Source organism: Chitinophaga sp. RAB17 (genome assembly GCF_052114225.1).
Classification (GTDB): Bacteria; Bacteroidota; Bacteroidia; order Chitinophagales; family Chitinophagaceae; genus Chitinophaga.
On the sequence record NZ_JBFREI010000002.1, the window covers coordinates 1,210,826 to 1,268,496 of the forward strand.

Genomic DNA, 57,671 nt, shown 5'->3' on the forward strand with positions numbered 1-57,671 from the left:
CAGGGTTCCATCACCGTATCGCCACCAATAATAGCGCTGCTGCCTATGTAGGCATGATCGCCCAGGTGGACACTACGTAGTTTCAGCAGGCCATCTTCTACCCAGGCATTATTGATCACTGCCTGGGAGCTGATACTTACATCGCTGCCAATAGTTACAAGATCTTCCGCGCCAATAGTAACGGCGCCCAGTTGTGCATCCGGCGCTATTTTTACGCCCAGCATCCGTAGATAAGCGGGGTATAAAGGTGTGCCATTCAGGAATTGGGAAGGCATGAGGCGCTGGATAGTTTTTACCAGCCACCAACGGAAATAATAGGTGCCCCATACCGGGTAATCGCCTGCTTTCATTTTTCCGATGACCACCCATTTGGTGGTGATGATCAGTGCAGAGAATACAGGTGGCAGCAGGCAGAACATGATCAGTGCAGTAAGGATGGCGTATCCAAGATGGCTGGTGGCCTGTTCTACATAATAGTAGCCCAGGTAGGGAAGGAATATCTGCATCGCAAATAATCCGAAGATCACCAGTACGGCTACTGTTTGTGCAGTCCAGCAACTAAGATGTCGCCACCAGGGTACCTTATTGAAAACGCGGTTTTGTTGTTTGCCTGCCTGTGGTTGGGCTGCCCAAACATTTACCAGTTCCTGTAAAGGTCGGTGTATATAAATGTCTTTGAGAGATGCCTGTGGCACATTGGCTTCCCGGCGCAGTCGTGATACCACGGCAGCAGCCAGCAGGGAGTGGCCTCCCAGGTCGGTAAAGAAATCCTGTTGCAGGTCAATGTTGCGGTCAGGAAATACTTTAGCGAGAATGATTTTTATTTTGTCTTCCAGTGGTGCATTCGGATCGATAGCTTCATGGGTGGTGACCTGTGTAAAGGCTGCCGGTACGGGCAATGCTTTACGGTTTATTTTGCCGCTGGGTAAGCGGGGCATGTCGTCCAGTACCTGTATGATACCCGGCACCATGTAGGGGGGCAATACTTTGGCGAGTTTGGCCCTGAGCTGTGATTCATCAAAAGGTTGGTCATCTCCCTTTACTATATATCCTACCAGTTGATCCTGTTCATTACCGTCTTTTTTAACGGCTACTGCGGCGGCTACAACGCCATCCATGCTGTGGAGCTGATTTTCTATTTCTCCCAGTTCTATGCGATAGCCGCGTAATTTGATCTGATCATCGAGGCGGCCCTGGAAATCGATGCTGCCATCGGGTAAGATGATAGCGGCATCGCCGGTACGGTATAAGCGGTTGCCGGGCAGTTCGCTCATAGACGCTGGTTTATCCACAAATTTTTCGCGGGTCAGTTCGGGTCGGTCTATATAACCGGCGCCTACGCCGGGGCCGGAAATCACCAGTTCACCGCGTTCGCCTACGGGTAATATATCCAGTTTTTCATCTACCACGGCCATGTTGTAATTGGGTAGTGGTTGACCGATGGTGATGTAGTCGCCGGGTTTCAATGCCGCAAAAGTAGCGCTGACGGTTGTTTCCGTAGGGCCATAACTGTTATAGAAATGACGGGGAGGTGCAGCCCAGCGGGCCAGTACCTGTGGTGTGCAGGCTTCTCCGCCAGCATTGATGAGGCGAAGGGAGGGGATGTTATCATCCATAATAGCCAGCAGGCTGGGTACTGCATGGAGTACCGTGATTTTTTCACGGCGTAATACATCTCCCAGTTCGTCGATGGCTTTGGCCGTTGTGGCATCGGCTACCCAGAGGGTGGCGCCCACAAAGTAGCTGAGCCAGGTTTCTTCACACCACATATCAAAGGACACAGAGAAGCCCTGGTATACTTTGTCGGTGGCACTTATATTTAAAACGGTTTGTTCTGCTCTGATCAGGTGACATATCTGCCGGTGGCTGATAGGAATACCTTTGGGTTTACCGGTACTGCCGGAAGTATACAGTACATAGGCGAAGTTATCAGGTTGAGGACCTGCGCTGAGCTGGAATGTTTCTGTGCTGTCAGGTACGGGTGGTACGGTTAATACGGCCGCATCGAGTTGCAGGGGCACCTCGCTGAAACAGGCGGCAGCCTTTACTTCTGTTAGTACTCCTTCCACACGTTCTGCGGGCATTTCCCGGTCCAGTGGCACATATGCGGCACCGGCCTTGATGATACCCAGTATCGCTACATGCAGTTCAAGTCCACGTGGCCACCATATTCCTACCACACTACCGGGACCTATACCCCTGGATTGAAGGGAAGCGGCTACCGCATCACTCCAGTGATCCAGTTGTTTATAGGTAAGTGTTTGTTGCTGGAATATCAGCGCGGTATGATGTGCATGCGCCTGCACTGCCTGTGAAAAAATGTCTGCCAGGGTTTCATGGTGGAGCAAATCTGGCTGCTGGGGCCCCTTAACTATACTGTAAACATTCATAAGTTCGCGTTCCCGTAGGTTCATTGGTGTTTCGTAGTGGCAAAGTTACTGGTAAGAATCGGTGTAGCGGCTTATAATACCCTTAAAAATAATAGGATGTTTGGGAAAATTTGCGTATAATCTGAGAAGATGCTACATGTTTCCCGTCTACTGAAATGTATACTTTTCTGGCAGTAATAATCAGTACATTACAGGCAAAGCGCTTAATGGGCCGGGAGAAAAAAGTTCCGTTTTCTGTTCGGCAGGGAAGCGTTGGCAGTCACCAAATGATAACATTTCTATAACAAACCTGGCTGCTACGGATGTACTGCAGCAGTTAAGGTGCTGGCATCAAACGGCAGCAGTAACAACAGATTGGATAAAATCGTATAGTCATGACCGGTATAACAGGGTTGATGAAAGGGGGATTTGCCTTATGGTCAGATCGTTGCAGCTATTTTATCCAATACATTTTCCCAATAGGCTTTCATGCGATTTCTGTCGGCTTCGTTTTGCAGCTGTTCCTGGTGAAAGCTGATAGTTGTTTTTTCTTTGGTAGGGATGACTCTTATCTGCAGGGTAGATGCAGAAGGCTCGTCTTTTCTTTGCCATTTCATACGGATTACTTTGCTGACAGTAACAGTAGATACGCTGATGGTGATACCCGTTTTAGTGGTGTAGGCATCGCCTTTCTGAAATGGGAGATCGGCTTTATCGTCCAGCCAGGATGCCAGAATGGGTTGTGTGAAGAGTAGTTCCCAGGCCTGGTCCGAAGTGAGGGGAAATGTACGGCGTATGCCCATTTCCCAGCCTTGTGAGGTTGTTTGCCCAACGGGTGTTTTCGCGGATGCCATGTTTTTTTCGACCAAGGTATAAAAAAAGGGAGATATTGGAATATGTAACCTGTTGATACTAAATATTGTTATTGTAAATATTTGTCTCTTATTGAAAACAAGGATATTTATACGTGAAAATGTAAAATATTTTTTTATTTTTAAGTAAGCTTAAACGATTGTGAAGCTGATAACCGTGCAATAACAACAATCAATAAACCGAGCGTATCATCTGAGCAGATAGTTAGTCGGGCAAGAATCTGAGTTAAGAGTAAGTAATTAAACCAAAATCTGAATACACATGAGTAATTTATTACGCATGCCCAACGGGTATGTTACATTTATCATCTTATTTGTGGCCTTATACCCAGTGTAAAATATTTCCTCGTCTAACCGGGCAGGCGCTTTTCAGTGCGGGTCCTTATTTTCATAAGCAAAAACGGGGCTGTCCTTCACAAGCGGGCAGCCCTTTTTATTTTTGTCTGGGATCAGGAAAGTATATAGTCATTATGTTGGCTTTGTCGAGTTTATGCTTAACACCCGATACGTACCTATAGTAGCCCTGCAGCAGAGGTGGACTTGATGCGGGGATGAGTTCCGGATGTATAACCGGGATGAAATTGAATCAGCAAATGGATGGAGGTCAGCACCGGCCATAGCAAGGCTGCTTCAGTGTCGGGCTGTAGCTGAGGAAAGAGATAGACTATTGAAAGGAAGCAGGTATAAAGGGATTATTCATCAAAATATCTCCACGAGGCAAGGATCGTTTTATTCCAGTTGAATGACAGCTGGGTATGCGTATGTATAGGTAAGGTTGGGAAGCAATATCTTCCGCTTTGGGTAAGTGCGTTTATGAGCATGTTTGGGGACCTGTGGCGCTGCCACTGCAATAATATCGGCGGCCATATATTGCCTGTTGCCCGATGGGCCATCCCTGTACATCGCTCTTACCTGGAAAACCACTACCAGTGAACCCTCTCCGGGTACATCCAGCGAAACATTTGTTTCCTGAAAAGTGGTATCGGGGTCTATCATTAGCGTAACCGTTTCGCTACCTGCCACCTGACGTGATCTAAAATCAATACGGGTTGCGATCACTTTTACTTCCAGGGTAGCCATACCTTTATACCCGGCGATGGTTTGTGCAGGGATATTTAATATCCCGTTAGGGAGAAGCCGGGGAGCCACCGGAAAGAAACGATCTACGCCGGTATGCTGATTGAAGCGGAAGCCTGTGATGGTGGCGTGCTGATCGCCGGCAGCAATGAGCAGCTTGTTGAGCCGATTGATGTGGCCGCCGTCACAATGGATATCCAGGTGGGGGTAGAAAGCATGACGGATAAAAGCGCCTTTCCTGCTGGCGATGCCAAAGCGTCGGGATGCGCGACGGGTAGCAGCCGTTTGCTGCACGCTTTCCGGCATGGAGCGCAGGAAGTATTTGCCATTGCGCTTATACCCAATGAGAGGACCGAGTTTTCCCGTAAAGGGAATGACAGACATTTGTTTTGCCATGGGAGATTATTTTGATTACTATAAATATAACATAATTCAGGGAACGTGTTTTCGGAACAGATGGAAGATTAGCTACGGGAGTGTAATGGGTATTGTTTAATATTCAATGATAGTTCGGGAGGATTTGAGAATGACAAATGCGGCATTTAGCGCATATTGAAAAAAGATATTCCCCAACTTTTCAACCTGATCCAGGATACTGATGCCTGCTTATTTTCCGGATTTACGTGCTGCTTCCCATCCTATGATGGCATTTTTGCGGGTGCTTCCCCAATGATATTCCCCATAGTCGCCGGTGGCTTTTATAACACGATGACAGGGGATGAGAAATGCCACAGGGTTTTGTGCTACTGCGGAGCCTACTGCTCTGGATGCTTTAGGATGACTGATTTCTTCTGCCAGGCGGGAATAGGTGGTGAGGTTCCCCATCGGAATTTTGAGCAGAGCTTCCCATACTTTCAGCTGGAAGTCGGTACCCCGGAGATGCAGTTTTATTTCAGACAGCCGGCTCCAGTCCTGCGTAAAAATATACAGGGTATTTTGCTGGATAAGGTCTACTACCTGGGTAAACTGTGCATGAGGGAATTGTTCTTTCAGTGATAGCAGGGCCGCATCGCGATCGTCTGCAAAGGCCATATGACAAATGCCTTTGGGCGTAGATGCTACGATAATATTGCCGAAAGGGCTTTCTGCGAAGCTATAATTGATTTGCAGGGCCTTGCCGCCGTTGCGGTATTCGCCGGGTGTCATGCTTTCGATGTTAATAAACAGGTCGTGCAGGCGTCCGGTTCCGGAAAGCCCTGCTTCGAAGGCTGCATCGAACACGGTAGCTTTTTCTTCTCTGAGAATATTTTTTGCGTAGTCCAGTGTGAGGTATTGCAGAAACTTTTTAGGTGTTACGCCCGCCCACTCTGAAAATACCCGTTGAAAATGAAATGGGCTCATATGTACTGCGGCAGCTACTTCCTGTAAATCAGGCTGTGTTTTAAAATTGCTTTTGATGTAGTCTATTGCCGTTGCAATTTTATCATAATTGTTCATGGCTGTTAATTTTAAAACAAAGGTAGCGGCATGAATGTCGGTAAAAAACCCGGTTATTGCTAAGTAAAGGGAATCATTTACAGGTAGCCGGAAAGATGAAAAGTACTAAAAACGTATGCATAAATATGCTTGTTCAAGATTTTTATGGAAAAGCAGAGGTTTTAATTAATTTCGAAACTACAATAATTTCAATCGATTGTTTTTTGTTAATACAGAACTGGTTCCGCTAGTTTCTCACGTGGATGCGTACCAGTAAAATAGGCAGGGATGATCTGGCCGCGAAAAATAATCATGGCACCTGGTATGATGTAGAGGCCGTAGCCATTGCATTATTTACAGCAAAACCGCAAGTGGCGAAGCAGATATTGTAGGAAGAAACCACCGACAGAATAGATCATCAGTTTGAAACAGATGGCCGGCAGCTGCTGGAACTGGAATGTACGCCGTCCTGGAACTATTCTCATTTTAATCCCGAAGCCTTTTTTAAACTGGCCCTCCCTCATTCACCCTTTCCGGATTTTTTGTGTCTTCCTGATGTATCAATGAATCATCATGACAGCGAGACTGAAGTTACTGTTACTATTACTGGTAGTTACGCTACCGGCATTTTCTTATGACCATCACTCAGATAGTTTAAAGGCCGCGCGCCAGGGCATTATAAAATTAGTGGTAGCCAGGTTGGAAAGAGATCATTACTCCCCGAAGGAAATCGGTGATGCATATTCGAAGGCCGTGTGGAAAAGATTTATCACCGCAATAGATGACTATAAATCTTTGTTTTTGCAGGCAGATATAGCGCAGTTACAAGCCTATGAAACTACAATTGACAACGAGTTACATCAGGGAGATGTACGTTTTTTTAATGTTGCTTTTGCCTTGTATCAGCAGCGGGTAAAGGAGGCTGCATGGATAGCAGACAGTATATTACAGCAGCCGGTTTCTTTGCGCTCAAAAGAGCAGGTGTTGTTAAATCGCCACGATGCGGCATATCCTGCCGATGAAAAGGAGCGGGTAGCCATCTGGCGTAAACGTCTTACCTATGAAGTGTTGAAGCGGATGATGGAATCGGCGACCGCAGATAGTGTGGGCAAATTGCCATTAGCGCAACAGGAACAATTGGCGAGGGGAAAAGTGCAGCGTTGGTTTAAGCGTTCCTTCAGCAGCTTGCAGGCCAACACGGCGGAAGACAGCAAGTTTGCCTTGTATGTAAATGCAGTAGTATTTGAAATGGATCCGCATACCGCTTATAATCCTCCGGCAGATGCGCGGTTGTTGCAGGAACAGATGGCGCATCGTTATTATGGGCTGGGAATGGAGTTGGATGTGAAGAATGAAGAGATTGTTATCAAACGATTAATCAACGGCGGCGCTGCTTTGCGTAGTGGACTTGTACAGGAGAACGATCACCTGGTGCAGGTAAGCAGCAAAAGCGGCGACATGGTAGAAGTAGCCGGTATGCCATTGAATGATGTGTCACGGCTTATCCGCGGTGACAAGGGTACTACGGTGAAACTGGTATTGCGTAAAGGTAACGGCAAAGAATCAATGGTGGCCATTGAGAGAGGCATCGTGACAGAAGATGAAACTGCTGCGAGAAGTGCGGTGATTCATCAGCAGAACAAGAAGATCGGCTATATTTATTTACCTTCTTTTTATGCTGATTTTGAGAGAAGGGATGGCGTGCATTGCGCGGATGATATTGCGAAGGAAGTAATGCTTTTGCAAAAGGCACAGGTAGATGGCATTGTCATGGATATGCGTAATAACCCTGGTGGCTCATTAGACGAAGTGGTGAAGATGCTGGGACTTTTTCTGCCCCCCGGCCCCAAGGTACAGTTAAGAAAGAGAGATGGGGTGATGTTATACAATACGGACTCCACACAACCCTGGATCTACAAAGGACCTTTAACGGTAATGATCAATGAAAACAGTGCTTCCGCAGCGGAAATTTTTGCAGCAGCGATTCAGGATTATCATCGCGGCATCATCATCGGAAGTGCTTCTTCCTATGGGAAAGGCACGGCGCAGGCCACGCTCCCGATGGGCAAAGCAGGTGATCCCGACAAAGGCATCCCTACCCAGTTGTTTGGGAGCATTGCATTGACACAGCATAAATTTTACCGGGTGAATGGAGCGTCCACACAACAGAAAGGAGTAATTCCGGATATTCTGTTGCCTGGTGTTACATCTTATATGAAAGTGCAGGAACGGGATAATGCTACCGCGTTGCCATGGGATACTATTCCTGGTACGCTGTATTCAGATATACAGCGTCCGGAAGTGGACCAGCAACTGATCTCTGCGGGTAACCGTTTATGGAAGGAAGACCGGGTGTTTACCGGTGTGTTGGAAAATACTACCTGGATGAAGCAGCACCAGGAGGATCCGGTGCCTTTGTCTTATGACGCATTTAAGCAACATCAGCAAAAGCTGCAGGCACATATAGATACGCTGAGTAATATATGGAAACTGCCGGTAGGAAAAAGAATGACACTAACGGGAACGGATATACTGGCAGACAAAGCTTTGCAACAGCGATATGAAAAGTGGATGGAGGCAACAGGCGAAGATGCTTATCTATTAAAGACAGCAGAGATCATGCAGCAGATGGATAGCCACTTGTGAAAAATGTTTTAGCATGAATGCCGGCTTTTCTGTTCCTTTTTATATTTTGTGGATATAAAATACAAGATCAACCAGTTTTCATGAATAAAAATGTTCGGGGTTATGGCGGAATATGATAATGAAGAGTTGTCGCCCTCCATTGATCCGGTGACTTTTGCCACATTATTCCGCCAGCATTATTCTCACTTATGTACCGTTTCTTTCCGTGTAGTCGGTGATAAGGATACTGCCAAAGATATTGCGCAGGATTTCTTTCTTCACTGCTGGAATAAACGCGCTACGCTGCCAATTGTCAAGAATTTCAGCAGTTATGCTTTCCGTGCGGTGCGGAATGCATCTTTAAATTATCTCCGGCAGGCGGGGCCGCTTTCTTTTGAGATAGCGGATGTGGAGGACCTGGCGGAGCAACCGGAAGAAGAGGGGGTGCCCCGGGAGGAGCTGCACAAAAGATTGTGGGCGATGATAGATCAGCTGCCGGAGCAGCGCCGCATTATTTTTTTGCTCAGTAACCGTGATGGATTGAAGTATACGGAAATTGCAGGGCGATTAAATATCTCGGTGAACACCGTAAAAACACATATCAGGCTGGCTTATCAGATGCTGCGTAAAGAGTGTAGCTGGTTGATCCGGGGCCTGGTGTATTTATTTTTTTTGATAAAATAATTATTGTCATTCACCCTTTCTCATAAATGAGTGTCTATAACGTATATGGATATGCCGGAAAAAGATATTAACTGGGATAAACTGCTGCATCAGCTGGAAGAGGGCGCCGAAGGGACGCCATTGTCGGCCGGTGAAGCAGAGATAGTGCAGCTATCCGGAGCCATACATCCATATCTGCAGGAAGCAGCGGAAGAAGAACAGGAGTTTCCAATGGCAGAAGGATGGGAGCGGTTTCAACGTTCCCTGCCGGCCGCTGAACGGTTTGGCGATGAGCCGGTATTGAAGCGTGTACACTATCTGCGCTGGAGTATTGCAGCAGCAGTGGCCGTACTACTCACGTTTACAGGCATACGGTTTTTTCAATCGCAACAGAAATCGCCGGCCATTGTTAAAGCCAATCTACCGCCTGCTTCGAAAGTGAGGTTATCATTATCAAATGGTCAGCAGGTGCTATTGGCTGATGGTGAGCAGCAGTTGCAGGAAGCAGGTGGTACCACTATTAATGCCAGTGATACTATGATTGTATATCAGCCCGGAATGACGGCTGGTGCAGGAACAGAAATGAATATACTGGAGGTGCCGCGTGGACATCAGGCCAGACTTGTATTGGCAGATGGTACACAGGTGTGGGTAAATGCTGATTCCAGGCTGGAATATCCTGCTGCGTTCAACGGCAGTCGCCGGGAAGTGAAGATTACCGGGGAAGCTTATTTTGAAGTAGCCAAAAATGCGAAACAGTCCTTTATTGTAAAGGCCAATGAAATGGAGGTGAAAGTACTGGGTACCGCTTTTAACATCAACACCTACGATCATCAGATTCATACAACATTATCAACAGGAAAAGTAAGTGCTACAGTCAGCAATTCAGCGGTGGTACTGCTCCCCGGAGAACAGGCGGTTTATAATGCATCTGCATCAGGACTCATTAAACGAAAAGTAGATGCCAGAGTATTTACTGCCTGGAAAGACGGAGATATTTATTTTGAAGAAGCCAGTTTAAAAGAGATTGTCCATAGTCTGGAACGGGAATATGACTACACTATTCACTTCGATGACCCTACCCTGGAGCGCCTGCATTTTACGCTGGAAATGCGTAAAACGGGCGCCTTACAGGATATACTGGATAATATTGCAGGTACAACGGGTAAAGTGAAGTTTAAAACAGTGAACAGAACAATTTTTGTCAGTAAACCAGGGAAATAATAACAACATAGTAACCAACATTTATCAACCATCGTTGAAACGGTCACTGGTTTTCGTATAAGCATGTCCGTTTTTATTTTAAAATCGCTGTACAACAATGAACAGATTATTTAAGCTGCCATCAGCCGCAGGGGCTGTGCATGGCGTAGCTATGTCTATTTTGCTGCTGTTGCTATGTCTGTCCTGGCCACAATACTTATCTGCACAGGACTTTCCGGCATTGGATAAGAAATTTACTTACAAGGCAGTCAGGAAATCATTACCGGCTGTGTTGAAAGACATTCGTGTTATTACGGGTATACGGTTTACCTATAATGTAGAAGAAATAGAACAGCAGCCAGCGGTTACAGTAGATGCGAAAGATATGCCGCTGCGGGATCTGTTGAAACAGCTGTTGGAAAAAACAAGCCTGACCTATAGCACAGGGCTGGCAGGCATCATCATTTTTCCCCGGGTTGAACCGGAAGTGCAGTCGGAACGGAAGGGTTTTCTGGTGAGCGGACAGGTAACAGACAAGCAGGGCGCGGCGCTGTCCGGCGTAACGGTACAGGCAATAGCATCCAAAGTAGGTACCAATACAACGGAAGATGGAATGTTTTTCCTGGTGGTATTGGAGACAGATAAGCTACGCGTTACCCGCTTAGGCATGAAGCCCATGCTGGTGGGGGTGAAACAAAATGTATTTGCGAAGATTATGATGGATTCTGTTATCCAGGAGATCCGGGAAGTAGTGGTGAATGGCTACCAGGTGATTGACAAACGAATGTCTACTGCAGCGGTGTTTAAGCTGGATGCAGCGGATATTATACAACCGGGACAATCGACGGTAGATAAAATGTTGCAGGGAAAAGTACCCGGACTGATGATTGTGAATAATTCCGGTAGTCCGAATGCCGTACCTAAAATGAGGATCCGCGGTACTTCTACTTTTATTGGCAATGCGGCGCCGGTGTGGGTAATAGATGGGGTGATTAAAGAAGATCCGGTAGATCTGACGCCAGCACAACTGAACGAAGCAATGGGTGGTGCGCTGGGCGCCAATTTTGCGATTATCGGTAATGCTGTATCCGGATTGAACCCTTATGATATTGAAAGCATGACGTTCCTGAAAGATGCTGCTGCTACTGCCGTTTATGGTGTTCGTGCAGCCAATGGCGTTATTGTGATCACTACAAAGAAGGGAAAGAGCGGACCGGCACAGCTGTCTTATAATGGTACGCTTACTTTTCAGGCAAGACCCTCCTATTCCCAGTTTCAGCTGATGAATTCCCGGCAGCGGGTAGATCTGTCCAGGGAATTGTTAAAGGAAGGATTGAAGAATTATAATATCCCAAAGAATGTGGGGTATGAAAGTTTAGTACAAAAGTTTTTGAATAAACAAATTACCCTGGATGAATTGAACGCCGGCACTGCCGCCATGGAATCGATCAATACCGACTGGTTTTCCAGTTTATTCCGTCCTGCCCTGAGTAACAGCCATTCCCTGAGCCTGACGGGAGGAAACGACAAAACCAATTATTATACCTCCTTTAATTACGCCAATAACGGTGGCGCTGCAAAGGAAGATGGGAATAAACAATACAGTGTGTTGTTAAATCTGCATGGGGTACTGAGCAAACGGCTCACAATAGATATTGGCGCCAACGCCAGTTATATCAGGTCTTCCGGATACTATAATCTGAATCCTTTCGACTACGCGGTAACTGCTTCCCGCACTATTGATAAGGACTTGCTGACAGATGCAGGTCTTTCGGATGAATTACACAAGCCACTCACCTTTAATATGGGGAATGAAATCGGCCAAACGACTAATACGGCTACCACTACCAACACGATGTTAACTGCCTCGCTGAATTACCAGATTTCCCGCGCCTGGAAGTGGAACACCTTGCTTAGTGGTCAGTTGGGAAGCACAGAGGGAATGCAGGCTGCCTATGATCGGAGTTACATGATATCAGGCATCAGGAGATATGATTTTGGAGAGGTCGTCACAGATAGTATGAGAAAATCATCCCCCCTGCCTTACGGAGGCATCGCCAATATTAATCATGAAAACATGGTGGCGCTGAATATGCGCAATCAGCTGGAGTATAATCATGGTGTTTTTGGTGGGCGTGATCGCGTATCCGTTATGGTGGGAAATGAAATAAAATCATTACAACGTAAAGGGTTTTCTTCTGTTGAACTGGGTTATTTCCCGGACAGAGGGCAATCTTTTTTTTCTGATGAATATAATGTGGGCGGCAATGCAGCCAAGGGTGCCACGTATTATCACAAACCTGTTATCGTAAATACACTGAATAATAACATGGGCTTTTATGCAGCGGCCACTTATTGTTTAATGGGGAAATATGTGTTGAGTGTAACCGGAAGGGCCGATGGTTCCAACCGGTTCGGACAATATTCCAATCAGCGCTTTTTGCCTAACATGGTATTCTCCGGTAGCTGGGATGCAGGTCGTGAGTCCTGGTTGAACGATAGCCGTATTATCAGCGGGCTGCGCTTTCATGCTTCCTATGGTACACAGGGAAATGTGGTAGACCAGGTAGGACCAGAATTGATAGCTTCTTATCCTTCATCACCGATAGATCCGGGTAGCGGGGAATACATACTGCATACCAAGAGCCTGGCCTATCCTAACCTGCGCTGGGAAAAAACGTACCAGTCAAATGGAGGCGTAGAATTATCCCTGTTTAACGGCCGTATAACGTTTAACGCGGAAGCCTATATGAAAAAGAGTGTGGACCTGCTGGCGACCAAAGAGCTGCCTTTTGAATATGGTATCAATAACATGGTGGTCAACGCCGGAAATATGACGAACAGTGGGTTTGACCTGTTTTTGCAGGTAGTACCCCTGCGTACAGATAAGACGGAAATTTCCTGTGATTTCACTTATGCAAAAAATTACAACAACATCGTTAGTAGTCAATACGCTAATCTTTATACCAATTATTTAGCGGGTAACGCATTGATTCCTGGTAAACCGATTAACAGCTTATGGTCATATGCTTATGCGGGATTGGATCATAATACCGGGATTCCACGTTTTAGCAATACCGGCACTTTCAAAGATGCAAATGCTGATCCTGCCAGCTTCCTGGTGTATTCAGGGCGGAAAGATCCGCTTATTACCATGGGCTTTAATCCCCGGGTAAGATATGGCGCTTTTACACTTAACCTCAATATGTACCTGAGCTATGGTAATTATAAACGCCTGAATGCTATTTACGGGGAAGGTATTGATGGTGGGGCACCTCTTCCATCATGGAATATGCCGGTATTGCTGGCGCAAAGATGGCGTAAGCCGGGCGATGAGGCATTTACGGATGTTCCTGCCTTTGGAGAAGAAAGGCATGTGGCTATACCTTCTTTGCAAAGTGGAGAAGACGTATACAAGATGTATGACCTGTCAGATCTGCGGGTGGTTAATGCCAGTTTCCTGCGCTGCCGTACTGTGAATATTTTTTACCGGCTGTCGCCTGGCATATGCCGTCAGGCAGGTGTGAAAGGCGTGAATATAGGTGGTGCCATATCTAACCCGTTTACTATTGCCAGCAAAAAATTACTGGGACAGGATCCTGAAACATTGGGTACAGGAGCCACGGCATTGCCGGTTACAAGATCCTATTCTTTCACGCTTAATGTTATGTTCTAATGAAAAGGGTATCAATAACAAGGATCATCTGTATCCTGATGGCGTTGACAGGAATGGTTTCCTGTAAAAAATTTCTTGCTGAAAAATCACAAACGGATATGACGCCAAAGTCTACCGAAGACTATAGCCAGTTATTATTTGGCGATGGCTATCCTTTGGATAATGTGGTGCTGCAGCCGCAGTTGCAGTTTATGGATGATGACGTACAATGTTATAATACGCCTTTGCTGGCTACCAGTCAAAAGGCGGTATTTGGTAATATGCCTGTATTCACCTGGCAACCTGGTTTCCTGGAAGCAGCTACCCGAAATGGCAGTCCCGATGCTGCCGCCTTCAATTCCTGGACGAATTATTATAAACTCATTTTGGGCTGTAATGTGGCCTTGCAAGCCGTTGATGGTAGTATAGGCAGCGATGCGGCCAAAAGATACCTTAAAGGGCAGGCTTTGGGGCTTAGGGCATATTATTATTTCATGCTGGTGAACTTATATGGCCGTCCTTATAACGACAGTACTACTACACCTGATAAAAGTTTAGGTGTACCACTGCGACTGGATGCTAACTTATATGAAACATATCCTGCGAGGAATACGGTGGCGGAAGTATACCGGCAGATAAGCCAGGATATAGACAGCGCCTGTATTTTGCTGGATGTAGATAAAATTAATAAAACTGCCTACCGGTTTAATTATATCGCTGCGCATTTCCTGGCTTCAAGGGTTGCCTTGTTTATGGAACAATGGGATAAGTCGGCTGCTCACGCCGGTATGGTGATGCAGTATCATCCGCAGCTGATGGACTTTTCAAATATCAACCTGGAAGAAGGACAATTTATAATGAATACCGTGACAACGGAGAATGTATGGTTGTTTGGTAGCTATGAAGAACATAAGCCTTATGGATTTAACATGGCGTATGCTTTTTCTGCTTCACTGGCTAAAACATATGAAGCCGGCGACTTGCGGAGCTTCCTGTATTTTGTGGAAGTACCTGATTTTCTAAAGCCGATTTTAGGAATTGATTACAGCCAGCGAAAATTCAATGTCGATGCAGAGAATGTAAGAGGAACCACCTGGCGCAGTGCAGAGATGTATCTCAACAGGGCAGAAGCGAATATACAGTTGTATAAGTTATATGGTAAAGCAGAAGCGGCGCAACAGGCACTAAGTGATCTGAATGCCTTGCGTCAGCATCGTTTTGATCCGGGTGCTTATCAGCCACTGGAAATGGCTGCCGCAGATGTGCTATTGCAGCAGTGCCGTGCTGAACGTCGCCGGGAATTTTTTAGTGAAGAAGGACATCGCTGGTTTGATCTGCGCCGTTATGGTATGCCGGCTATTACGCATGTATTTAAGCCTTCCATGAGCACGGTGGCTGTATATCGGCTGCGGGCACGTGATCCGCAGTATGTGTTACCGATACCGGATGTGGTGTTGCAACGCAACCCGGCACTGGTACAAAATCCGCAAAGCACCGGTGCAAGATTGCCGGAATAAACCATCACCTTTAATTTATTGCTGTATGCGTATATACTTTCGTTATTTCAGATCTGATATTTTGTGGTTGCTGCTACTGCTGACCGGCATCTTTGCCTGTAAGCGGGAAACGGCACCAACACCTTCCGGTGAAAAGTATGGTTACCAGTTACCGCAGGGAAATCATCCTTATGATGATGCGATTGTAGCGTTTTATAAAAAGTATCACTGCTATATTTTATATAAATATACACCGGTAGATTTTAAGTATGCCATCACTACTTCTCTGCGAGATACCTCCTGGCAGCCCGACCCGGCAGATGTGGAACCGGCATTGAACCTGCTACTAAAGGAATGTTTACAGTTGTATCCGGATAGTTTTTTATACCAGGTACTTCCTGACCGGATCTTATTGCCGGCACGGATCGACTCCCTGGTGTCGATTGCTGAATTTGGACAACCGATCGTGTTTAAATATGTGAACAGTGTAGGCTTTGCTACCACCGATTATATGATGGCTTTTGCCTGGGCGAATAATAAATTACCGCAACAAACACCGGAACAGTTAAGGATGTTGCGTGGATGGCTGCACCAGTGCTTATGGAAACGCGCCTATAATGCCAGGCAACTGGAAATGCCGGATAGCTTTGCCTTGTATAGTCCGGATTACATAAATATGAATGAAGACGATTTTTATGCAGCTGGCATGGTAGCCCGTATTCACGATGGGCGTACAATGAATAATTCCTATTGCCTTGGCCGTGATTTTACAGATTTCATCGCCGCCATTACCAGTAAGTCGGCCACCGAATGGGATCATACGCTGCTATCGCCGGCGGTAGATGTAAGCGGATTAATCAGCGTGAAGCGGGGTATTATACTGCGCTATTACCAGCGTAAATATGGCATAGATCTGCAGGCCATAGGCAACCGGCCCTAAATAGTTTTTTAAAATTATATTTTATGAGATACCGATTGATTTTATTGTTGGCCTGTTTATATATGCAGATGGCGTCTGCTGCCACAAAGGCTGATTCCAGTGTAGATGTCAGCGTTTCCGTGAATGGGTTGAATATGGTCACCATCAGTTACCTCGACCGGGTGAATCCAATGTCCACAGCAAATATGACGGAAGGCTTGAATCTGGCAAATGGTAACGGTAACTGGAAGGGAAGATTAAAAATCCCATATACACAGGTGATCTATATTAACAACGTACCAGTGTTAGTGCATCCCGGTGATCAGTTATTGGTGAAGATGAGCCGCCGCCCTTTTAATGAACAGTTGGTGAACTGTGAAGATGCGGTGATTACCGGTAATCAGTCTGTCCGCTTACAGTTACTGTACAAGTTAGATAGCCTGTATCGTTTCCGGGATAGTGTTATACTTAGTACCAGCTTTGAAGCGTATAAAAAGATCCTGGAACAGAAGCATGAGCTGGCGATGCGGTTAATTACCGGTGCACGTTTAACCGGAAAGGAAGATATCTCGCTTACCTATTTGTATTTGAAAATGATGAAAATGCGGGTGAAGGGTTATTACGCTTCCCGGTATAAAGATGAAAATGTGCATGCGGCAAATACGCCTGTATTATTTAAAGCCTGGTTACAGGAAGATGCAGAAGTGGATCATCCGTACCTGTCTCTGATAGCAGGTGATTCCTATGTGTCTGCTTATATAACAGGTTGCGTGCCTGGTGCGGATGAAGGCCGGATGGCTTACCTGATGGAGCACCTGGTGGGCGATCGTTTGAAGCATATGGTAGCCGGAAATGATGCGGTTAGTACGTTGCATTATAATGGAGCCAATGAGCATTTTACGGATATCTATGAATTGATACAGCAGAAGGTGAGTCAGCCGGAAATCCGCGCTTATTATGATTCGCTATACCATGCATATCAACCTCTCAATTTAGGTCACCCGGCATTTGATTTTACCTTAACTGATCTGCAGGGAAAATCCGTACGATTATCTGACTATAAAGGAAAGATGGTGATTATTGATTTATGGGCTACCTGGTGCGCCACCTGCGTAGCGGAGCTGCCTAATTTTGAACGTATTGCTGATTCTCTGCAACAGGATGGTGCCATTGTATTTGTGTCTATTGCGTGGGATGAAGAAGCAGTCTGGAAAAGCTACCTGGATAAACACCCAAAAAGTAGCGCTATCAAATTGCGGTTATCTCCTGATGAAAATGATAAAAACATGCAGGATTTTGTAAAGCATTATCAGCTGACGGGTGTGCCTCGTTACCTGATGATAGACATGGAAGGTAAATTCCTGACTGCTTTTGCACCATTACCTTCTGATCCTGTTTATACCCAGCTGTTGGGTATGTGGATGAAAATGAGAAAATAAATTTTATCTGTAATAATCTTGTTTATGAAAAGAATACTAGCCATGCTGGCAATGGGTGCCGCACTGAATGCTTCCGCACAGAATAAGGTGGTCATCACCGGTACCTTGCCTGATTTGCCGAATGATACCATGATGCGTTTGTGGACACCATTCCAGGAAGGATATGACTCAACAGTGATTAAGAATCATAGCTTCACCTTTAATAAAACCCTGACTACTGGTAGTGGTGGCGTGTTTATTATTGGTGTAGGTAGTATTAAAGATGAAAAAAAAGGAACTATTCTTTTCCTTGAACCTGGGGAAGTGAAGATTACCGGGAAAGGTCCTTATTTTCAGAATGCTACTTATAGCGGATCTCCTTTTATTAAAGATTGGGTAGACATCTGTAGTACGATATTGGATACATCAGCAGCTTTTTCTGAAAAAAGAAAATTAATTATCAGGCAGGAAGAAGCAGAAAATGTAGGTGATATGCTGACGTCAAATGAATTGCAACCTCAGATAGAAGCGTTTAACAAGCAACAGTCTGAAGTGGCCAAAGTATGGATCAGTAAACATCCCAAGTCTTCGGTTTCTGCTTACCTCATCGCTAACGTACTGAATAAAACGATGCCTAGAGATGAGTTGCTGGAGCTGTTGGGTAAACAGCCACAAAATGTGCAGCGTGCTGCGAGTGCTGTTTTCCTGAAAAAAACAATGGGCATAGGACTGGATATGGGTAGTGTGGCGCCTAACTTCACCTTACCTGATGTGAATGGTAAAATGGTTTCTTTGTCTGATTACAAAGGAAAGTATGTACTGATTGATTTCTGGGCCAGCTGGTGTGGGCCCTGTCGTGCACAAAATGCTTCGCTGAAAGCAGCGTATGAAAAATTCAAAGATAAAAACTTTACAATCCTGAGTGTATCTGCAGATGATAAAAAAGAAAAATGGCTGCAGGCGGTGGCGGAAGATAAACAGGCATGGGCACAGGTGTCTGACCTGAGAGCTTCTTTCAGTCCTGTTGCGCAGGACTATCATGTAATGGCACTCCCGGTTAATTTCCTGGTTGGACCTGATGGAAAAATTATCGGAATGGGATATATGAATGAGCGACTGGAACAGAAGCTCAGTGAGTTGCTGAAATAATTGTCTATCAAACACGTGCCCCGTATCTGCCCGGATACGGGGCTTTTCTTTTTATGCACTGATGGCTGTCTGCATTTATTTTATGTAGGTTTACAAGGAGAAAGATCTGCTTATGAAAAAAGAGCGTGGTTTAAATATATAAAAAGCTGATAGCTAGTCCTTAAAGAAAGGTAGAATTGATTTTCATAAATGGAAATTTAATTATATTCATTATTGCTATGAAATAATTGATTTCTTTTTTATTTTTAAGCAACTGGTAGAAAATATCATTGAAAGGGTTTTTGCATATTTTCTTTACTGTAGCGTGAGAGCAACCAATAATCTGAATCTGAATCTGAATCTGAATCTGAATCTAATTTGTTTATACAACTAAAATCTGATTGACCGTCAGCGGTAGTACTTATTTGTAATATCAAATACAACTGTTTTTGTAATGCATTGCGATCAGTTAATCTGAACGGGAACGGGAGTTCCATGCCAAAATCTGAACCAGTACTGTAGTATTTTTTAATAGTCTAACCAACATCTAAATCTAATCTGACATGAGGAAAATTTTACTCGTGCTGGCAGGACTGCTATTGGCAGTAACTTCCCTGCTTGCACAGACTAACCACACTGTTAAAGGAAAAGTAACGGATGAATCAGGCAAAGGATTACCTGGTGTTTCGGTAAGTTTACCCGGAGGTAAAACCGGTACTGTTACTGATTCCAAAGGAGAGTTCTCGCTTTCTGTACCTGCAAATGTGACCTCCCTGAAAGCATCTTTTGTAGGCTATGAATCACAAACGTTGACCATTAATGGTAGCAATGCGGGAAGTATTACTTTGTTGCCGGACGCCAAAGCTATTTCGGAAGTGGTAGTAGTAGGTTATGGTACGCAACGTAAAAAAGATGTAACGGGCAGTATTGTTTCTATTAAAGGCAGCGCAGTAGCAGAGCTGGCAGTGCAAAGTTTTGAATCCGGTTTGGGTGGTCGTGCAGCCGGTGTACAAATCACCGTACCCAATGGCATTGTGAACAACCCGCCGGTGTTTCGTATCAGGGGGGCTAACTCCATTTCTATGAGTGCTTACCCGCTGATTGTAATTGATGGCGTGCCTACTTTTTCCGGTGATGTGGGTAACTCCAATGCGCCATTGAATCCATTGGCCAGCGTGAATCCCGCTGACATCGCATCGATTGACATTGCCAAAGATGCTGCAGCTACCGCTATCTACGGTAGCCGTGCTGCCAATGGCGTAGTGTTTATCACTACCCGGAAAGGGAAAGCCGGTCGCCCTAAGGTATCTTATAGCGGATGGGTAGGTAGTACCAAACCAACGCGGTTACCGGAAGTATTGAACAGTGCACAGTACCTGGAAGTAAAAAATGAAGGATTGAAAAATGCCGGTAGTACAGATGTGTATGTGCCCAATCAGGATGCCAGTGGTAAAAATATTGATACAAAATGGATGGATGTGGTATACCGTGATAAAGCCATTTCTCAGAGCCATAGTATAAATGTTTCCGGAGGTACGGAAAATACCAGCTATTACTTTTCCGGTGGCTATACGAAGCAACAGGGTATTGTGAAGCGGAATGAGTTTGCACGTAAAAATCTCCTGTTCAATATTGATCAGCAGTTAGGCAAAGCATTTACAGTTGGTGCGCGGATCAATTACTCCAATGAACAAAGTCTGATCTCCGGTTCTTCCGGTTCACTGGAAGGAGAAGCGTTTAACTCCGGAGGTCTTGCCCGCCTGGCTTTCCTGACGTCTCCACTGGTAGCACCATTTAATGATGATGGCAGCTATAATGTAAGTGGTTCCGGTTTAGGCGGCGGTAAGAATAAGTTGCCGATCGGCATCTACAATCCACAGGTGTTACTGGACCTGGATCATTCCAACACGGAATCCAATCATTTCCAGGGAAACATTTATCTGCAGGTAAAGCCATTTAGCTGGATGACCCTGAGAACACAATATGGTGCGGATTACATTATGCTGAACAATGACGTTTACCTGAACTATTTATCCGGTGATGCCGTTGCTTCTACCGGTGATGTTACCAGCACCTATTCGCAGTACAAGCGTTGGGTGTGGACCAGTACCATGCAACTGGATCATTCTTTTGGCAAGCATAACCTGAGTTTACTACTGGGCTCCGAACAGCAACGTGACGCGCGTGAACGCTATGGATTACAGCGTCAAAAGCAAATGGATAATTATTTTAACAACAGCGAAGGCGGATGGCTGGTGGATCTCTCCCGATATTTACTGCGGCGGGAAAACTATTTATTGTCTGCCTTCTCCCGCTTAAATTATAATTACAAAGAAAAATATTATATAAGCGCTAACGTAAGACAGGACCAGTTCTCCGCCTTTGGCCCCAATTACAAGAAAGGTACTTTTTATGGCTTTTCTGCGGGATGGGAAATTACGAAAGAAGCTTTCTGGCAAAATGCAGGATTGGATAATGTATTCAGTGGCTTCAAGATCAGGGCCAGTCATGGTAAGGTCGGTAATTTCGCAGGACTGAATGATTATGATGCATTGTCGTTATACAAACCATCTCCTTATGGTGGTAATTCTTCTATTTATTTTAATCAGGCCGGTAACCCTAATCTGAACTGGGAAACCAGTAAGAAAACCGATATAGGATTTACTTACGGATTACTGAATAACAGGATCAATGGTGAGTTCTCTTATTACTACAATGACATCAATGGTTTGATCCTGTTTGTACCACAAATGCCATCTGCGGGGATTCCTATCACCAGTACTACTGCCACTATTGCTACCATTCCTACCAACGTAGGCAGTATGTATAACAGAGGCGTTGAGTTCAGTGTGAATGCTGCAGTGATTGATCAAAAAGATTTCTCCTGGAATAGTGCTTTTAACATAGCGTTTAATAAAAATGAAATCACTTCCCTCGCAGGTGATATTACTGCTATTCCTTTTGTAACCAGTAGCCTGGAACAGACCAGTATCAATAAGGTAGGGAATCCCGCGAGTATGCTTTATGTAGTGCGTACCGCCGGTGTGGATCCCGCCACAGGAAGGAGGATTTTTATTAATGCCAAAGACGAACAGGTATATTTCAGTAATTCGGATGCCGTTAAATATAAATATGCAGATGGCAAAGCAGCACCAGCTATTGGTGTGAAAGATGCAGTAGCGTATAGAAATACCAATCCTAAAGTATTAGGTGGCTTTGAAAATACTTTCCGCTACAGGGATTTTGAACTTAATGTGCTGCTTACCTATCAAACCGGGTTTTATGTGTATTATGGCAGTAATGCAGGCTTAAGGGATCAGCGTTACTGGAACAACAGCACAGATGTATTGAACCGGTGGCAGAAAATAGGTGATCAAACGGATGTGCCGAGGTTAGTAAATGGGGATAACATTTCCAATGGTTCCTCTTTTGCGATTGCAGCTAATGTATTTAAAGGTGATTTCGTAAAATTAAGCACGGTTGGGTTATCGTACAGATTGCCGGAAAGCATGGCCAAATCCATTCATCTCACCGGCGCGCATGTGTTTCTGCGTGGACAAAACCTGGCGTTGATCACCAAATACCCCGGACCAGATCCTGAAGTTTCTTCCAATGGTAACAATGCTTCCGGTCAGGGAGTAGATCGTAATACCATCGGTAATGGAAGAACAATTACGGTGGGGCTTAATATTAACTTATAAACTGCAACGAAGATGAGAAAATATTGCATATACATACTAATCATAGCTATAGCAGGTTTCAGCGCGTGCCAGAAGGATTTATTAGACCCGGTGCCTTCCACCGATATTCCTGACTTCAAAGCATTTGAAACAAAAGACCGTATCAACAGTCAATTGAATGGATTGTACTCCGTGATGAAACACGGGAAGTTCCTGGGCGGAAAATTTGCCATTGCCAATGAGGTAAGGGGAGAAGATTTTGTGAATGAAAAGGCCAACAATGTGACACTCAATGCCAGCTGGAGAATGGTGCCTACCGGCGAAGCGCAGGAGGTAAAGGAAGTCTGGTCACAGGGATATATTACCATTAATAATGTCAATGTTTTTTTGACGGGCATGAATGCCGTGGGTAACAAAGTAGTGGGCGATTCTATTGCCAGGATATATGCCGGTGAAGCGAAATTTGTTCGTGGGGTGAGTTATTTTTCCTTGCTGCAATTATATGCACGTCCACATTGGGATGGCGCCGGAAGTAAGCCGGGATTGATTCTTCATGGGGAAGGCCATTCCCAGATAGGCAGTTATGCCAGGGCGCGCAGTACGGTGAATGAAACCTATGCGCAGATCATCAGGGACCTGGATTCAGCGGAAGCCTTGTTGCCGAAGCCTGCTGCCGGTTCAATAACAGCCATTACACATGCGAATGCATATAGCGCTATTGCATTTAAAATCCGGGTGTACCTGTTCCTGGAGCAGTATGATAAAGTAATATTGGAAGCGGCTAAACTGGTATCCGCCAGCGCGCCTTTTGTTTCACCCGGCGGGCATGCACTGGAAGGTGATATATTCAAAGTGTTTACCACTCCTTACACGTCTAAAGAATCCATCTTCTCCCTGCCCTTCTCTGGGGCTACGGGTGACTTCCCTGGCACGCAAACACAGATTGGCTATTATTTCACACCTTCTTCAAAACCGTACACCGGCAACGGTGAGTACTCACTGCATCCCAATGGAATTATTTCCGACTCTTCCTGGAAGTCTGCCACCGATGCACGGAGAAATTTCATCCTGGTGCTGGGGGCAAAAAAGTACTGGATCAAGTTTCCCACTCCCAGCCCTTTTACGGATTTTATTCCTGTCATCAGGTATGCAGAAATACTGCTCGATGTGGCAGAGGCAAGGGTCAGGCAGTTGAATACGGTAGATGCTACTGCAGTAGCCATGCTGTCCGCTGTAAGACATCGCTCCGATGCCTCTGTTACTTATACTACTGCTGATTTCGCGAACGCGGGTGTGCTGCTGAGCGCCATTACCAAAGAAAAACATATTGAATTACTGGGGGAGGGGTTCCGTAGCATGGAAGTAACCCGTCTCGGCATTTCCTTTCCTTCAAAAAGCAGTGTGGTACCGGTGATTGAGCCAACAGCTCCACAATATATCTGGCCTATTTCTTCAGATGAGATGATTTATAACAAACTATGCGTAGATAATTAATTCCGGATTGCGCTATAAATAAGAAGCCCCGTTACTAAAAGTAGCGGGGCTTTGTTGTTTGCCTCCAAGTTGCATGCGCTTCAACCTTTAATCGGGGATTTGACTACAAACCAGAAGGATTCGGCTACAGGTATTTTCTTAAACGGGGGGATATTTGCAGTGGATTTGGTCCTGCTGAGAAATGGCGATGGCAATTTGATCCGGAATTTTTTAATTTTAATATGGGGGTTTATGAGGACAGTTCTGATAACAGGGGCTAATAAAGGCATTGGCTTTGAAACAGCCAGACAGCTGGCACAGTTGGGGGACTTTGTTTATATAGGCAGCAGGGATATTGTAACCGGACAAAAGGCAGCAGATCAGTTGAAAGCTTCGGGAATACTTAATGTGGCGGCTATCCAGATCGATGTGACGGATATAGCAACTCTCAAAAGGGCAAAGGCTGAATTGGACAGTCAGATCGATTCCCTTGATTTACTAATTAATAATGCCGGTATTTCAGGTGAACAGGAGCAACGAATTGCTGATGGCAGTATGAAAACCATTCGCAGTTTATTTGAGACGAATTATTTTGGCGCTATTCAAACTACACAGATCATGTTGCCGTTATTAAGGAAATCTCCCGCTCCGGCCATCATTAACGTATCGAGTGAAGTAGGGTCTTTAACGATGAATATGTCTGCCGACAGACGTCCCAACTGGGCTGATTTTTCGGCATACGGATCTTCTAAAACTGCATTGAATGCTTTTACCGTTATGCTGGCCAACGAACTGCGTCCTGAAAATATAATGGTCAATAGTGTTACGCCGGGTTATACTGCGACCGATCTTAATAGATTTAAGGGTTTTAAGACTGTTGCGGAAGGGGCAAAGCCGATTGTACAGCTGGCCATGTTGGCAGACCCCAGGGTAACAGGGAGGTTCTTCAACGATGGTGGGGAAATTCCCTGGTAGTAGTTCCGGTGTCAGCCGGAATTTGTTTATGTTGCAGGGGGCATTTGTATCCTTTTCGAATTGCCTGTCAGGTTTAAAAAAAATGGTCATGGTAAACAATAATGTTCAGCGGATAAAGTCTATTAGTGAATATCACCGCATCCGTGGTTTGGCGGCACCGGAACATCCATTGATTAGTCTGATAGACTATAATAAAATAAAGCATTCGCGGGAGAATAATGACATTAGCTGGGCGTATGATTTTTATTTTATTGCTTTGAAAAGAGGTCTTGACGCCAAAATAAAATACGGACAGCTGGAATATGATTTTGATGAAGGCACGATGTTTTTTATAGCGCCGGGGCAGATATTTAAGATTGAAATTAATCAGGACGCGCCAGGCAAGTCCGGTTGGATGTTGCTGGTCCATCCTGATTTTTTCTGGAATATGCCGCTGGCAAAAAATATTAAGAAATACAAATACTTTGGGTATTCCGTTCGGGAAGCCCTGTTCCTTTCAGAAAAGGAAGAAACAGCCATCTCCGGCATTGTTCAACATATCAGGCAGGAGTATCAATCAAACATCGATAAATTTAGCAGGCAAATTATTGTATCCCAGATAGAGGTTTTACTCAATTATGCCGACCGGTTCTATCAACGGCAATTTATTACCCGCGAAGAAGCGAATCACCAGGTGCTTGAAAAGCTGGAGGCACTGCTGGATGATTATTTTGATGACGTCACGCAAAAAGAAGGACTGCCCACTGTCAATTATGTTGCCGAACAGCTGAACCTTTCTCCCGATTATATGAGTACCTTACTGAAGGTGTCTACCGGGCTTAATACGCAACAGCATATTCATGAAAAGCTGATCGAAAAAGCGAAAGAAAAGTTAACCGGAACGACCCTGTCAGTGAGCGAAATTGCTTACGAATTGGGATTTGAACACTCACAATCATTTAGCAAGCTTTTTAAAGCAAAGACGAGTCTTACTCCATTGGCATTCAGACAATCTTTTTGCTGACGATGAGGTTATATTTTCCCTGTTTTACAGGAACATATCAAAGGAAGAAGTTACTAAACTCATTTCTTCTATGACTGGCGCTACTTCAAGTCCGCTCGCATCTCTTTGCTGCTGGAAGGTTTTGAAGAATGGTGCATTGAGCAACAGGTCCTGTACCTCATTGTTTTCATAGATGGCAAAGTGAGTAAAGGTTTTACCATCCGCACCCAGGTTAACGAAATATTTAATCGCAGGGATATTGAGCTTGCGCAATTCATTAATGGCTACCCTTACGTTTTCCTTGTTCTGTTGTGCAAAGCTTGATTTTACCGTGTAAGTTACTTTTACGATTTTCATATGTTAGTTTTTATATTGTTGATTTTTTGAGCCAGAAGAAAGGATTAATAATCCTTTTAAGCCGTTCTTCCCTAATAAGACAAAACAGCGCCGCAAAACGTGACAACTTTTTAGGTTTTTTTTATTTTTTCTTTGAAAAGCTTTCCGGATACGTGGCCGGACCGGTGAAAAAACGAATGGGGATAACTACAACCTATTGTTCTTTTTTGTAGATTTCGTTTCTGAAGGAAGCATTTATATACTTATTAAACCCATGGTCATGAAAATCAGGAAAAGTTTTGTAGTAGTGGCGGCACTATTGGCAGCCGGCACGCTATGCTCACTTGCATTACCCCAGGAACCTGAAAAGGCAAAAAATCTGAAAGTACTGCCAAAGGATATCAGCCATGAGGAGCTGATTACCGTAATGCGCGGTTTTAATGCTGCGCTGGGCGTAAAATGTAATTTCTGTCACGAGCCGCGGAAAGACGATCCAAAGAAAATGGATTTCGCCAGCGATGAAAATCCACACAAAGGAACAGCAAGGGACATGATGAAGATGACCAAACGTATCAACAAGAAGTTCTTCAAGGGTAGCGAAGTAATGGCGGTCAGCTGTTATACCTGCCACCACGGTAATGAAGAACCAAAAACCAAACCGGACCCAGCACCGGAAGCTGCAAAGTAAATTGAAAGGGCCGCTGCAAAGCGGCTTTTTTATTTATTACCGGTGAAGCCCGTAAACGGGCTTCACCTTTTTTGTGATGAAGAACAAAGAAGATATCCTTTAGGTGTACCGTGGTCAACCTGGCTGGAACAATAATTGCAAAGATGGTCAGCAGACAACTGCAAATACCCGTTGAAAGCCATTTTTATTTTCAAAAAGGTATAGCAGTGCAAGGAGGAGAGTGTGGAAAAAAATCCGCAATACTGCGGCTTTTTTTCCAGGGTGAGGAAGGGAAATACCTGTGTCTATAAAAGTGCCCCATTGTTCAGTTGCTTTTGCCAGGTACTAACCAAAATGGATATATGAAGAGCGTGCAACATCATTATGTAGTAGCTGTAGGTGCATCGGCAGGTGGTCTGGAGGCCATCCAAGAGTTTTTTGATAATATGCCACAAACAGATAACCTGTCTTTTGTCATCATACAACACTTGTCGCCGGATTTTAAAAGTCTGTTGGTAGAACTGGTATCGCGGCATACGCAGATGAAAGTAGTGGAAGCCACCCATAACCAGCCGGTGGTAAAGCACTGTATTTATGTGATCCCCAATACAAAACAGATACGGATAGAGAAAAATAAATTAGTGCTGTCTGAAAAAACACATGAGAAAGTGCCCAACAATGCCATTGATGTTTTTTTGCATTCGCTGGCAATGGATAAGCGCCAACGTGCGGTAGCCGTTATTCTTTCCGGTACCGGTACCGATGGTACACGTGGTATTATGACGATCAAAGAGCAGGGAGGCATTGTATTGGTACAGGACCCTAAAACAGCCAAGTTTGATGGCATGCCCAATAGCGCCATTCTTTCCGGTTATGCAGATATTATAGGTACACCGGCAGACCTGGCAGCTGCTATCATCAATGATATCAGGCATCCGGACGTAAATATTTTTAATACCAAAGAGCCGGATGAAAAAACACTGAGTCGCATTTTTGAACTGATTTACAAAAATGGCGGCAATGATTTTCATTATTATAAAACCCCTACCATTCTGCGCCGCATCAGTAAAAGAATGGTACAACTGGATTTTAAAGACCCTGTGAAGTATGCAGCTTACCTGGAGGAACATGCGGATGAATGCAGGGAGTTGGCACACGACTTCCTGATTAGCGTTACCCGTTTTTTTCGTGATACAGAGGCCTTTACGTTGCTGGAAAGTAAGGTGATTCCTGAAATTATTTTTGCGAAAGAACCCGATGAGCAGCTAAAAGTATGGGTATCTGCCTGTAGCACCGGAGAAGAAGCGTATTCTATTGCTATGCTGATAGATAAAGTGCTGGAGCGCACCGGGAAGCGTTTGGATGTAAAAATCTTTGCTTCGGATATTGATGTGGCTAACCTGGAAATTGCCTCACAGGGCGTATATCCGTTAGCGATATCCAATGATATACCGGCAGAAATGCTCAGTAAATATTTTACGATAAAAGGGAAAGGATACGTGGTAGCTCCCCGTTTACGTAAACAGATTGTTTTTGCCAGACATGATATCACAAAGGATCCTCCGTTTATTAAGAACGACCTGGTTACCTGCAGGAATATGCTTATTTATATGAACAATATACTACAGGAGCGCATCTTCAATACCCTGCAGTTTTCACTGAACAAGGAAGGTTTTCTTTTCCTGGGGCCCAGCGAAAATCCAGGTTATCCCAAGGGCACTATGTTGCAGATCAGTAATAAGTGGCGGATCTTTAAAAAATTGCAGGACTTAAAGCCGCGGCTCAGCTTCGGAGATACTTTTACTTCCCCTGTCAGTGCAAGAGGAAAGGAAATGTTATCGCGCATAGGTAAACAGTTTGAAACAAAAGTGCAACGCTCCCTGTGGATGGACGCTCGTGATGCGCTGACAGATGATCTCGGCTTTATAGCATTATATATCGACAGGAATTTTGAGGTCAAAGAAACAATGGGTAATTATGATCAGTTGCTTAAGCTACCCAGAAAGGTGTTGAACCTTAACCTGATCCGTATGTTGCCACAGGAGCTTTCCCTGGTGATCAATAAAGAGATTCGCCGGGCGTGGAAAAATAATGAGAAGGTTATTGTTAATAACCTGCGCTACAAAAAGGACGATAAGAGTGGTGTGATAAATTTGTTGATCAATCCTATCCTATCGGCTGAAAATGACTACACGCTGGTAACCATTACAAAAGTAGAAATAGCTCCTTCTGTGGAGGTAGTTCCTTATGTAACAGACGGTATTGATCCGGATTATATCAATGGCCTGGAAAGTGAGTTGCAGGAAGTAAGAAATAGTCTGCAACTCGCCGTAGAAGACCTGGAAACTGCCAACGAGGAACTGCAAAGCTCCAATGAGGAATTGTTGTCTTCCAACGAAGAGTTGCAGAGCTCCAACGAAGAACTGCAATCGTTGAATGAAGAGCTATACACCTTGAATACAGAGCATCAGCTAAAGATAAAAGAACTGATAGAGTTGAATGATGACCTGAATAACTATTTCCGCAGTACCGATATCGGGCAGATTTTCCTGGATGAGCAGCTGAACATACGTAAGTTTAATCCGGCTTCCGCTTCTATGATCAACTTCATTGAAAGTGATCTGGGACGACCTTTTACGCATATCTCCAATAATATCAGGTATGATAAGCTGATGGAAGATATTGAGTACGTGCAGCGAACCAGGCAGGTAGTGGAAAAGGAAGTACAGTTGAACAAAGGCAGAGAGTTGTTGATGCGTATCATGCCTTATATCACCCGTGAAGGCAGACATGCCGGCATCATTCTAACCTTCGTGGATATTACAACTATCGCCAATCTCAATAACATTATACGAAGTGTTTTCAATGCCAGCCAGAGTGCCATTTTTGCTTTGCATACCGTTGAATCTGAATCAGGAGTAGTAGATGATTTCATCATTACTACGGTGAACAGGATGGCCTATGATTGGTTTGGTGGAGAGCATCAAAGGCTCACGGGTAAGAGTTTGAAGAATGACCTGCCGCTGCTGTCTACGCCTGAATTGTTTGATGAGTATTTAGTGGCCATGCAGAATGACAGTGTCGTTGACCGGGATGTTTTCCTGCAGGAGAAGAACAGCTGGTATGAGATGACAGCTATAAAAATGCCGGGAGGACTGGTGGTTACTTTTACAGACGTAACGGATAAGAAACTGGCATTCCAGGAAATAGAGCAAAGCTATAGTGAGCTGAATGAGGTGAAAGAACATCTTAAATTGCTGAACCTGGAACTGGAAGATAAAGTGCGTGATCGTACCAGGGAGCTGTCGATCAGTGAAGAGCGGATTGCCAGCAACATTGCAGAGAAACGTTTCCTGGCAGAGGCCATGCCATTGATGGTTTGGACGTCGGTAGAGGCGGGACAGGTTGATTTTGTAAACAGCCAGTTTGAATACTATACAGAACTGCTGTATGAAGATGCCATTGGCGCCGGTTGGCAAAGAGTGATCTATCCATCCGATCTGGAGGCGCTGCTGGATACCTGGAAGAAAGCCGCGATAGCTCATACTGACTTTAATTGCGATATAAGAATATTGAGTCATGGTGAGCAATACCGCTGGAATCTGTTGCGGGCCAAGGCCAGGAAGGGAGAGGACGGGAAATTTTTCAGCTGGGTAATTACCAACATGGATGTTCATGAGCAAAAGGTTATGAACGAGGTGCTGGAGGAAAAGGTGGCAGAACGTACGATGCAATTGCAAAAGAGTAACCTGGACCTGGAATCCAGCAATAATGACCTGCAATTATTTGCTTCAGTGGCATCTCACGACTTGCAGGAACCGCTGCGTAAGATCCACATGTTTTCCAAAATGGTCAGGGATAAACATGATACAGAGTTGCCGGAGAGCACTGTATTATATCTCAATAAGATCATGCACTCTGTTAACCGTATGAAATCACTGATGGTCAATATTCTTCATTTTTCTAAATTAACCACGGAAAATGCGGGTTTTGAATGGATAGATCTGAACCAGGTGATGGAGGAGGTGCAGGAAGATTTTGAAATGCTGGTGAAAGAGAAAGATGCGGAGATCATCGTATCTGATATGCCGGAGTTGATGGCCAACAGGTCCCAGATTCAGCAGGTGTTTCAAAACCTTATTGGTAATTCACTGAAATTTACTTCTCCGGAAACAACACCAAAGATTCATATCAGCGCACAGCGGATCAAAGAGAAATCCCTGGAGGCAATGGAGGCGGCAGATGGTAAATGGTACAGATTATCCATTGTGGATAATGGAATTGGTTTTGATGAGCAGTTTAAGTCGAGAATATTCGACCTTTTTCAGCGCCTGAATTCCAAAGACATGTACGAGGGTACCGGTATCGGGTTGGCCATCATTAAAAAAATAGTAGAAAAGCACCAGGGGCTTATTACTGCAGAAAGTAAAGCTGGTGAAGGTGCGAGTTTTCATATCATTTTACCTGAGCAGCAGGAGATTTAAAGCACATTATATGAAGCCATTTAAAAAGATATTACTGGCAGAAGATGACGAAGATGATAGAATGATCTTCGATGATATTGTAGAACAACTGAAAATGGTAAATGATTTTACTTTCAGCGCTGTTGATAACGGGCTTAAAGTCATTCAGTTGCTTGCCCAGCTGGAAACCTCCGCACTGCCGGACCTGATCATTCTGGATCAGAATATGCCGCAGATGAATGGAAAGGAAGCCCTGGGGTTATTGAAAGAGGATCCGCGTTTGAAGCATATTCCGGTAGTGATCTATTCAACCTTTAATGACGCCAGGCTGGCGGCTATCTGTTTGGAGATGGGAGCGGACCAGGTGATTACCAAACCCGACTCCTATGAAGGATTTAATGCGGTTATTTCGCAGCTGGTTGGCAAATACCTTTTTGAAAAGGTCCAATAATGCCCTTTTTAATGTCTTTCATATGTTATTTTTTTAATTTATCAGCATCGGGACGGGAAAAAGAGTATCTTTGCTTCCGTCTGTTGAGTTAAAAGCATAAAGCACAGAAGTATCTATTCTCTCCAGTCCGGAAATCTTTTCTTTACTGCTCTCCTCAATTGTGATAACGCTAAAGATGAAGAAGCGTTATTTTATAATTTATTACATCAGATATATCAACATGTTATTTGAGCAATTAGGGCTTATTGAGCCCATTTTAAAAGCAGTTAAAACCGAAGGCTATACTACGCCTACACCCATACAGTTACAATCTATTCCTATTGTATTGGAAGGTAAAGACCTGCTCGGATGCGCGCAAACAGGCACCGGTAAAACGGCAGCGTTTGCTATTCCCATTTTACAGTTATTACATAACAGTACGCCGGCCAATCAAGGCTTTAAACATATCCGTACACTGATTCTCACACCTACCAGGGAACTGGCGGTTCAGATCGATGAAAGCTTTGCCGCATACGGAAAGCACACCGGCCTGAAGCACGATGTGATTTTTGGTGGAGTACCTCAGCACAGGCAAACCATTGCCCTGCGTAACGGTACCGATATCCTGATCGCTACACCGGGCCGCTTACTGGATCTCATGAACCAGGGCTACATTTACCTGAACCATCTGGAAATATTTGTTTTAGATGAGGCAGATCGTATGCTGGACATGGGTTTTATCAATGATATCAAGAAAGTAATACGGGAGCTGCCGCAACAGCGTCAAACCCTGTTCTTTTCTGCTACCATGCCACCAAGCATTGCACAGTTGGCCAATTCTTTACTCTATAAACCAGAGAAAGTAACTATTACGCCGGTAGCTACTACCGCCGAAAGGGTAGAACAATCGGTTTATTTTGTGAAGAAGAAAGATAAGCAGTCCCTGCTGGATCATCTTTTGAGAGACAAAACCATAGAACGTACCATTGTGTTTACACAAACCAAACATGGTGCAGACAGGATCGCTAAAAATCTGAAGAAGCGCAATATCAACGCAGATGCGTTGCATGGCGATAAATCACAGGCTTCCCGTCAGAATACCCTGAACAACTTTAAAAATGGCCGCCTGCGTGTGCTGGTAGCTACAGATATTGCTGCCAGAGGTATTGATGTGGACTCACTGGAGCACGTGATCAACTATGACTTACCGAATGTTTCTGAAACTTACGTACATCGTATAGGCAGAACCGGTAGAGCAGGTGCTGCAGGTTATGCACTTTCTTTCTGTGATACAGAAGAAAGACCTTTCCTGAACAGCATCAACAAGTTGACCAGGCAAATCATTCCATCTGTGCCCCATCCTTTTGAAGAGGCGGCATTAATGGAAGCCAACAGTGCTAATCCGGATATGCCTAAGGCAGATCCAAGAAGACCTAAACCTAAGAATAGAAGGGGCAGGATCGATAAGAGAGACAAAACTTTCTAACGCGATTTTTTGTCTTGCTCAGGATTATACTGATTTTGATGATTTTGTTATATAAAATTAGCGAAGATTAAAGCGGATATTGTCGCTTTGATCTTCGCTAATCTTTTTTAATCCGGTAAAAAATCCCGAAATCATCAAAATCAGTATAATCCTGAGTAAGACAAAAATTACATCATTTCCGCTTTGATTTTCCCTGCTTTAATCGCTTTTACGAAGTTTGCATAATCTTTCTCGGTTTGATCTGCATAGGCAACGGCGAACTTGCCTATTGCCTGATCCATCACATCTGCCTTTCCTAAATAGCCGCTGATGATATCTGCGGGCCCTGTTTTAGCATGCGCCCGGGCGAGTACCCTGCCACATAGACCTGCATAGGCGGCCATTACGTCCTTATCGAAATGCTCCACATCAGGGGCTATTTTCCGGTCTCTCAGCTGCCGCAGGTAAAAGTGCCTGTTTTCGAGCCCGGTACTCCAGCCCAGGAACATATCACTGGCTGCCTGCACCAGTCGCTGACCCTGTACAATGCGTTCACCATTATGCTGATATTTACTTTTGCCGGTATAGGCTTCCAATACACTTGGTCTGGCCTCTTTTATCTGCATGAACAACGGCTCATCTTTCGCATTCATCATCAGCGCAACAAGGCAACGGGTGCCTACGCTGCCCACACCTACTACTTTCAGGGCGATATCTATCACCCTGTACTGGCTAAAAAGAAAGCGCCGGTCGGCCTGCAGGGTATTCATGTAAAAGTTCAGAAATGACTGCACCATCGCTTTCTGTTTCACCAGGTCGATCGGGTGGTAGATGAGCGGGTGCTGATCCAGGATTTCAAAGCTGCCCAATACACTTTGGGTGATTTTATAAAATACTTTTTCAGGAGTACTTTTTTGTGCTTTGTCCATAGCATCTCTCAGCATGGTTTTCACTTTTTCATTGCGGGCTTTATTAAGGAGGTCCTGCATTTCAAATTTCATGTACCAGAGGTCCAGTGTATTCATCCGGGCGTATTCTGCAATGGCAATTCTATAAGCGCTGGCCATGTCAATGGCCATTTGTTGGGCATCCGTTTCCCGCATATTATTATGCCTGGCTGCCAGCACAAAGCTGGTAGCCAGTCTTTTGATATCCCATTCCCATGTAGCGGGCAATGTTTCATCAAAGTCGTTGGCATCGAAAATGAGATTACGTTCCGGTGTAGCAAAGCCGCCGAAGTTCATGAGATGGCAGTCACCCATGGCCTGCACAGGTAGCTGTGTATGCGGGAGGCCGGACAGATCATGTGCCATAATATCTGCTGTTCCCCGGTAAAAAGCAAATGGGGATGCACTCATTCTGCCGCAACGAATGGGGATGAGGTCTGGTACCCGGTCGTAGTTGGAGGCGTTGATCGCTTGCAGGATGGTGGGGCGTTTAGATGACAGTTTAAAATCTCCCTGGGAGGCACGGGAGACTTTATCCCTGATCTTTTTGCCTGGATTATCTGAAATGGTGGCCATAATAATGTAATTAGTATTCAAACGTATGAAGTACACTACTTGTTTTTATTATCACAAAAAGATACATCTTTTGTGTTTTTCATTGGGACCGATTGCAAAGCAAAGATTTGGTAGATCGGCTTTTTTATTTTAGGTTTGGTTTGGAGACGCGAAAATTTTCTCTATATCAACCAGCACAGTATTGAAATGCCATTACAGATTTCATCATTCGTTTTAACGTAATATCAACCAGCAACACGTCATGAATTAAGCGTTTTTTTTACGCGATAGAAATTGAGTTCACTTGTCGTTTTACCTGATATTCCATTTACAGTGAAACAAGTACATCATCAACCGGTTGATCTGCAGGAAGTAGCTGCGGGTAGTGAAAAAGCATTCAAAGCTTTGTTTGATCAGTATCGTGGAAGATTGTTCTATTACATTTCCCGCTTTATAAAATCAGAACAGGTGGCGGAGGAGCTGGTACTGGACGTATTTATGAAGATATGGACCGGTAGAGATCTCATTTCACAGATCCATAATTTCGATGCCTTTCTTTTCCGTATCGCACATAATAAGAGTATCGATTTCCTGCGCACAGCGGCCAGGGACCCTCGTTTGCAGGAACTCTTGTATGAGGTGACTGACCTCGCGGGCACAGAAGGTGCAGATACTATGCTGATCGTACACGAGTATGAAGAGAAAGTGCGTACCGCTATTTCCCTGCTGCCTCCACAATGCAAAAAAGTATACACGTTAAGTCGTGAAGAAGAACTGTCACATGATCAGATCGCACAACAGCTGCATATTTCAAGGGCAACTGTTAATAATCACATCGTACTCGCCCAACGTTTTATCCGTAATTACCTTGTTAAAGAGATAGATATAGCGATTGTCATCCTCATTATCGGAAAATTTTAACTTTTTTTTATCCTTCATTAGTTATCGTTCCTTTTTTACTCGTCTTACTAACAGGAGAATGCTTTTTACCACAATTATTGCATTATGGATAAGGGTCCTGTTCATACGTGGAAGTACCTGTTGGCGCAATATCTTGACAACAGGATTTCAAAAGAGGAGTTAGCGGAACTACTGCGTAAGGCAGGAGAGGAGGAAGATATGGAGATGCTCACCATCGTATTGAAAGAACAATGGGAAACCTCCAGAGACGTAACAGACCATAGTGGACGGGACTGGGATGCAAAGTTTATCACGATGATGGCGGAGGCCCCCCAAATACAGGACCGTCGCCCGGTAAGGAGACTCCTGAAAATAGCCGTGGCCGCCTGTATCGCTGCATTGATTGCCATAGGCGGTTATTTCTTCTCCTTTAAAAAAACAACGGCACCACCGTCAATAACGTCAACGACTAAACGCAAAGACATCGCACCCGGGACAACAGGTGGTATTTTGGTGTTGGCCAATGGTCAGCAAATTGCACTGGACAGTGCCGGCAATGGATTGCTGGCGCTGCAGGGAAGTACCAAAGTGACCAATCGTCAGGGAAAAATCGTTTATAATGCCTCCGGCGGGAATAGTGAACAACTATTTAACACAGTAGTAACCCCAAGAAGCAAACAGTATCAGCTGGTATTGGCTGATGGTAGCAGTGTTTGGTTAAATGCTGCTTCCTCTGTTCGTTTTCCTGCTGCCTTTTCCGGCAACGTAAGAAAGGTAGAGATCACAGGGGAAGCCTATTTTGAAGTGGCTCCCCTGCTGCGTAATGGAAAGAAAGTACCTTTTATTGTATCCACCCGCGGCATGGAAGTGCAGGTACTGGGTACACACTTTAACGTGAACGCCTATCCGGACGAACATACTATTAAAACCACCTTGCTGGAAGGCAGCGTCATTGTCACCAAAGGGAATGCAAAACAGCTGCTGAAGCCCGGAGAACAGGCACAGCTAAACCCCGGAAACAATATTGTATTATATAAAGATGTAGACACCGATGGAGAGGTAGCCTGGAAAAATGGGTATTTCTCTTTTGATCAGGCCGACCTGAGCAGTGTAATGCGGCAAATTGCCCGCTGGTACGATGTGGAAATCGTATACGGAGGCAAGGTGCCAAACCGCCGCTTTGGAGGGGAAATTTCACGTAGTTCCAATGTATCACAGGTGTTGAAGATACTGGAAGAGAGTAAAGTACATTTCAGAATAGAAGAAAAAAGGATCATCGTATTACCATAATGAAAAACCGCTCTGAGGTGAGAGTCAGAGCGGCAAATAGTTCTGGAGAATACTAGTCATAACAATTTGTAGGGACGAATTGCTAATTACTCAACCAAAACCACTACTAAAGTATGAAAAAAATTCTACGTACCGCCTGGTATTTCAGCCGTCGCGTACTGCCCAAAACGCTCCTGTTTATGAAGCTAACAGCCATTTTGATTATGGCCGCCTGTCTGCAGATTAGTGCAAAAGGTTACTCACAGAAAATCACACTGGCCGAGAAAAATGTACGGCTGGGAAAAGTGTTCCGTGCTATTAAAAAACAAACCGGGTATTCCTTTTTCTTCGATGAATCCTGGATGCGGCAGGCAGATGCCGTAACAATTGATGTGAAAGACGCTTCCCTGGAAGCCACGCTGGACATATGTTTTAAAAACCAGCCACTCACCTATACCATTGTTGGCAGCACAGTGGTAGTAAAACAAAAAGAAGAAAGTCAGCAAGACAATATCAACCACGAAATAGCCCCGGTAGCCGAAATCAGCGGGGTGATTACCGATATGGATAAACATCCGCTGGCAGGGGTATCTATCAAAATAAAAGGTACCAACAAAGGCACTATCAGTAATTCGAATGGTGAATTTACCCTTCATGCTGAACCCGGTGACGTACTGGAGATCAGTTTTGTAGGATATAAAAAACAGGAAATAAAAGTAGGAGATAATACCAAACTGTCTGTAAAGCTGGAACTCTCCAGCAGCGGATTGGGTGAAGTGGTGGTAACCGCACTGGGCATCGGTAAAAACGATAAAACAGTAGGTTATGCACTCACTACCGTAAAAGGTGAAGAACTCACCCGTACCAATTCCGTGAATCCGATTACCGCCCTGCAAGGTAAAGTAGCTGGTGTGAATATCAGCGTAATGACAGCCGCCGGCGTGCAAACATCTCCCTTTATCCAGATCAGGGGAGCCAAGGTATTAGGTACACCAGGTAATAACGTGAACCAGCCCATTTTTGTAATAGATGGAAATGTGATTACCAATAACGTATCAGATGCAGATAATGCCGATGCGGGTTCTCAGTTGAAAAACCTGAATCCCGATGATTATGAATCCATCACTGTTCTGAAAGGAGCGGCAGCAACCTCTATCTACGGTTCCAGAGGTATCAACGGCGCCATCGTTATTACTACTAAGAAAGCAAAAGCAGGAGATGGATTTTTAATTGAAGTCAATTCCACTTATCAGAAGGAAAGTGTGTACCGTGCACCAATGGATTTACAAAATGTATATGGTCAGGGAGACTATGTAGAAAGAGAAGGTAATTTCAGACCAGATGGCACACAAACCAAAACTGATGCCAGCTGGGGACCTTTGATGGATGGTAGTTTGCACCCCGCTGCTTTTAATCCCAAAAAAATGGTGCCTTATTCACCACAACCCAACAACTGGAAAACATTTTACCAGGATGGTAATTACATCAATAATAATATTGCTATCAGCAGTGCTACTGATAAGTTTAACTATCGCCTGTCGTATTCCAACAACTATACCAATGGTTTATTGCCAAACAATGGCATGAAAAGAAATTCCGTTGATTTAAAAATCGGCGCCAAATTAAATAAAGTATTTTCTACCGACTTCGGCATCAGTTATTCCAATACAGAAGCAAAGAACTTCTTCTCCCAGGGCCGGTACTATTATGGCGGGGGACAAAACCTGGCATTTAATACCTACTACCTGCCAAGAAATATAGACTTTGGTGATTGGTATAAAACGTATCGCGCACCAGACAATACACCTGATTATGCAGATACCTACGCTAATCTTGGTGCTGCGGTGAATGCATTTTCCAGGTTTGATAAGAATAATTATTTCCGCCACGAAAATTCCATATTGGGATACATGCAGCTGAAAGCACAGGTAAACCCCTGGCTGGACCTGTCTGCCAGAGGTAATTTCAATTTCTATAAAATTCGCACAGAAGAAAAAGACTATGGTAACGGTACTAATAATACCGGTGGTTATTATTCATCCGGAGGCAGCTATACCAGCGATTACACGTTGCTGTTTATGGCACATGCCACTAAGGATGTCATGAATAAAGACCTGAACATCGACTTTCGTTTATACAATGAAATTTATGGAGACAGACTCGGAGAAAGCTATGGAGCCTCTACCAATGGTCAGCTGAGCGTACCCAATGTATTTTTCCTGGGTAACTCTTCCCTGAATATTCAAAACCAGTACTACTACGGCTCTACCAGTGTTCCGGGGCCCAGATATCCTTCCCAGTTAACGATTGGTGTAGGTGGTATCCTTAACCTGAATTACAAACAATTCCTGAACCTGGAAATTACCGGACGTAACGACTGGAGATCTACCCTGACTTATCCGGTAGCAGCTATTGGCGCGAAGAATAATTATTCTATTTTTTATCCTTCTGCTAACCTCTCTTATTCTTTCTATGATCATTTCGAGAAGAGTATGCCAGGATGGATTTCTTCCGGCAGACTGAGGGCTTCCCTGGCGTATGTAGGTAACTCCGGTATTGCCGGTGCCTACCAGACAGGTGTTGGTTATTCTCCCGGCACTATCCTCAATCAGAATGGCGCTTCAGTAGGTACCGCCACACAATACAATGCCAACGTAAAACCTAACCTGGACCTGAGAGCACAGATATCCCGTACCTGGGAATTTGGTACCAATTTCGGTTTGCTAAAGGACCTGATCAATGTGGATTTTGCCTGGTATAAAACCAATACTTTCCACCAGTTGATTAACCTGGCCGGTGTACCGGAAACAGGTTACAGCCAGGTGTTCTTTAATGCTGGTAATATCCAGAACAAAGGATGGGAATTGTTAGTGAACATTTCACCTATCCGTGGTAAAAACTGGGGATTGGATTTTGCGGTGAACTTAGGACATAATAAGAGCAAGATTATTGAGTTTGGTAATGGTATCAAAGACTGGAACCTCAGTGATAACTATGAAGGCGTAAGTGTACATGCATATGAAGGTGGTGACTTTGGTGTATTAACTACAAACGTGGGCGACTACCTGGCCAGCACCAAAAATGATCCTAAAACAGGATTCCCACTGATTACTTATGGCGGCAGAATTACAAGTCCTGCCGGTCAGTACGACATGGTGAACTATAACCTGGTGCAGTTACCGAATGGATCTGCTGCTCCGAGAATGGGTAAAGTAGAACCAGACTTAACAGGTGGTATAAGTGCTACTGTGAGATATAAGAACTTCAGTTTATTTACACAGGTAGATGGCCGCTTTGGTGGTTATGTATATTCGGAATCTTATGCTTATGCCATGGGGCAGGGTACACCAAAAAATTCCCTGCAATACCGCGACCAGGCTCGCGGAGGCGTAGCACGTACGGATCCGCAGTGGAATGGTGGAAAACCTATGTATGATGGTGTAATTCCAAATGCAGTATTTGATGAAGGACAAATGAGTCCGTTACAACCAGCTGTCAGCATTGCCGGTATGACCTTTAAAGAAGCTTATGATAAAGGGCTGGTAGAGCCTTTTAAAGCGTCTTTATACTATAATACTTTTTACGGATGGGAAACCAATCTGAATAACAATGGTACTATCAGCAAAAATTCCTGGGTAATGCTGCGTGAAATCACGCTGGGATACCGGTTGCCTGCTGCGATTACCAATTCTATTCATTTGAAGGGAGCCAGGTTAACGTTAACTGCCCGCAACGTTGGTTATTTGTACAGAACACTGACTGGTGGACAGAATCCGGCTTCTCTGCAAAGTAATGATCCATTCAGACCGTTCATTACCGGTGGGGTACCTTTTTCCCGCAACTATGCAGCAACCCTCCACATTTCTCTGTAAAACAACTAATACATAGACGATGAAAAAGACTAACAAATATATACTTGGATTACTTACCCTCGCTTTGGTAAGTCAGTCATGCAAAAAGACGCTGATAGATATTAACACCAATCCGAATTTACTGCCGGATGTAAATCCGGAGTTCCTGTTCACCGGGGCTACCGTAGATATTGATATCAATGGGCGTGACCGTCCCGCTCAAAGGTACGGCGCCACCTTAAGTTATATGCAATATGTGGTACCGGATGCGGTGACTAACAGCAGTCTTTCCGGCAAGTATGCCGATCCTGCCAAGAGCACCGGTCCTAATCCGAATTTCTTTTTTTACGGCGACTACTTCAATTCCACCGGTCGCGATATGCACCGGATTATCGACAAAATCAATTCCCTGCCGGATGCTACCAAGGCGACTTACCAGGGGTTGAAAGCGATTTGTTCTATTGTGGATGTATATCATGCGTGGAGAGTAGCGGATATATTCGGTGCATTACCTTACAGCCAGGCATTCAATGATGCGCAATATCCTTTACCGCAATACGATTATGATTTTAACCTGTATAAGGTGTTTGATCAGCAATTGAAAGATGCGGCTACCTTGTTGAAAAATAATACGACCAACCAGTTTGCGCTGGGCAACCAGGATTTATTCTATGGTGGCGATTATGGAGAGTGGCTGGGCCTTGCCAATACGCTGCGTATTAAGATTGCACAGCGTTATGAAAAACGTGATGCTGCGAATTTAACAGCGGTGCTGAATGATGTGGCGACTAATTTCGCGGGCAAACTGATTGCTCCTTCTTTATCAGATCCTACCAATGATGGATCGTTCGCCATCAATCATACCCGCGACTGGAATAATAATGTGGATGATATTAACGTGATCCTGTTTAACTACAATGCGTCTTTTTCTTTTGTGGAATACCTGAAATCCACGAACGATCCGCGTATTGGATTCATGATCCGGCAGAATGATATGGGTAATAACAGTAATCAGTATCTGACCGTGAAAGTGAATGGGGATGCGGCATCGCAGGCTGCACTGGCATTGCCGGAAAACCAGGTACGTTACTGGGGTAAACATGCGTCTCCTGCCTCCGCTGGTGATGCTGCTTATGGTCCTACCGGTTTAGACAGGAATAAAACATTTACCCTGAAAGATGGTACCACGCAGAATCTGCTCTTCTTATCAGCTATTCAAACCCGTTTGTTTGTGAAGAACGGTGGTTTTGGTGGATTTGATCAGCGCTCCAAGCAAGTCCTGATGCATACGGATGAACCTTATTCCGATGGATCTACCATTAAAATGAAATCTTTCTTTGTTACCTATGCAGAAACCTGTTTTATGATGGCAGAGATAGCAGAAAAAGGTGGTAATGGCCTGGGACAAACGGCTTCCCAATGGTTTTATAAAGGTGTACAGGCTTCCTTTAATCAATACCAGGCTTTTGCGGTGGCTACCAAAGTACCGAATGCAGATGCCATCAGTATTGGTGCATTTGCCACACCGGCCGGTATTCCTTACAAGGGATTACCCAGTATTTATTCACAATCCTGGGTGCATTTCTTAATGCAGCCGGATGAAGCATGGGCCATGTGGAAACGTACCGGTTATCCACAATTCACTGATGTAAGACCAGGTAATAACGGTAAAATAGGAGATGGATCTTCTATTGCCTACCTGGAAAATTTATGGGATGGTGGTAAGAATTTACTGATTGCCCGCCGTAATAGTCTGAATGTGAGTTCTACGCTTAACCAGGACAATTATAATACAGCGGTGCAAACGATGATAGCAAAAGATCCTGCTTATGGCGCCGGTGCAGCCGATACCAAGGGCAGAATATGGTGGGATAAAAATTAAGTGTAATAGTGGTGAATCCATGTTGGGAGTAGAAGGGCAGGCCATAAGGCCTGCCCTTTGTTGTTTATGTGGGCAGATGATGTAAGCCCTGTACGATGAAAGGTTATCTTCATTTGCTATTTAGCGTGTATCCTTTGCAGTTACGATCCGGCTGCCCCCTATCATTATTCAGAATAATAATACAAGATAAGATTGAGTCTATGGATTCCACCGGGAAGGAGGTTATTCCTGGCAAACAACTATCCCCTGCTACTGCAAGGCAGGCGCAGCAGACTGTTTTTCCACTTCAGGGGCAATTCCCGGGAAGCCCTGATTTTTATAGCGATTATCATGGATCTTAAGAGATATTAATTATATTTGACATGTAAAAAATTTCTATGAAAAAACTTTTCTGTAATTTTGGCCGTAAATACCAGAGAGTCAAATAGCCATAACCCTTAACCGAATCCTCATGGATCAGCCTCATTCTATGGACCAATACTGGCAACAACTGCGTGATATGGGATTTACCGAAGACGCGATCGCCCTGTACAAGCAACAGATGGAACAAGCCATCGAGCATAATAATGACTGGAGCGCACAGATGAACATGTTCGCTGAGAATATAAAGCAGTTTAACCAGATGTTTTCCGGTGATGATGCTGATGTGAATGATATGGACGAAGAGCCGCTTCAGGTGGTACTAAATCCCAATACACGCCTGGACATAGCCCAACAATGGGCAGTTGCCTGCGGGGCAGATATTGCTTTTGTTAACCGTCAATACCTCAATGATATTACCACTGGTTTAGACAAGCACGACTGCCGGGAGCAGTTGTCGGAGTGGTGGGATATAGATAGCACGGAAGAATTACAGGAGATGATTGCCTGGCTGCAGGACAGTGGTCACCGCATAGAATACGATATTATATGGCAGGCCATTAATACTGTGTCCATGAAAGAAAGCAAGGCTTTTTTAAGAGAGTATATTGCCACCAATGAACTGGAAGAAGCCGTAGTGATGGAGCGTTTACGCAATACCCGTGATGCACTGGAGTTGTTCCGGGAAAAGAAACTGATTGATAAAGACTTACAGCCTGATATGCTGATCTGGGATTTTGGCCGTATCATTAATCTGAGCCGTGCCGGTTATGATGCCGGGTATATCACTTACGACCAGGCATTGGAGTATATCATGTGGGGTATATCACTTATCAGAAGAACATATACTTCCTGGAGGCATCTTTCTATTTCTTATCAGTTTGCCCGTTGTGTATGGAACGGCATAGAAATGGGCAGTTTTGAAACACTGCACAATAACATGGAATACCTGCTGGTTGCGCCAGACAGCCCCTGGAAGGTACTGTCATTCAGTAATACGCAGCAGTTATCTTAATGTTCCGTAATCCTGTTTAGCTCACTGTCTTTCAGGTGTAGCAGAATATGCTGAGGTACGAGTGGGCTGTCAAAGGCCAGGTCTACGGATGTTTTCTCAAAGTCTTTTACTTTCGCCACCCGGTGAAATATTTCATAGAGTGCAATAGGTTCTTCATTAAAGCTCACGCAGGTGCTGACAAAATTCAGTTCATTAACGGCATAGCCGGGTCTTTTCATTTTATCCTCTACATCTTTCAGTCTGCCTATAAAATGACGTTGACGGATAAACGTAGTACTGTTCATGATAATAAATATATAGCTGGCATAAGACGTTATTTTACCATAGTACATATGGTTGTCTTTTCCGGTGCGCTCCACGAGGTATTCATCTCCTGATTTATAAATTTCCAAAGCAGAACGCCAGATCCGCTCTGTTGCTTTTTTTCCTGATTTATAAGGCAGGTTGCGGTTATAGCAATACCAGTATCCTACCAGGTGATCCAATAACTGGTGATTGGTGGTGGCTAGTGGAATATTGATTTTCAGTTCATGAAAGGGAAATATTTCTGTCGCGTTGTTGATAAAGTCGATGTAGCTGTTAAATCCCAGCGCTACTGCTATCACATTTAGTTTGGAGAAATTGGGACTGCTGATGGAAGGCAGGGCAGAGTGATTTTTAGCGGCTTTCAGTTTCCGGATGATGAGATGTTCATAGAAATAATTGTCGCCAAATAAAGGCGACGGTGCGCTTAGTTTTTTATGCCGCTGCTGTTTGGTAATAACGGTATTGAATTCTGTCACGATAAAACTCCATTCCGTCTTTGAAACATCTTCCCAGCTTATCTTTTTGAGGTATTGATGCGCTATGTAATTCATTAAGCGCTCCAGGTTAAGCAATTCTTCCTTACTCATAATAATACGATTATAATACAGATATAAGCCTCCGTAAGATATGCAGAATACTTTAGTCTTGCGGCATTAACTGATATTTATATCAACAAAATAAAACAAGAAAATTATGATGAAAAACAATCACTTTGTAGCCTTATCGCCGGGCACGCTGCTATGGCAGCAAATCAGCGATTTCCGACTGGATGATCCGGATGCAGCGCTTCCCTTTTCCAGGAAGCTGGCCAGGGAAAACAAATGGGATGCAGCTTTCACGCAAAAGGCCATCCAGGAATACAAGCGATTTATTTACCTCTGTTGTATTTCTCCTACCGGCGCTTCGCCCTCAGATATAGTAGATAAAGTATGGCACCAGCATTTACTCTACACGCAAAATTACTGGGAGGCCTTTTGTGAAAAAACACTCGGAAAAAAAATCCACCACTATCCTTCTTCCGGCGGGCCATCCGAAAAGCAGAAATATATAGCTTGGGAGGAAAGCACCCGGCAACAGTACCGGCAATATTTCGGCGAAGATCCTCCGGCAGCCATCTGGCCCGATCATTCTACTCCCCAATTGTTACCTGCAGTAAAGCGATTATCTCTGTTTCGCAAATATTGGTTAACCTTACTTCTCTTCTTCCTTTCCTTCTTTTTATTTCCCGGCTGTAGCAATGCCAGCCTCCCTGGTTTTTTTATCGTTGTGTTCCTTGTTTTGGGCTCCTTCGGTGCATTCACAGTGAATAAGGACGATAAAGGCACAAATAAAAAAGATACCGGGGGAGGCAGCAGCTGCAGCAGCGGGAGCAGTTGTGGCAGTAGCTGTGGCAGCAGTTGCGGAAGTGGCTGCGGGGGCGGCTGCGGAGGGTGTGGTTCCTGAAAATTTAAAACAATGTCATGAAAGAAAAAATGATTGTCCCCACCTGGGGATATGTATTCCTCCTGATCATTATATTTGTTCCTTTTCTGTATGTATATGCAATGACGGCGCAGTGGAGTCCCTTTGCAGTGAAAGGATCCCTATTTTTGCAGTTTTATGGGATTTGTTTAGGCGGTAGCTGCCTGGCAATATTATTACCTCGTTTATTCGATTCTCTGGCCGATTTTTATGCGCCATTGAAATGGTTGTTTATTTTTATGCTGGTTGTAGGATTGGCAAGACTGTGTCAGGGCATTTATCACCATAAGCCGGTGGGGTACCTCGTGTTGATGCTGATAGCAGAGTGGGGAGTCTGGCAACTGGGAAAAATGGGGTATAATGAAAAGAGATAGACGGATGTCTATCTCTTTAGGAGCTGTAGGGGATTCTCATAGTGTTTACATAGAATAGAATAACATTAGCAGGTAGATATTATTACCCTTCATTTAATATTAGTTTTTGGAGCAACGCAGGACGAAATATGCTAGGTTTTCTGACCAGATTGGTGTAATATTATTTAATTAATTTATATAAAGTGACAATGGTAACAACAATGGATGAAAGTATAATGATTGCAAGTTGTTGCGCAACTTCACCCTTGTTTTTTAAATATTTTTAATGCAAAGATCTTTTAGTCACTACTGTATCTGGCTGTACTTCAAAAGTCAGCATTATAAATTAGCCTTTTAAACTTATTAGATGAAGTGACTCATAAACGCGATGAAAATGCTGTTGTATCCAACATTGTATACTTTAAGGAGTACTGGAAGGGGCTAATAATGTGTAAGTTATAGACTAAAAGTGATATTTGTATAATTATATTATTTTATATGATAAAGAAAATTCGAATTGATAATGTATTTTTATATTACTTACCTGCTGCGTAGTGTAAAATTTTATATATAAGGGATAAGATGCTAGCTTTTTTTAGAAGTAAGACCAGTGCAAAGCCGCCTGATATCAGCCGAAAATTAATGGAATGGTTTTCATTCTTTTTGTCTGATAAGTATTATGCAACCAATATCCGGATATGGTCTCATGTGCTCATGTGGGCTTGTTTGTCTGTGCTGTATGGGCTTATGATGAGTTCCAACTTTACGGTATCAATCAGCGTGAGCATCCTGTTTATGATCAGGAATATTCTGGGGGCTATGTTTTTCTTTTACACGGCATTCTACTTTATCATTCCTAAAGTATTGCTGAAAGGCTATTTTTTCCTGGCACTGTTATGCTTTTGCGGTCCTTTTATTTTCTGGTCTGTTATCAATTATTTGTGCGCGCTGTATGCGGTTAATTTCCTGGTGATAAATGATCCATCCCTGCGGGATTTTCTGCATCGGGTAGTGGACGCGGGATGGCTGGATACATTTGCGCTCGATCATATGCTGAAGATTTTCTTTCCGGTGGTGATGACTACTGCGCCGGCTTTGTCATTGAAGCTGATATTGGATGTTATCCGGGGATCTACCCGTACATTGCGGCTGGAACGGGATAACCTGAATCTGGAAGTGAGTTTTTTGCGTTCGCAGCTGAATCCGCATTTCCTGTTCAACACATTGAATAATATTTACTCTTTATCCATACGAAACGATGCCCTGGCATCGGATCTTATTATGCACCTGTCTGAAATGATGCGCTATACGCTGTATGATTCCAATACAGACAAGGTGCCACTGGATATGGAAGCAGAGTTCCTGAAAAATTATGTAGAGCTGGAAAGCGTGCGGTATGGAAAAAATGCCAGCATCCGGTTTGATTGCGACACAGACCGGATGGGAGAACGGCAGATAGCCCCGTTGCTGATGTTTCCTTTTGTAGAAAATGCCTTTAAATATTCACATAGCACTAATTCAGATAAATGCTGGATACATGCCTCCCTCGAAGTGGAGGCGCATCAACTAAAATTTGAAATCTCTAATAGTAAAGGAGAAATGCCTGCCGGCAGAAAAGTACAGGGCGGCATTGGTCTTAGTAATACCCGGAAACGACTGATTTTGTTGTATCCAAATGAGCACACTTTATTTATAGAAAATAATCCCGAATATTACAAAGTTGTCTTGACACTAACGCTGAACTAAAAAATATGGATCAAGTAATTACCTGCCTTGTAGTGGATGACGAACCCTTTGCAAGAGACCTGATGGAAAATTACATTGCACGGGTTCCCTATCTCCAACCTGTGGCCTTTTGTGAAAATGCCTTTGATGCCATTAATGAATTACAGCGGCAATCTGTTGACCTGTTGTTTTCAGATATACAGATGCCAAATATCAATGGCATAGAAATGATCCGTTCACTCAGCAATCCACCATTTGTTATTTTTACTACTGCTTCAAAAGAGCATGCCATTGCAGGTTTTGAACTCGATGCGGTTGATTACCTGGTAAAGCCTATTTCATTTGAAAGATTTCTGAAAGCAGTTAATAAAGCCCGTAATAATATCAGTCAGCGGTTACAACAGTCGTCCGTTACGGAGCCTGTAAAGCCTAAACCTACACCATCCAACCACCTTTTTGTAAAAGATAATAATAAGTTAACCAAGGTCCTTTTCGATGATATCTACTATGTGGAGGGGATGAAGGACTATATCAAAATTGTATGTAAAGACAAAAGTATCATTACTTACATGCGCATGAAAGTAATGGAAGATGTATTGCCTCCAGACCAGTTCATGCGCATCCACAAATCATACATTATCCGGCTGCAGGCTATTAAGTCCATTATGGGAAATACCGTGGAAGTAATCAACGGACAAACCGTTATCATTTCCAAAGCTTCCCGTCAGGACCTTAAACGCTTACTTGGCATTGCCAACTATAATGATGACGATGAGTAACAATCCTACCGCGTAATAGTAGCAGTTGGTCGAAAATAACGGGAATTACGTCTAATAAAATATGTGATTTAATATCTAAGGGCGAGCTTAGGTGATTGATAGCTGTCGTCAATCATTAAAAAAATATGTTATGTCAAAAATGAATGTGTCTGTAAATAATCGTCCTGTGTTAATGTTAGAGAAACAAATTATTTCAAAAGCTGATGTTTCTACGATTGAAAATATGAGTGCTTCCGATAAATCAGGTGTAAGAATGGCAGATTCAAGTTTTCCCACCATTCCAACTACCTGGGGGGCTTCCCCAGCTGTTTCAGAAGCGTAACCCGCTGGTGCTTACTATTCCTAATTGTTTAACCCTTTGGTATAAAATGCAATACAGATGTGCCATAATAGATGACGAGCCTCTGGCATTAGACATACTGGAAAGCTATATCCAACGAACTTCCTATTTGAAACTTGTAAAAAAGGCATCAGAGTTAGATACGATTGATAACCTGATCACCGAAAGAAAAGTGGACGTTGTTTTTCTGGATGTTAATTTAAGAGGAAATACAAGAGATATTATAGCGCAGTTCCTTAAAAAGGACTGCGTTTTTATTCTCGTGACCGCTTATTCCAGCCGTGAAGTAGCCTCCCTCTGCTGGAAAGAAAAGAGGGGATACCTCGGTAAACCAGCCAGCTATAAGAAGTTTGTGCATGAAATGGAAAGAGTAATTCCCGGTATCAAAATAGCCGTTACCTGACATCGTAAAAAACCTTTTATCTTTATTTAAGCATACTGATCGGGAAATATTCATTTCCCACTAAACTAAGTATGTTTGAATGATATGTCCCTGCTTACTAGTTGCGGCTTTTACCTGCTCCGAATGCCGCTGTTGTCATGTGAAGAAGTACTCCGCTTACACCAAAGGAGTCACAATGATCAGGCGTCTTTTATAGCGGCGATCAGGGAAACGTATACCCGTCCACTGTTGCAGGAAGCTGTTTTCCTGGCCAGTCCGGCCCTGCATAGCGAAATGCTGAAGTGGCTGGCAGAACCGGACAGCCACCTTAAATTGCCGATGGCCCTCTATCGCTACCTCCTGAGAATGAGTGCCCGCTGTACACCTTACGGACTATTTGCTGGTTGTATGACTGGTTATATTGGTGATTATCCGTCGGAATTTTCGTCTGCCGCCACCAACAACCATCATAAAGTGGCCCGTTTGGACATGGAATACCTGTCCGAGCTGGTGAATGAACTGGTACAACAACCGGAACTCCGGCAGCAGCTGCGATTTTATCCAAACAACAGTCTTTATGAAATCGGGTATTCCATCCGCTATTTTGAATATCAGTTAAGGGATAAAAAAAGACATTATTTTCTCAGCGCCTTCTCACAAAACGATTATATCACTGCCATATTAACCGCTGCCAGGGCCGGCACCCGGATCGATCAACTGGTAGCGGAACTGGGGAAACTGGATATTTCTCCGGAAGAAGCCCTTCCTTTTATTGAATCCCTGATCAGCAACCAGATCCTGGTAACCGGTTTAACGCCGGCTATTACCAGCCGGGACAACCTTTCTGTACTCATCGGGGAGTTACAGGCCTGTGAACAGCCGCCAGCGGGTTTGCCCGCCCTGCAACGCATACAGCAACTACTTCCCATGCAAACAGCCGGAGTACAACATTACCTGGAAATTAAAACGCTGCTGGCAGCAAATTTTCCTGCTATTACCGCTAAAGATCCGGTGCAGGTAGATCTTTTCTTCCAGCCTGCCACCGCCCATCTTTCCAACCATGTAATGGATCTGCTGTTGCACCGACTGGAGCGGCTTGCAGTATTGGGTACCCGGGGAATGCCTGCCGATCTGCAAACTTTTAAACAACAATTTCTGCAACAATACGAGCAACGGGAAATTCCCCTGATGATGGCACTGGACAGCGAATCAGGCATCGGTTACGGGATCGTGTCGGGAGATCATTCCAGCTACACTCCACTGATCGATGATCTTGTAATGCCCGCCGGCAAAAGAAAGGACACTTTTTCCTGGAATGCGCAGGCGAAGTTTGTGTTACAGCAATTCCTGCTGGCGCAACAGCAGCAGGCAATGGTTATCCACATTACGGATACAGACCTGGATGCACTGAAGGAGGCCATGGAAGCCCCGGTACTGCCGCCATTTCTTTCTTTGTTAGGATCCCTGATCGCTAAGGATGCCGCTGCACTCGATAGTGGTGACTTCCAGTTGTTGCTCCGGTCCTGCAACGGTCCTAACGCCCTGGCACTGCTGGGACGATTTGCCACCGGTAATGAGGCCCTGCAGGCAAAGCTGAAGGAGTTTGTTGCTATGGAACAGGCCCTGGAAAAAGACTGTATCCTGGCAGAAGTAGTGCATTTACCGGAAGGCCGCACCGGCAATGTATTATTACGGCCATCCCTATACGATTATGAAATCCCTTTTCTCGGAAACGGTAGCGTGGCCGCTGATTTCCAACTACCCGTCAGTGATTTGTATGTATCGGTACGCAACAACAGGGTGGTATTGCGCTCTGCCCGGCTGGACAGGGAAGTCTTGCCCCGGCTCACCAGCGCGCATAATTTTACAAGGGGATTATCGGCCTACCGGTTTTTATGTGATTTGCAGCAACAGCAGGCATTATCCATTCATTGGAACTGGGGGCAACTGACAGAACAACCATTTCTACCACGAGTCGTATACCAGGAAATTATACTCGAAAGAGCCCGTTGGTTTATTTCCAAACAGCGTTTCGAGGCGCTGTTACAGCAGCATTCTCCGGAGGCAGCCTTGCAGCTGCTGAAAGAGCAACATCATATGCCGGACCTGGTGTTACTATCTGAAGGCGATAATGATCTGTTGATAGACCTCCGCAGTGTATTTGCCGGAATGTTGTTAACGGATAAACTGAAAAAGGGGAATGTAGTGTTATATGAACAGTTATTTAATGAGGATACCCGTTTGCAGACGAATGAAAGCGGCTTTTTCTGTAATGAAGTGATTATACCGATCTGCAATACAGGATATAAGGACACCCCTGTGGTATGGGACGGCCGCGTTGATGAGGTTTCACCCGCCAGGGACGCGGTGGGCGTTACAAAACGAAATTTTCCTCCGGGCAGTGAATGGCTATATGTAAAGATTTACTGTGGTACCAAATGGATGGATAAACTATTGATAAATGAATTGCAGCCGCTGATAAACCGGTTGCAGACGGCGGAGCTAACAGATTATTGGTTCTTTATCCGCTTCCGGGATCCGGACCATCATCTCCGTATCCGTTTTCATTTACCACATTACCCGGATAGCAGCCCTGTTATCATCCAGCAGTTGCAGGAGGTGATCGCCCCTTACCTGGAAAATGATATTGTACAGAAAATACAATTCGACACCTACATAAGGGAACTGGAGCGGTATGGAGCAGATGTAATGGAATTGAGTGAACAATTCTTTTTTCACGACAGTGTGGCGGTTGTCCGTTTGTTATCGCTGATATCCGGTACGGAAACAAGTGATCGCTGGTTATTGGCCATGAAGGGAGCTGATGACCTGCTGACGCATTTCGGATACGGACCTTTAATGAAACTGCAATTATTCCGGGAGCTGCAACAGCAGTTTTTTGCAGAGCATTACGGAGATGCCGCGTTGCTGCGGCAATTGAATAATAAGTACCGGCAACATACACGGCTCATTACGACGGTATTGGATAATAACGGAAACGATTATACGCTGCCGGCAGCATCGGCGGAAATATTGCATGCGCGTGGTGCCGCCCTGAGAGACCTGGCCGGTAAGGTGACGGCGGTCCGGGCATCTGCAACGGCAGCGCTGTTGCCGCATTATCTGCATATGTTCCTGAACAGGATGTTCAGCGCCAATGCCCGGTTGCAGGAGCTGGTGATATATCATTACCTGATGAAGTACTATGCCTCGAAGGTAGCGAGAGGCTGAGGTAGGCCCAGCCATGAATGCCATTTATCCAATATTTACGGATTAAATAAAAACCTTATTATTTTTACAGGACAGGATTTGAAAAACTCTATTATTTCATTGAAACTATAATAGCATGAAAACGAAAATAATTTTGCTGGGGTGCTTGTCTGTCATGACCTTGTTGGCTGCCCGCGGTCTGGCAGGTACTGACGACAGCAGTGCGCTGCACCATCGCATAACAGCTGATCCCGGGAATGCCGGCCTGAAGCTGCCAGCGGGCTTTAAAGTGCAGACAGTGGCAGAAAACCTGGGAGCAGCCCGTCATATCGCAGTAACGCCGCTTGGGGATATCTATGTAAAAGTACAGTCTTCAAAACCCGGGAAAGCGATTGCGGTTATACACAATGGTGTTGCGAAATCTTTCGGCACCTACCGCGGTACTGGTATGGTGATTAAAGGAAACTATCTGTATACTTCTTCCGATGAAGAGGTGTATCGTTATAAACTGAATGATAAATACGAAATCATCAACCCGGAACACCCGGACAAGATAGTGACTGGTTTAATCAACCGTCATCAGCACGAGGCCAAGGCATTGACATTGGATAATGACGGCAACATCTACGTAAACATTGGTGCTTACTCTAACTCCTGCCAGGTGCAGGACAGGGCAAAAGGTTCCAAAGGTATAGAAGGCTGTCCTATATTGGATTCTGCAGGCGGCATCTGGCAGTTTAAGGCAGATAAGCTGAACCAGACGTATGGTGACGGCGTGCGTTATGCCACCGGTTTACGTAATGTAGTAGGGCTGGACTGGAATACCTCGCTTAACCAGTTATTTGTAATGCAACATGGCAGAGATGGTTTGTTTGATATGTTCCCGGAATACTACAACCTGGAACAGGGAAATGAATTACCAGCAGAGTGTATGTATGCATTGAAGAAAGGTGATAATGCAGGATGGCCTTATATTTATTATGATGGATTCAAGCATAAGAAAATGCTGGCGCCTGAATATGGCGGTGATGGTAATAAAACAGGTGGAGAGAATGCAATAGACCCTGTGGTGGCATTTCCAGCGCATATGGCGCCCAACGGGCTCTTGTTTTATACTGGTAATCAGTTTCCGGAGAAATATAAGAATGGCGCCTTCGTTGCTTTTCATGGTTCATGGAATCGCCAGAAAGGGCAAAAGGGATATTTTGTAGTATTTGTTCCGTTTAAAGATGGCAAGCCTGCCGGCAACTGGGAAGTATTTGCCGATGGCTTTACAGGCATTGACAATATACAATCACCCGGCCAGGCACAGCACCGCCCTTGCGGATTGGCACAGGGCCCTGACGGATCATTGTATGTAACAGATGATGTAAAAGGAACAGTATATAAAATCAGCTATAGCGGTAAATAATATTGTATGAAGAAAGTTATGATGATTGGTGTTGCACTCTGTGCAACACTTTCTTTTTTATCGGCGCAAACGAAACCAGGGAAGAACCCGGCTCAGAGCCAGTCTGTAAGCAGGGGTAAAAAGGTGTATGAACAATACTGCCTGACCTGTCACCAGGTAGATGGTAGTGGCGTGCCACATCTGAATCCACCGTTGACAAAAACCACTTTTGTATTGGGGAACAAAACTAAACTCGTACAAATTGTTTTGAAAGGAATGCAGTCGTCCGAGCCAATAGATGATGAATACTATTCCAATAATATGCCTCCGCATAACTTTCTGAAAGACCAGGAAATAGCAGATGTATTAACGTATGTGCGTAACAATTTTGGCAATAAGGCCAATGCAGTTACTGCTACAGAAGTGAAAACCATCCGGGCGAAAAATTAGTTTTTAGCCATTAGCTTTTAGCTGTTAGCAAATGCAACATAATCGTTGTTACCTTTGTTTAAGGCTAAAAGCTAAAAGCTAAAAGCTAAAAGCTAAAAGCTAAAAGCTAAAAGCTGTTTATGAAAATTCTCTGGAGCTACTTAAAGCCACACAAGTGGTTGGTCGTTTGGTCTTTATTGCTTGCAGGAATCAGCCAGATCCTGGTGATGACGGATCCGTTAATATTCGGAAAGATCATTGATGATTATGCAGGCAAAACCGGGAGTAAGTCAGAGCCGGAATTAGTCAAGGGGGTGCTGTTCTGGTTGGGAATTGCAGTGGTCATTGCCTTGGTGGCCCGGTTGGCGAAATCCTTCCAGGAATATGTGTTGCGGCTGGTGGTACAGAAATTTGGGATGCAGGTATTCAACGATGGCCTGAAACAAACGCTCCGCCTATCATTTGAGGAGTATGAAGAACAACGGAGCGGCGAAACCCTCGCGGTATTGCAAAAAGTAAGAACAGATACCGAACGTTTTATCACCGCGTTTATCAATATCCTGTTTACGGCTGTAGTGGGGATGGGATTTTTAATCTGGTATGCTATCACCAAGCATTGGGCGCTGATACCGGTATTTGTGGTAGGAATAATTTTTTTAGGCGGGCTCACCGGCTTGCTCAGCAAAAAAATGAAAACCGTGCAGCGTGCTATTAACCGGGAAACCCTGCAACTTTCCGGTGCTATTACAGAGTCGCTGCGCAATATAGAATTAGTCAAAAGCCTGGGACTTACCTTCCCTGAAATAAGGCGTTTAAAAACTTTTACCAAAGAAATATATGACCTGGAAATGGAGAAAACCAGACAGGTACGAACCCTTTCCTTTTTACAGGGCACCACGCTCAACGTGCTGAAACAGTCTATCCTGTTTATTTTACTCTGGCTCATTTTCCGCAATATTTTAACAACGGGAGAGCTGATCACCATGCAGTTTATCACCACGGCTATATTTGTGCCGTTGCAGGATCTGGGGAATATCATTATTCAGTACAGGGAAGCGGAAGCTTCTTTATATTTATTTCATAAACTGATGCAACGCCCTGTGGAAGAGCGCCCGCTGGAGCCGGTGGAAATCGGGGATCTGCAGCAGCTACGATTTGAAAACGTAGTATTCAGGCATAAAACGGCTACCTCCAATGCGTTGGATGGCATTTCTTTTTCTGTGGAAACCGGTGATACCATTGCTTTTGTGGGGCCATCCGGATCCGGTAAATCTACCCTGGTGAAATTGCTGGTGGGCTTGTATAAGCCGGTATCAGGAGAAATATATTACAACGATGTACCTACCGCGGATATCCGGTTTAATGCGTTAAGAAGACAGATTGGTTTTGTAACACAGGACACGCAGCTATTTGCAGGTACTATTAAAGAAAACCTGTTGTTTGTAAAGTCGGATGCCACGGATGAAGAAGTGTTGGAAGCGCTGTCCAAGGCATCCTGTAACGCTTTGCTGGCACGTTCTGCTAAAGGAATTTATACGAAGCTGGGAGAAGGCGGGGTGAAATTATCGGGTGGGGAAAAACAACGTATTTCCATTGCGCGGGCGTTGATCCGGCGCCCCCGCTTACTTATTTTTGATGAAGCTACTTCCGCGCTGGACTCTATTACAGAGGAAGCAATTACAGATACTGTGAGAAGTATTTCTGCCTTGCGGGAACAGATTACCGTGTTGATTGCGCATCGTTTATCTACGATTATGCACGCAGACCGGATCATTGTGCTGGAAAAAGGTAAGATTGCAGAAACCGGCACACATGAGGAACTGGTAGAGCATAAGGGGCTTTATTATGCGATGTGGCGGCAACAGATTGGGGAAAGACGGTCTGATGAATTGTTGGCCAAAGAAGAAAAGGAAGCGTCCGACCCCGATGATGCGGAGTGGGACGCGCTGTAACGGTTGACGATATTGTAAGATGCGGGAAGTGTATCTCTTAACGCTGCCATGCGCGGACTGTAGAATGATTACTGCGAAACACGTTTATATACATACTCTATAGCGAGGTATTCTTTGCCGGAAGGGAGTGTCCAGTATTGGTGTATCACATCGCGATCGGGTCCTTCTATGCTGAAAGTGCGGCGTTGTTTTGCCATCTGTCCTGCGGTTTCTTTGCCTATCATCGCGGGAACGGGAAATGCAGACAGGTAGGTTGTCATCTCTTTCCCATTAGCAACTTTTCCATCAAAGCTTGTTTCAAACATCATGATAGGGAAGCGTGTGTCCATTACAATATATTCCCAGCGCTGGTTGATTTTGTTGAAGCTGAGATAGGTAATGCGGCTGAAGGGGGGTGTATTTTTTCCGGGCAATGGTTCCATTATTTCCTGGAGGAAATTGCCAACAAATTGCCGCGTTACTTTGAAGGTACCCAATGGAATGGGTGCTGCGCCTGGTTTCGGCCATATGCGCATGTCTACTTCGTAATGGCCGGCCATCGGCTTCAGCCAGTCGTATTCCGGACCGGTAGCAGCCGTAATGTCTAGGTTTGGATCGTTTTTTTCCTGTGCAGTGATATGGTCGGAACAGAACAAAAATAAGATGGCAAAGAGAGCGGCAATTTTTTGATGCATGTGCAGGGTTTTCATCTTTAAATTTAAGTAATAGTGCGTTGCTCTTTTAATTTTTTTTCAGAAGATGTGATGACAACCTGTTGCGCTGTGAGGTGGGACAGCACCGGGAGATGATCTGATCTACAGTTGCTGCCCATGTAATGATCATCTCCCTATAGTAAAATTATATTAGTAAAATAAGTATGTATATTGGCCGTGAAAAAGTATATCAATGAAACACTTCACGCTCCTGCAACGGGCTATAGCCTGCCTGTTTTTCAGTACCTGTCTGCTGGCTTGTGAACAGCCACCCGCTAAAAAGAAAGTGCCAATGGATACTGTACGGGTAGAAAAGCCCATAGCAGCAACGCTCCCGGAGAGTCCCTGCTCCTTTGATAACGAAGTATCTACACTGGGTATTGGACTGGTGATAGCTCCCCGGAAATTTGAAGTGTTTAATGATAGTTTGTTAACAGAGAGATGGACCAGGGGTGATATGTCAGCCGAAGATACAAGCCTGGCACGTGTGTGCCCGAAATTCTTTAAGCCGGACTATGGCATCATGCATTTTGTTTGTGTAGGAAAGACCGCACAATCGTA

At 44.5% G+C, this 57,671-nt stretch carries 41 protein-coding genes (2 of these 41 running past the window's edge); 33 read left to right on the forward strand and 8 right to left on the reverse strand.

Annotated elements, in window-relative coordinates; all coding sequences use genetic code 11:
- The 4 genes from AB4Z08_RS10945 to AB4Z08_RS10960 form a co-directional block, all read right to left on the reverse strand.
- Window positions 1-2,414 carry the 5' portion of a Pls/PosA family non-ribosomal peptide synthetase gene (locus AB4Z08_RS10945; RefSeq protein ID WP_441573765.1) on the reverse strand. 1,543 nt of this gene lie to the left of the window's left edge, so the window shows 2,414 of its 3,957 coding nt (coding positions 1-2,414); it begins with the start codon at window positions 2,412-2,414; its stop codon lies beyond the left edge, outside the window.
- 395 nt (window positions 2,415-2,809) lie between these two features.
- Entirely contained in the window at window positions 2,810-3,223 is a 414-nt protein-coding gene (locus AB4Z08_RS10950; protein WP_441573766.1) for an SRPBCC domain-containing protein, read from the reverse strand.
- Window positions 3,224-3,970: 747 nt separating this feature from the next.
- Window positions 3,971-4,714, reverse strand: coding sequence for a hypothetical protein (locus AB4Z08_RS10955; RefSeq protein ID WP_441573767.1), 744 nt, complete (start codon window positions 4,712-4,714; stop codon window positions 3,971-3,973).
- Between the two features lie 210 nt (window positions 4,715-4,924).
- A complete protein-coding gene (locus tag AB4Z08_RS10960) occupies window positions 4,925-5,755 on the reverse strand; it encodes a bifunctional transcriptional activator/DNA repair enzyme AdaA (RefSeq protein ID WP_441573768.1) in 831 nt (276 codons plus the stop codon).
- Between the two features lie 242 nt (window positions 5,756-5,997).
- Here AB4Z08_RS10960 and AB4Z08_RS10965 point away from each other — a divergent pair, with 242 nt between their 5' ends.
- The 13 genes from AB4Z08_RS10965 to AB4Z08_RS11025 all read left to right on the forward strand — a co-directional run bounded on the left by AB4Z08_RS10965 (window position 5,998) and on the right by AB4Z08_RS11025 (window position 25,972).
- Entirely contained in the window at window positions 5,998-6,126 is a 129-nt protein-coding gene (locus tag AB4Z08_RS10965) for an alginate lyase family protein (RefSeq protein ID WP_441573769.1), read from the forward strand.
- Window positions 6,127-6,307: 181 nt separating this feature from the next.
- Window positions 6,308-8,380, forward strand: coding sequence for a carboxy terminal-processing peptidase (locus tag AB4Z08_RS10970; RefSeq protein ID WP_441573770.1), 2,073 nt, complete (start codon window positions 6,308-6,310; stop codon window positions 8,378-8,380).
- A gap of 102 nt (window positions 8,381-8,482) precedes the next feature.
- Window positions 8,483-9,043, forward strand: a complete 561-nt coding sequence (locus AB4Z08_RS10975) for an RNA polymerase sigma-70 factor (protein ID WP_441573771.1) — start codon at window positions 8,483-8,485, stop codon at window positions 9,041-9,043.
- A 51-nt stretch (window positions 9,044-9,094) separates the two neighbouring features.
- Window positions 9,095-10,246: a FecR family protein gene (locus tag AB4Z08_RS10980; RefSeq protein ID WP_441573772.1), complete on the forward strand. Its 1,152-nt coding sequence runs from the start codon at window positions 9,095-9,097 to the stop codon at window positions 10,244-10,246.
- Between the two features lie 97 nt (window positions 10,247-10,343).
- Window positions 10,344-13,901, forward strand: coding sequence for a SusC/RagA family TonB-linked outer membrane protein (locus AB4Z08_RS10985; RefSeq protein WP_441573773.1), 3,558 nt, complete (start codon window positions 10,344-10,346; stop codon window positions 13,899-13,901).
- Window positions 13,901-15,397 carry a RagB/SusD family nutrient uptake outer membrane protein gene (locus tag AB4Z08_RS10990; RefSeq protein ID WP_441573774.1) on the forward strand — a complete coding sequence of 499 codons (1,497 nt, stop codon included), beginning with the start codon at window positions 13,901-13,903 and terminating at the stop codon, window positions 15,395-15,397. Before AB4Z08_RS10985 ends, AB4Z08_RS10990 begins: the two co-directional genes overlap by 1 nt.
- Window positions 15,398-15,422: 25 nt before the next feature.
- Window positions 15,423-16,316 (forward strand): hypothetical protein, encoded by an 894-nt coding sequence (locus tag AB4Z08_RS10995; protein WP_441573775.1) that lies wholly within the window; start codon window positions 15,423-15,425, stop codon window positions 16,314-16,316.
- Between the two features lie 23 nt (window positions 16,317-16,339).
- Window positions 16,340-17,734, forward strand: a complete 1,395-nt coding sequence (locus tag AB4Z08_RS11000; RefSeq protein WP_441573776.1) for a TlpA family protein disulfide reductase — start codon at window positions 16,340-16,342, stop codon at window positions 17,732-17,734.
- Between the two features lie 24 nt (window positions 17,735-17,758).
- Complete coding sequence (locus AB4Z08_RS11005) at window positions 17,759-18,862, forward strand: redoxin domain-containing protein (RefSeq protein ID WP_441573777.1); 1,104 nt, start codon at window positions 17,759-17,761, stop codon at window positions 18,860-18,862.
- A 542-nt stretch (window positions 18,863-19,404) separates the two neighbouring features.
- Window positions 19,405-22,542 (forward strand): SusC/RagA family TonB-linked outer membrane protein, encoded by a 3,138-nt coding sequence (locus AB4Z08_RS11010; protein ID WP_441573778.1) that lies wholly within the window; start codon window positions 19,405-19,407, stop codon window positions 22,540-22,542.
- Window positions 22,543-22,554: 12 nt separating this feature from the next.
- Window positions 22,555-24,015 (forward strand): RagB/SusD family nutrient uptake outer membrane protein, encoded by a 1,461-nt coding sequence (locus AB4Z08_RS11015; RefSeq protein ID WP_441573779.1) that lies wholly within the window; start codon window positions 22,555-22,557, stop codon window positions 24,013-24,015.
- A gap of 231 nt (window positions 24,016-24,246) precedes the next feature.
- On the forward strand, window positions 24,247-24,969 hold the full coding sequence (locus tag AB4Z08_RS11020; RefSeq protein ID WP_441573780.1) for an SDR family oxidoreductase: 723 nt from the start codon (window positions 24,247-24,249) through the stop codon (window positions 24,967-24,969).
- Between the two features lie 88 nt (window positions 24,970-25,057).
- Window positions 25,058-25,972: a helix-turn-helix domain-containing protein gene (locus AB4Z08_RS11025; RefSeq protein WP_441573781.1), complete on the forward strand. Its 915-nt coding sequence runs from the start codon at window positions 25,058-25,060 to the stop codon at window positions 25,970-25,972.
- 24 nt (window positions 25,973-25,996) lie between these two features.
- On the opposite strand, the gene AB4Z08_RS11030 is transcribed toward AB4Z08_RS11025, so the two are convergent.
- Window positions 25,997-26,308 carry a hypothetical protein gene (locus tag AB4Z08_RS11030; RefSeq protein ID WP_441573782.1) on the reverse strand — a complete coding sequence of 104 codons (312 nt, stop codon included), beginning with the start codon at window positions 26,306-26,308 and terminating at the stop codon, window positions 25,997-25,999.
- A gap of 259 nt (window positions 26,309-26,567) precedes the next feature.
- Between AB4Z08_RS11030 and AB4Z08_RS11035 the strand changes: the two genes are divergently transcribed.
- From AB4Z08_RS11035 to AB4Z08_RS11050, 4 genes are all read left to right on the forward strand, one after another.
- On the forward strand, window positions 26,568-26,975 hold the full coding sequence (locus AB4Z08_RS11035) for a c-type cytochrome (RefSeq protein WP_441573783.1): 408 nt from the start codon (window positions 26,568-26,570) through the stop codon (window positions 26,973-26,975).
- Window positions 26,976-27,316: 341 nt separating this feature from the next.
- Window positions 27,317-31,438: a chemotaxis protein CheB gene (locus tag AB4Z08_RS11040; protein ID WP_441573784.1), complete on the forward strand. Its 4,122-nt coding sequence runs from the start codon at window positions 27,317-27,319 to the stop codon at window positions 31,436-31,438.
- 10 nt (window positions 31,439-31,448) lie between these two features.
- Window positions 31,449-31,868, forward strand: a complete 420-nt coding sequence (locus AB4Z08_RS11045; RefSeq protein WP_441573785.1) for a response regulator — start codon at window positions 31,449-31,451, stop codon at window positions 31,866-31,868.
- A gap of 175 nt (window positions 31,869-32,043) precedes the next feature.
- Entirely contained in the window at window positions 32,044-33,333 is a 1,290-nt protein-coding gene (locus AB4Z08_RS11050; RefSeq protein ID WP_441573786.1) for a DEAD/DEAH box helicase, read from the forward strand.
- 167 nt (window positions 33,334-33,500) lie between these two features.
- Here AB4Z08_RS11050 and AB4Z08_RS11055 read toward each other — a convergent pair whose 3' ends face one another.
- Window positions 33,501-34,835 (reverse strand): DUF2252 domain-containing protein, encoded by a 1,335-nt coding sequence (locus AB4Z08_RS11055; RefSeq protein ID WP_441573787.1) that lies wholly within the window; start codon window positions 34,833-34,835, stop codon window positions 33,501-33,503.
- A gap of 312 nt (window positions 34,836-35,147) precedes the next feature.
- Here AB4Z08_RS11055 and AB4Z08_RS11060 point away from each other — a divergent pair, with 312 nt between their 5' ends.
- The 5 genes from AB4Z08_RS11060 (at window position 35,148) to AB4Z08_RS11080 (ending at window position 44,091) form a co-directional block, all read left to right on the forward strand.
- The gene (locus AB4Z08_RS11060) at window positions 35,148-35,735 is read left to right on the forward strand and encodes an RNA polymerase sigma-70 factor (RefSeq protein ID WP_441573788.1); all 588 of its coding nucleotides are present in this window, start codon (window positions 35,148-35,150) and stop codon (window positions 35,733-35,735) included.
- An 84-nt stretch (window positions 35,736-35,819) separates the two neighbouring features.
- Complete coding sequence (locus AB4Z08_RS11065) at window positions 35,820-37,004, forward strand: FecR family protein (protein WP_441573789.1); 1,185 nt, start codon at window positions 35,820-35,822, stop codon at window positions 37,002-37,004.
- Between the two features lie 113 nt (window positions 37,005-37,117).
- Complete coding sequence (locus tag AB4Z08_RS11070) at window positions 37,118-40,855, forward strand: SusC/RagA family TonB-linked outer membrane protein (RefSeq protein ID WP_441573790.1); 3,738 nt, start codon at window positions 37,118-37,120, stop codon at window positions 40,853-40,855.
- A gap of 19 nt (window positions 40,856-40,874) precedes the next feature.
- Window positions 40,875-42,716, forward strand: coding sequence for a SusD/RagB family nutrient-binding outer membrane lipoprotein (locus tag AB4Z08_RS11075; RefSeq protein WP_441573791.1), 1,842 nt, complete (start codon window positions 40,875-40,877; stop codon window positions 42,714-42,716).
- Window positions 42,717-43,167: 451 nt separating this feature from the next.
- Window positions 43,168-44,091 (forward strand): DUF1266 domain-containing protein, encoded by a 924-nt coding sequence (locus AB4Z08_RS11080; RefSeq protein WP_441573792.1) that lies wholly within the window; start codon window positions 43,168-43,170, stop codon window positions 44,089-44,091.
- On the opposite strand, the gene AB4Z08_RS11085 is transcribed toward AB4Z08_RS11080, so the two are convergent.
- Window positions 44,088-44,984, reverse strand: a complete 897-nt coding sequence (locus AB4Z08_RS11085; protein ID WP_441573793.1) for a hypothetical protein — start codon at window positions 44,982-44,984, stop codon at window positions 44,088-44,090. The two genes, AB4Z08_RS11080 and AB4Z08_RS11085, sit on opposite strands and share 4 nt — an antisense overlap.
- A gap of 106 nt (window positions 44,985-45,090) precedes the next feature.
- Here AB4Z08_RS11085 and AB4Z08_RS11090 point away from each other — a divergent pair, with 106 nt between their 5' ends.
- From AB4Z08_RS11090 to AB4Z08_RS11135, 10 genes are all read left to right on the forward strand, one after another.
- On the forward strand, window positions 45,091-45,840 hold the full coding sequence (locus AB4Z08_RS11090; RefSeq protein ID WP_441573794.1) for a glycine-rich domain-containing protein: 750 nt from the start codon (window positions 45,091-45,093) through the stop codon (window positions 45,838-45,840).
- 17 nt (window positions 45,841-45,857) lie between these two features.
- Window positions 45,858-46,232 carry a hypothetical protein gene (locus tag AB4Z08_RS11095; protein WP_441573795.1) on the forward strand — a complete coding sequence of 125 codons (375 nt, stop codon included), beginning with the start codon at window positions 45,858-45,860 and terminating at the stop codon, window positions 46,230-46,232.
- Window positions 46,233-46,853: 621 nt separating this feature from the next.
- The gene (locus AB4Z08_RS11100) at window positions 46,854-47,957 is read left to right on the forward strand and encodes a sensor histidine kinase (RefSeq protein ID WP_441573796.1); all 1,104 of its coding nucleotides are present in this window, start codon (window positions 46,854-46,856) and stop codon (window positions 47,955-47,957) included.
- 5 nt (window positions 47,958-47,962) lie between these two features.
- The gene (locus AB4Z08_RS11105) at window positions 47,963-48,715 is read left to right on the forward strand and encodes a LytR/AlgR family response regulator transcription factor (protein WP_441573797.1); all 753 of its coding nucleotides are present in this window, start codon (window positions 47,963-47,965) and stop codon (window positions 48,713-48,715) included.
- 130 nt (window positions 48,716-48,845) lie between these two features.
- Entirely contained in the window at window positions 48,846-49,037 is a 192-nt protein-coding gene (locus AB4Z08_RS11110; protein ID WP_441573798.1) for a hypothetical protein, read from the forward strand.
- Window positions 49,038-49,083: 46 nt separating this feature from the next.
- Window positions 49,084-49,458, forward strand: coding sequence for a response regulator (locus tag AB4Z08_RS11115; protein ID WP_441573799.1), 375 nt, complete (start codon window positions 49,084-49,086; stop codon window positions 49,456-49,458).
- An 84-nt stretch (window positions 49,459-49,542) separates the two neighbouring features.
- Window positions 49,543-52,668, forward strand: a complete 3,126-nt coding sequence (locus tag AB4Z08_RS11120; RefSeq protein ID WP_441573957.1) for a lantibiotic dehydratase — start codon at window positions 49,543-49,545, stop codon at window positions 52,666-52,668.
- 115 nt (window positions 52,669-52,783) lie between these two features.
- The gene (locus AB4Z08_RS11125) at window positions 52,784-54,058 is read left to right on the forward strand and encodes a PQQ-dependent sugar dehydrogenase (protein ID WP_441573800.1); all 1,275 of its coding nucleotides are present in this window, start codon (window positions 52,784-52,786) and stop codon (window positions 54,056-54,058) included.
- A gap of 6 nt (window positions 54,059-54,064) precedes the next feature.
- A complete protein-coding gene (locus tag AB4Z08_RS11130; protein WP_441573801.1) occupies window positions 54,065-54,487 on the forward strand; it encodes a c-type cytochrome in 423 nt (140 codons plus the stop codon).
- Window positions 54,488-54,606: 119 nt separating this feature from the next.
- Complete coding sequence (locus AB4Z08_RS11135) at window positions 54,607-56,418, forward strand: ABC transporter ATP-binding protein (protein ID WP_441573802.1); 1,812 nt, start codon at window positions 54,607-54,609, stop codon at window positions 56,416-56,418.
- Window positions 56,419-56,486: 68 nt separating this feature from the next.
- On the opposite strand, the gene AB4Z08_RS11140 is transcribed toward AB4Z08_RS11135, so the two are convergent.
- Window positions 56,487-57,092 carry a DUF1579 family protein gene (locus AB4Z08_RS11140; protein WP_441573803.1) on the reverse strand — a complete coding sequence of 202 codons (606 nt, stop codon included), beginning with the start codon at window positions 57,090-57,092 and terminating at the stop codon, window positions 56,487-56,489.
- Window positions 57,093-57,303: 211 nt separating this feature from the next.
- Here AB4Z08_RS11140 and AB4Z08_RS11145 point away from each other — a divergent pair, with 211 nt between their 5' ends.
- On the forward strand, window positions 57,304-57,671 hold the 5' end (the start) of the coding sequence (locus tag AB4Z08_RS11145; protein WP_441573804.1) for a hypothetical protein. The gene runs 394 nt beyond the window's last position; the window shows 368 of its 762 coding nt (coding positions 1-368); its start codon is at window positions 57,304-57,306; its stop codon lies beyond the right edge, outside the window.

Bases quoted from the DNA above. Each gene is read 5' to 3' on its own strand.
- AB4Z08_RS10950 (WP_441573766.1), bottom strand. From the start codon at position 3,223: ATGGCATCCGCGAAAACACCCGTTGGGCAAACAACCTCACAAGGCTGG.
- AB4Z08_RS10955 (WP_441573767.1), bottom strand. From the start codon at position 4,714: ATGGCAAAACAAATGTCTGTCATTCCCTTTACGGGAAAACTCGGTCCT.
- AB4Z08_RS10960 (WP_441573768.1), bottom strand. From the start codon at position 5,755: ATGAACAATTATGATAAAATTGCAACGGCAATAGACTACATCAAAAGC.
- AB4Z08_RS10965 (WP_441573769.1), top strand. From the start codon at position 5,998: ATGCGTACCAGTAAAATAGGCAGGGATGATCTGGCCGCGAAAAATAAT.
- AB4Z08_RS10970 (WP_441573770.1), top strand. From the start codon at position 6,308: ATGACAGCGAGACTGAAGTTACTGTTACTATTACTGGTAGTTACGCTA.
- AB4Z08_RS10975 (WP_441573771.1), top strand. From the start codon at position 8,483: ATGGCGGAATATGATAATGAAGAGTTGTCGCCCTCCATTGATCCGGTG.
- AB4Z08_RS10980 (WP_441573772.1), top strand. From the start codon at position 9,095: ATGCCGGAAAAAGATATTAACTGGGATAAACTGCTGCATCAGCTGGAA.
- AB4Z08_RS10985 (WP_441573773.1), top strand. From the start codon at position 10,344: ATGAACAGATTATTTAAGCTGCCATCAGCCGCAGGGGCTGTGCATGGC.
- AB4Z08_RS10990 (WP_441573774.1), top strand. From the start codon at position 13,901: ATGAAAAGGGTATCAATAACAAGGATCATCTGTATCCTGATGGCGTTG.
- AB4Z08_RS10995 (WP_441573775.1), top strand. From the start codon at position 15,423: ATGCGTATATACTTTCGTTATTTCAGATCTGATATTTTGTGGTTGCTG.
- AB4Z08_RS11000 (WP_441573776.1), top strand. From the start codon at position 16,340: ATGAGATACCGATTGATTTTATTGTTGGCCTGTTTATATATGCAGATG.
- AB4Z08_RS11005 (WP_441573777.1), top strand. From the start codon at position 17,759: ATGAAAAGAATACTAGCCATGCTGGCAATGGGTGCCGCACTGAATGCT.
- AB4Z08_RS11010 (WP_441573778.1), top strand. From the start codon at position 19,405: ATGAGGAAAATTTTACTCGTGCTGGCAGGACTGCTATTGGCAGTAACT.
- AB4Z08_RS11015 (WP_441573779.1), top strand. From the start codon at position 22,555: ATGAGAAAATATTGCATATACATACTAATCATAGCTATAGCAGGTTTC.
- AB4Z08_RS11020 (WP_441573780.1), top strand. From the start codon at position 24,247: ATGAGGACAGTTCTGATAACAGGGGCTAATAAAGGCATTGGCTTTGAA.
- AB4Z08_RS11025 (WP_441573781.1), top strand. From the start codon at position 25,058: ATGGTAAACAATAATGTTCAGCGGATAAAGTCTATTAGTGAATATCAC.
- AB4Z08_RS11030 (WP_441573782.1), bottom strand. From the start codon at position 26,308: ATGAAAATCGTAAAAGTAACTTACACGGTAAAATCAAGCTTTGCACAA.
- AB4Z08_RS11035 (WP_441573783.1), top strand. From the start codon at position 26,568: ATGAAAATCAGGAAAAGTTTTGTAGTAGTGGCGGCACTATTGGCAGCC.
- AB4Z08_RS11040 (WP_441573784.1), top strand. From the start codon at position 27,317: ATGAAGAGCGTGCAACATCATTATGTAGTAGCTGTAGGTGCATCGGCA.
- AB4Z08_RS11045 (WP_441573785.1), top strand. From the start codon at position 31,449: ATGAAGCCATTTAAAAAGATATTACTGGCAGAAGATGACGAAGATGAT.
- AB4Z08_RS11050 (WP_441573786.1), top strand. From the start codon at position 32,044: ATGAAGAAGCGTTATTTTATAATTTATTACATCAGATATATCAACATG.
- AB4Z08_RS11055 (WP_441573787.1), bottom strand. From the start codon at position 34,835: ATGGCCACCATTTCAGATAATCCAGGCAAAAAGATCAGGGATAAAGTC.
- AB4Z08_RS11065 (WP_441573789.1), top strand. From the start codon at position 35,820: ATGGATAAGGGTCCTGTTCATACGTGGAAGTACCTGTTGGCGCAATAT.
- AB4Z08_RS11070 (WP_441573790.1), top strand. From the start codon at position 37,118: ATGAAAAAAATTCTACGTACCGCCTGGTATTTCAGCCGTCGCGTACTG.
- AB4Z08_RS11075 (WP_441573791.1), top strand. From the start codon at position 40,875: ATGAAAAAGACTAACAAATATATACTTGGATTACTTACCCTCGCTTTG.
- AB4Z08_RS11080 (WP_441573792.1), top strand. From the start codon at position 43,168: ATGGATCAGCCTCATTCTATGGACCAATACTGGCAACAACTGCGTGAT.
- AB4Z08_RS11085 (WP_441573793.1), bottom strand. From the start codon at position 44,984: ATGAGTAAGGAAGAATTGCTTAACCTGGAGCGCTTAATGAATTACATA.
- AB4Z08_RS11090 (WP_441573794.1), top strand. From the start codon at position 45,091: ATGATGAAAAACAATCACTTTGTAGCCTTATCGCCGGGCACGCTGCTA.
- AB4Z08_RS11095 (WP_441573795.1), top strand. From the start codon at position 45,858: ATGAAAGAAAAAATGATTGTCCCCACCTGGGGATATGTATTCCTCCTG.
- AB4Z08_RS11100 (WP_441573796.1), top strand. From the start codon at position 46,854: ATGGAATGGTTTTCATTCTTTTTGTCTGATAAGTATTATGCAACCAAT.
- AB4Z08_RS11105 (WP_441573797.1), top strand. From the start codon at position 47,963: ATGGATCAAGTAATTACCTGCCTTGTAGTGGATGACGAACCCTTTGCA.
- AB4Z08_RS11110 (WP_441573798.1), top strand. From the start codon at position 48,846: ATGTCAAAAATGAATGTGTCTGTAAATAATCGTCCTGTGTTAATGTTA.
- AB4Z08_RS11115 (WP_441573799.1), top strand. From the start codon at position 49,084: ATGCAATACAGATGTGCCATAATAGATGACGAGCCTCTGGCATTAGAC.
- AB4Z08_RS11120 (WP_441573957.1), top strand. From the start codon at position 49,543: ATGTCCCTGCTTACTAGTTGCGGCTTTTACCTGCTCCGAATGCCGCTG.
- AB4Z08_RS11125 (WP_441573800.1), top strand. From the start codon at position 52,784: ATGAAAACGAAAATAATTTTGCTGGGGTGCTTGTCTGTCATGACCTTG.
- AB4Z08_RS11130 (WP_441573801.1), top strand. From the start codon at position 54,065: ATGAAGAAAGTTATGATGATTGGTGTTGCACTCTGTGCAACACTTTCT.
- AB4Z08_RS11135 (WP_441573802.1), top strand. From the start codon at position 54,607: ATGAAAATTCTCTGGAGCTACTTAAAGCCACACAAGTGGTTGGTCGTT.
- AB4Z08_RS11140 (WP_441573803.1), bottom strand. From the start codon at position 57,092: ATGCATCAAAAAATTGCCGCTCTCTTTGCCATCTTATTTTTGTTCTGT.